Genomic DNA, 56,482 nt, shown 5'->3' with positions numbered 1-56,482 from the left:
ACTGAAAGAGACGATAGACGAGATGATCGAGGAAGGAGATATTTAGACATGAAAGTTATCTTATTACAGGATGTAAAATCTCTCGGGAAAAAGGGAGAGATCGTAAATGTAAACGATGGATACGCGAGGAATTTTATCCTCCCGAAAAAGCTGGGGGTAGAGGCGACAGGCAAAAACCTGAATGACTTAAAGCTCCAGAAGAACAATGAGAAAAAAGTGGCTCAGGAGAATCTGGATGCCGCGAAGAAGCTGGCGGCGGAACTTGCAGAAGGAAAGGTAGAGCTCGCGATCAAGGTTGGCGAGGGCGGCAGGGCATTCGGCTCTGTGTCCAGCAAGGAGATCGCGGCGGCAGTGAAGGAGCAGATGGGCCTGGATGTGGATAAGAAGAAGATCCAGCTCAAAGAGGCGATCAAGTCTCTCGGGACGCATATCGTGGCTGTAAAGCTCCACCCGGAAGTGACGGCAGAGCTGAAAGTGTCCGTGAAGGAAGAGGCGTAAAAGGGAATTCGCAAAAGGGATCATTAAGGAGAGATTCTTCATGGAGAATATCGAAGCGGCAATGAAACGGATACCGCCCCACAGCATTGAGGCAGAGCAGGCAGTGCTGGGGGCGATGCTCATGAATAAGGATGCTGTGATGGTGGCGTCAGAGATGCTCACGGGAGAGGATTTCTACCAGACCGCGTATGGAATCCTGTTTGATGCCGTGGTGGAGCTTTTCAAAGAAGGCCGTCCGGTGGACCTGATCACCCTGCAGGAGCATCTGAAAGAAAAGGATGTCCCGCCGGAGATCAGCAGCATGGAATATGTCCGGGAACTTCTCGCGGGCACACAGACATCCGCAAATATCAAATATTACGCGGAGATCGTCAAGGATAAGGCAATCCTGCGCAGGCTCATCAAGATCAATGAGGAGACAGCCAACACCTGCTATCTGGAAAATAAACCCCTGGAAGAGATCCTGGAACAGACAGAGAAGCAGGTGTTTGAACTTGTGGAGCACGGGAACTCCCAGGAGTACGTGCCTATCCGTCAGGTCGTGCTCAACGCCCTGGATGTGATCGAAAAGGCGTCAAAGACAAAAGGGACAGTGACCGGGATCCCGACAGGGTTTATTGACCTTGATTATAAACTGTCCGGGCTCCAGCGCTCGGACCTGGTGCTGATCGCGGCACGTCCTTCCATGGGAAAGACAGCGTTCGTGCTCAATATCGCCCAGCATGTGGCATTCCGCCAGAATCTGGCGGTGGCGATCTTCAGTCTTGAGATGTCCAAGGAACAGCTCGTGAACCGTCTCTTTTCCCTGGAGTCCCATGTGGACGCCCAGGTATTAAGGACAGGAAACCTGACGGATACAGACTGGGAGAAGCTGATCGAGGGAGCCGGGACGATCGGCAATTCCAGGATGATCATCGATGATACCTCGGGTATCTCCATCTCGGAGATGAGGTCAAAGTGCCGGAAATATAAGCTGGAGCAGGGACTTGACCTGATCATCATCGACTACCTCCAGCTCATGAGCGGAAGCGGCAGCAGAAAGAATGAAAGCCGCCAGCAGGAGATCTCAGAGATCTCCCGTTCTCTGAAAGGGCTTGCAAGAGAGCTGAACGTACCTGTCATCGCGCTGTCCCAGCTCAGCCGCGCGGTGGAGCAGAGGACGGACAAGCGCCCCATGCTGTCAGACCTCCGTGAGTCCGGGGCCATCGAGCAGGATGCGGACGTATGTATGTTTATCTACAGGGATGACTACTATAATCCGGACACAGAGGATAAGAACATAGCGGAGATCATCATCGCAAAGCAGAGAAACGGCCCCATCGGGACCGTGCGCCTTGCGTGGATGCCGCAGTACACACGCTTTGGAAATGAACTGCGGCAGCAGTAGAGGCACTTTGGGAATGAACTGCAGGAGCAGTAGCAGTGCACTTTGGGAATGAACTGCAGGAACAGCAGAGACGTCTATGTAAAGATCTTTCTCAGGCGCATGATAGCGCTGCCTTTGGCAGACTCTTTGCGGGTCGCCTGCTGCTGGCGGATCAGGGAATCCAGCCTGCGGAAGTGCTCTTCCTGCTGGCGTTCCTTCGCCTGGAGGAGAAAATCCATTTCATGTACGACATCAGCGGTCACGGTACTGCTGATGTCTTTTTTTAATACTGTGTTGTTTTCGCTGAGCGCTTCCCGGAAGACGTCCCCAACCAGGGCGCGCACCTGCTCTACATTTTTCAGGGGGATCATGACGTCTCCTGACTCAGAGCGGACGGACGGGGCGTCCGGCAGAGAGGCGGAAGGAGCTGCTGTGCGGGAAGGAGCCGAAGGCGCTGTCTGTGCCGGAATCCGGGATGCGGCCGGAGCTTCAGCGCGCGGTGCAGTGGTGGCCGCGGCCTGGGGCTCGGACAAACCGGGATCCTGTGTTTTTCCCCTGGATCCTTCGGACCTGATCTTAAGCCGGGTCTCCCGCAGTTCCGGGATCAGCGGCTTCAGTTCCCTCAAAAGCATACCTTCATCTTTCAGTTTCTTGATACAGCGGAAAAGCTGGATGTCATCATCGGTATAATATCGGTGGCCCATCTCCGTGCGCCCGATCTTCAGGCCGAGCTCTTCCTCCCAGTATCTGAGCACATGGGATTCTACATCTACCTGTTTCGCGGCCTCGGAAATCATAAATCTGACCTCACCCATTAATATTTATACCTCCTATTCTGATCTGCGGATCTGTAAGCGGGATGCATTGAAGATGCATGGAAGCGTTACGGCTGAGCCATCAGAAGGCTGTCCCCGCTTTATGGACATTATAGCACAGGGGGGAGCGGGGGAAGGAAACAATCGTTCGTGAAGTTCCGACAATTTCTTTCCGTGGGTTACTGTTTATACTGTGCTCATAGACAGGAAACCGCAGCGTCATGCCGGCATGCATGATAAGAGTGTCGTCCGGCGTATTATAAACTCCGGGAAGGGAAAGTACAAGATGCTGCCGCGATCTGAAAGCGTTCCTTGACTCGCACAGCTTGGAGGATTTAATCATGGCACTTACAAAGACAGTGAATATTGATGGCAATGATGTGACTTTCAGGGCATCAGCGGCCATTCCGAGAATATACAGGAACAAGTTCCACAGGGATATCTATAAGGATCTTCATGACCTTCAGAAAAGCATTGACGAGAATGATCCGGAAAATTCCGCGCTGGATTCCTTTTCGCTGGAGCTGTTCGAGGATATCAGCTACATCATGGCGAAGCATGCGGATCCGCAGGGCGTTCCGGATACTCCGGATGAATGGCTTGACCAGTTCGGGACTTTTTCCATTTATCAGGTGCTTCCGGAGATCATTGAGCTTTGGGGGCTGAATGTGCAGACGCAGGTGGAGAGTAAAAAAACTTCGAGCGACTGACCGGGAAATGACAACGCCGCTCTTACTCCTAAGGGCGGTGCAGCTTGGTGTGCAGATCGGGGAGATGGATCTTCTGACTATCGGAACCATCAACGATATGTACACGGAAATGCAGAATGATGAGAACCAGGGATCATACAGCACTCTGGCATCTCAGGATGATATGGATCGATTCTAGAAGGGATAATCGCACCTTGTTGTGACTATTGAAATTACAACGAAAATGATTTAAGATAGAGTCGATGGAGGTGTCAGAATGCAGATTTCAAGCAGATTTACAATAGCGGTGCATGTGCTTATAGCAATTGAAACATTTAAGAATGACCATAAAATCACCAGTGAATTTCTTGCGTCCAGCGCAAATGTAAATCCGACGGTAATCAGAAGACTCTTGCAGCAGCTGAAGAAGGCGGAGATTGTAACAGTGAAGCGGGGAAGCGGCGGTGCCGATATAGAGAAATCCTTGACGGAGATAACGCTTCTGGATGTTTACAATGCCGTGGAGCCTGTCGAAAATGGACAGTTGTTTCATTTCCATGAGAATCCGAATGAGTTATGCCCTGTGGGACGAAACATTCACAGGATCATGGATCACAGGCTTGAAGAAATACAGAATGCCATGGAAGATAAAATGCGGCGAATAACCATAGCTGATGTAATGGCGGATGCGAACAAGCTTATAGAATCTTAAAAAGTTTTGTTGTAACACTTGACATCACAACATGGCGGTGGTACACTTCCGTTGTATCAATCAATATCACAACAAATGGAGGTATCAGAAATGTCTAACTATAGTAAGGTAAGTGTTGCAAACGATCCGAGAACTGAACTTCATGATCAGCTGGGACTTACAGGGGCTGAGATCAGCATCAACCATCTTCCGGCAGGTGCGAGTGTTCCTTTTGTTCATTATCATAAGACCAATGAAGAGATTTACATCATTCTTTCCGGCAAGGGAAAAGCGGTAGTTGACGGTGAGGATATAGAGCTTTCTGCCGGTGATATCGTGCGTATTGCGCCGGATGGGAAAAGACAGTTCTTCGCGGCAGATGATTCTGAGATCAGCTATGCCTGTATCCAGGTGAAGGCAGGTTCTCTTGAAGCGTATACCGCCGACGATGCAGTAATCGAGCAAGTATGAGTTTTAAAGTTGTGGGCATTTCTGCAAGCAGATGTCCATAACTTTTTATGTGGAGAGCTATGAGTGTTTGTATAAAAGACAATATCCAGAATATGAACCTTGTCATCGGCTGCACGGTAGGCTGCGATTATTGCTATGCACGGAATAATGTGAAGCGGTGGCATACGATACCGGATTTCAGTAAGCCTGAATTTTTTGAAGGCAAGCTTAAAATGATGGACAAGGCAAGACCGCAGAATTTCCTTCTGACCGGTATGAGTGATCTTGCGGGATGGAAAGAAGAATGGCGAGAAGAGGTGTTTGAAAAGATCCGGAAAAATCCGCAGCATCAGTTTTTATTTCTGTCGAAAAGGCCTGATCTCCTGGATTTTGAAACGGATCTTGAAAACGCCTGGTTTGGGGTGACGGTTACCAGAAGATCAGAACTCTGGCGCATTGAAGCATTGAGGAATCATGTAAGGGCAAAGCATTATCATGTGACCTTTGAGCCGCTTTTTGATGATCCTGGAGAGGTCGATCTTTCTGGTATTGATTGGATCGTTGTAGGAACCATGACAGGCGCTCAGAGCAGAAAAATCCGTACTGAGCCGGAATGGGCATGGTCGCTTACGGATCAGGCGCATCAAAGGAATATACCTGTTTTTATGAAGGAAGATCTTGAACCGATCATAGGCGATGAAAATATGGTGCAGGAATTTCCTGAAGCATTTGAGAAGGTATTGGAGGTACAGCGGGCATGGAAGAAGTGAGAACGGAAGATATCCTGATAAGGGATGTGGAAACCAAAAATATCATGACAAAGTCAAACCTGCCGGTGGGAGGGTATTCTGTGAATCCGTATGTCGGATGCACGCACGCATGCAAGTATTGTTACGCTTCTTTCATGAAAAGGTTTACAGGACATACGGAAGAGTGGGGAACATTTCTTGATATCAAGCACTGGCCTGAAATCAAGCACCCTGAGAAATATGCCGGACAGCGCGTTGTGATCGGATCCGTGACAGACGGGTATAATCCGCAGGAAAAAGAGTTCGGAAACACAAGGAAACTGCTTGAACAGCTGCGGGGGAGCGGAGCAGATATTCTGATCTGCACAAAATCCGACCTTGTGGTGAGAGATATTGACCTGCTAAAAGAGCTCGGACAGGTAACAGTATCGTGGTCGATCAATACGCTGGACGAGAAGTTCAAGGACGATATGGATGCAGCGGTTTCCATTGAACGAAGGATTGCTGCGATGAAGCAGATATATGACGCCGGTATCAGGACAGTATGCTTTGTATCCCCGGTATTTCCGGGCATTACGGATTTTGAGGCTATCTTTGAACGTGTAAAAGACCAATGTGATCTGTTTTGGCTGGAGAATCTTAATCTGAGAGGCGGATTTAAGAATACCGTTATGGACTATATCGCTGAAGAGTATCCTGATTTAGTGCCGCTCTATGATGAGATTTATAACAAGCATAACAGAAGCTATTTCGAGGCTCTGGAAAACAAAGCCGAGAAACTTGCCGAGAAGTATGATTGCCCGTTTGTGGATAATGAAATGCCTTATGGAAGGGTTCCGCAGGGGCATCCGGTAATCGTGGATTATTTTTATCATGAAGAAATCCGCGGATCCGATAATACAGGAAAAAGAAAGCGCAAATAGCGCGTATAAACAAAGTGAAATGCTTTTGAGAAGAATCGGGAGACCGGTTCTTTTCTTTTACCCAAAATCAGGAAGGAGGGACATGAATGGCTGGACGGATCCAGGGAAACACCGTTGAGATCGGTGGCGATACCACCAAACTACAGACAGCCCTGAAGGGCGTAAATACAGAGATCAGAAATACTCAGAGCCAGCTGCGTGATGTCGATAAGCTCCTGAAACTTGATCCGGGGAACACGGAACTGCTTGCACAGAAGCACAGGCTCCTGGGGGATGCCGTCAAGGAAACGAAGGAAAAGCTGGAGACTTTGAAGACGGCAGCGGAACAGGCTGAGCAGGCATTGAAGGACGGCACGATCACGCAGGAACAGTATGATGGCCTGCAGCGTGAGATCGTTGAGACTGAACAGAAGCTGAAGGCTCTGGAGGAACAGGCAAGACAGTCCGGTACTGCACTTCAGGAGATTGCCGCAAAGGGTGAGAAGCTGAAGACGGTTGGTGACAATGTTACCAATGTCGGAAAGAAGTTCATGCCTGTGACTCTGGGTGTTGTGGGATTAGGTACAGCGGCGGTGAAGACTGCCGCTGATTTTGATTCCGCCATGAGCAAGGTGGCGGCGGTATCCGGTGCGACTGGCTCTGATCTTGAAGCCTTAAGGGATAAAGCCCGTGAGATGGGTGAGAAGACAAAGTTCTCTGCATCCGAGGCTGCGGAAGCCATGAACTATATGGCGATGGCCGGCTGGAAGACAGAGGATATGCTTTCCGGTATCGAAGGTGTCATGAACCTGGCTGCAGCTTCCGGTGAGGATCTGGCTACCACTTCTGATATCGTGACAGATGCTCTGACAGCGTTCGGACTTACGGCAAAGGATTCCGGGCATTTTGCGGATATCCTGGCGGCTGCTTCCAGTAACGCGAATACGAATGTCTCCATGATGGGTGAGACCTTTAAGTATTGCGCTCCGATTGCAGGTGCTCTGGGATTCTCTGCGGAGGATACAGCGGAAGCGATCGGTTTGATGGCCAATGCCGGTATCAAGGGATCCCAGGCAGGTACTTCTCTCAGAACGATCATGAATAATCTGTCCGGGGATGTGACGATCTGCGGATCCGCAATCGGAGAGGTAACGATTGCAACGACCAATGCAGATGGCTCCATGAGGGATGAACATCGTGAATACGCAGATGTAAGATCAATATTTCCAACAGTACGGATGTGACGCTGATTAGCCTGGGATTCACTTCTGCCATGAGGTGTATCGGGGAGACAGGCAGTACGGACTGCTGCATGTCCATCATCAATGACATTATCGTGGCTTATGATTTTGAGATTGATGTGAATGACCATGTGATCCCGCTTTTTGCCGGGGAACATTGCGGGAATGTATCTACGCCGTTCTTCCAGTACAAGGAATATGTCTTTGCCTGGGGCGGCGCTTGATCTGGACTTTTCGATGCTGCTTGCTGATGGATTGAGGGATGCGTATGGAATACAGAGTGTGGGAACAGTTACTTTGACCATGGAATTTGAAAATCAGGAAGGTGAGAAGATCGGCGATCCTGCTATGATTACAGTGGAGAATCCGAATTATCGGAGTTCAGCCAAGAGGGAGAAGAAGTATATAATTCCGAGAGTATTCGGATAGTAATGAAAGATGTTATAGAGGATGATTCGGAATACAGCGGAGATATGTATGTTTTGCTCATGGTTGAGAATAAGACATCTGAAAATATTACGATTACAGATGTATATGATTCGCTGGCAGTAAATGGATATATGATGGACAGTATTATATCTCCTGTGAATATAAAGGGCGGTTCGAGCGCCATAATGAAAATCCAATTGTGGCAGTCTGATCTTGAGAAAAATTCGATAGAAGATATCAGCGACATTTCCCAGGTTGAAATTGGGATTCAGGTCATGCAAGGAGATTATATTATTGAGGAAACAAAACTTGATATGAGCATTTGATTCTTTTGAGGTTTATCTGGAGGATGAAAGCATATTCCGGGAGATTACGCTAAATGAAATCAATGAAGCTGAAGCGGAACTGGTTAAAACTGCTGAGGAAGACGCAGTAGCGAACGGGCTTCTCGATAATGCCCGCGCAAATGCAGAGACAATCCTTACCGGATTCTTTGCCGGCGCGTACTTCATGGATGAATATGAGATCGTATTTACAGATAAATAATAAATGAGTACTGAGGAGAAAAAAATGAAGAAAAAACTGCTTATCGCTTTAGGGATTGTCGTGGCTGTGATCGTGCTGTTCTATTTCGGATTATTTTTGACAGCTTGATCTACAGATTATTGTTTACAGAAGTTTAAGGCTTGCCTGCGAGTCCTGGCACGGGATTTGGGTTAGTTTTTGCAGATATAAGAGGCGGATGATTCCGTCTCTTTCTTTATGGCTTCACAAATTTGGCTAATATATTAGCCAAAACTTGATGCATCATATAGAATAAGCTAATATATTATCTATGAATAATTTCAATTTTTTATCCAAAACACCAAAAGAGATCGATAAGCTGATTGCTGCCCGCATCCGCAACATCCGCCGGAGGAGGAAGATTTCACAGAAAAGACTGAGCGAGAAGTCAGGAGTAAGCCTGGGGTCTGTGAAGCGGTTTGAGAGCAGCGGTGAGATTTCCCTGATCTCGCTGACCAAGATCGCGATCGCGCTGGATCTTGAAAATGAACTGGAAGGACTGTTTGAGCATGTTCCGTTCCTTTCGATTGAGGAGATTATAAATGGAGAAGACGAAAAGACTGAAAGTTAAATATCACGGGCGTGACGTCGGGACGATGGCTCTCTGGCAGGGGCGACTGGCTGCGTTTGAGTACAGTGCAGAGACGCTTCCTTTATGCTGATTTCCTTCAGAAAAATGTAGAATAAAAGAGAATATTCCTTCAGAAAAATGTATATATTCGATTGATATTCCTTCAGAAAAGTGTAATACTATAACAAAGAGGTAAAAGGAGTGATCATATGCAGCGTACAGCTATGAAAAAGCTGAAGGAATGGAAGACGAAGCGGAACCGCAAGCCATTGATCTTAAAAGGTGCGAGACAGGTCGGGAAAACCTGGCTTATGAAACAATTCGGAGCGGACTGTTTTAAAAGTGTGGCTTATGTCAACTTTGACAGCGACATCCGTATGCGTCAGATATTTGAAGACGATTATGACATTTCCAGGATTTTACGGATGATCAACATTGAAACAGGGGTAAAGATCCAGCCGGAGGAGACTCTGATTATTTTTGATGAAGTTCAGGAAGCGCCAAAGGCAATCTCTTCATTGAAGTATTTCTGTGAGAACGCTCCGGAATATGCAGTGATCGCGGCAGGTTCTCTTCTCGGCGTTGCGATCCATGAAGGGGTATCATTTCCAGTGGGAAAAGTAGAAACAATGGAGATCCATCCGATGTCATATCATGAATTTCTGCTTGCGATGGGGGAAGAAAGCCTTGCGGAGCTTCTGGAAGAAAAAGCGTATACGATCATACGAACATTTGCGGACCGATATATCCACTGGCTGAAGCTTTACTATTACATCGGCGGGATGCCGGAAGCGGTCAATGATTATGCGGAGAATGGTGATATAACATCTGTCCGGGAAATACAGAAGCAGATCCTGGAACTCTATGAGCAGGATTTCAGCAAGCATACGCCGGATACAGAGCTTGCGAGACTGCGTATGGTATGGAACTCTGTTCCTCTTCAGCTGGCGAAAGAAAATAAGAAATTTTTCTTCGGTCATTTGAAGCAGGGAGCCAGGGCGAAAGATTTTGAACTTGCCATCGAGTGGCTTCTGGACTGCGGGCTGATCGGTAAAGTTTACCGGGTGGAAAAGCCGGCGGTTCCGCTGAAAGCATATATTGATTTCAGCGCGTTTAAGATCTATCTGTTGGACGTGGGGCTTTTGGGAGCAATGAGCGACCTGGATGCAAGGACGATTTTAGAAGGAAATCAGTTGTTTACAGAATTTAAAGGCGCACTCACGGAACAGTATGTTTATCAGCAGATCATCGCAGAGACGGAGTATACGCCATACTATTTCTCTGCCAATTCCCACACCGAAATAGACTTTTTGATACAGAAAGAAGGAAATGTGGCGCCGGTGGAGATAAAGGCGGAAGAAAATGTAAAAGCGAAAAGTCTGCAGGCATACTGCAAAAAATACCAGCCCCCTTATGCGGTAAGAACGTCTATGACGGATTACCGCGAGGAGGACTGGATGGTGAATCTGCCGCTGTATGCGATAGAGAATCTATAGATCTGATCCGGTTCTGGATCACACATTGCCCTCCATCTCGGCAGCGGCTTTATTGATGCATGTGATGGCATTCAGGCTTCGCGGATACCCGATGCAGGGCAGGCACTGGGAAACGACCCGGATGAGGAAATCCTTGTCATTGCCCAGATTCATATTCCCTTTGGAATGGGCGATGAGCTGCGGTTCGCATCCGCCCTGGGCGGCGAGGAAGCAGAAGGTGATCATCTCACGCTGCTTTAAGTCAAGCCCGGTGCGCGTGTAGTAATCGCCGAAGCAGTTGTCTGCCAGCCAGCGGTTGATGTGTCCTGCTTTCCAGGCTTCCTTCATGTGGGCACCGAAGATGTCCGCCTGTGCCTGTGCGCCTTTCTCCAGGCGGTCTTCCATCGTAGTCGTGGCCTGGCCTTCTAGCGGAAGACTGACGCCTCGGGAAGCGAGGATATCATTTGCCGCGTCGAGAAAAGGAAGGACGCGCCCGATCCCCAGATAGTCTACTGCCTGGTAGATGATTTCTTTGAGCATTACCGGAGTCAGCCCCGCGTCCAGAGCACGGGGGACTTCCAGGCGGAATGCATCGATTCCCTGGCAGCCGATCAGCGTGGCTGCAACAGCCATGTGGCGGGTGATCCCGTCAAGCTGCTGTCCCTCTTCATTGACAACTTCGTCAAAAGCAAAATGTTCAAACCGTTCTGCAAATTCCGGATCTGTAAGCTTATAATCTCTCATTGTAAATCCCTCCTGTGTGAGTCTTGAAAATATGCGGCAAGTTCAGCTCGCGCCGGGCGCAAAACCGTAAAACCGGACTTTTACTGTAATTTAGAGTAGGTCTCGTCATCGACCTCTTCCAGCCATTCATTGCCGGTCTCCGTACCCGGCACTTCAAAAGCGATGTGGGAGAACCAGCTGTCAGCTTTGGCTCCGTGCCAGTGCTTTACTTCCGGCGGGATCACGATGACAGTCCCAGGCTCCAGGCTCACAGGCTCTTTCCCCTCTTCCTGATACCAGCCGCTCCCGGCTGTGCAGATCAGGATCTGTCCGCCGCCGGTTTTGGCATGGTGGATGTGCCAGTTGTTGCGGCAGCCCGGCTCGAAAGTGACGTTTGCGAGGAAGATGGGACTCTCCCCTGGTTTTGTCAGAGGGTTCAGATAAGAATTGCCGGTAAAATACTGTGCAAAAGCGGAGTTTTCTTCGCCCTGGCCAAATATGTTCGCCTTGTCAAATGTTGTTTTATCTTTGATTTTCATGATAAATGCCTCCTTTATTGAAACATTATAGCCTCTGTAAGGAAATTCGTCTAATGCTTAGATCAAATCCCGGATAATGCCTGAGCCGTATTGTGATCATCAGCCGGGAACAGAATGCTCAGCCGGGAACAGGATGCTCAGCCGGGAACAGGATGCTCAGCCAGGAACAGGATGCTCAGCCAGGAACAGAAAAAAACAGCGACGGCCAGAGATATAAGAAGAATACATTAATCTGATATTGGGGAGAGAAAATTTTAGGATTGTATATTGACACGGTGTCAGAATAGCGCTACAGTAAAGTTGCTGACACGGCGTCAGAATACGGCACCCTGATGTGATAAGCGCGGGGCGCCAGACAGAGAACAACGGGATCTATGACGAGGTAATCGAGATCCTTGAGAAAAACGGGAAAAATGTGGCGGAGATCTCCGGCGTTATGCCGAACCCCACGGTAGATAAGCTGTACGAGGGCGTGGAGATTGCCCGGAAGCATGATGTAGACATGCTGCTGGCAGTGGGTGGCGGCTCGGTGTGCGATTACGCCAAGGCGGTCTCTGTCTCAGTCCACTGCGGGGAAGACCCGTGGGAGAAGTATTACGTACGCTTTGAAGAGCCCACGTGCGAGACGCTTCCCGTGGGCTGCGTGCTGACCATGGTGGGGACCGGCTCAGAGATGAACGCGGGAGCCGTGATCACGAACCCGCACACCCATCAGAAGATCGGTCATGTGTTCGCGGATGAGAAGATCATGCCCAGGTTCGCTATACTGAACCCGAAATACACGCTGACGCTGCCGCACTATCAGATGGTATCCGGCATTTACGACATTTTCAACCATATCTGCGAACAGTATTTCTCCGGGGAGGATGACAATACAAGCGATTATATCAGCGAGGGACTGATGCGCTCCGTGATCCACTCCAGCCGCATCGCCAACAATGATCCCCAGGATTACGAGGCGAGGAGCAACCTGATGTGGGCTGCCACATGGGCGCTGAATACGCTGGTATCCAGAGGCAAATCAACGGACTGGATGGTACATATGCTCGGGCAGTCCGTGGGTGCTTATACCAACGCCACTCATGGCATGACGCTGGCAGCGGTATCCCTTCCGTACTACCGTCATATCCTGCCTTACGGCGTGCAGAAGTTCAAACGTTTCGCAGTCAATGTGTGGAATGTGGACGCTGAGGGAAAGACGGACGAACAGGTCGCGCAGGAAGGGCTCGCGGCGATGGAAAGCTGGATGAAGGAGCTTGGGCTTGTGATGAATATCAGCGAGCTGGGCGCGGACGAAGGGATGATCGAAGGCATTGCGGACGGGACGCTGATCATGCCCGGCGGATACAAGGTACTGGAACACGATGAGATTGTAGAAATTTTAAAGGAGAGTCTGAAATGAGTAAAACATTAGTTGCATATTTTTCCGCAAGCGGGGTGACTGCCCGCGCGGCGAAAGAGATTGCGGACGCTGTGGGAGCGGATCTGTATGAGATCGCGCCCGCGCAGCTTTATACGGCGGCGGATCTGGACTGGACGGACAAGAAGAGCCGCAGTACAGTAGAGATGAACGACCCCGGCTGCCGTCCGGAGATCGCGGGAACCGTAGGGGATATGGATCGGTATGATACTGTGTTTGTCGGATTCCCGGTATGGTGGTATGTAGAGCCGAGGATCGTGGATACATTTCTGGAGAGCTATGACTTTACCGGGAAGACGATGATCCCGTTCGCCACTTCCGGCGGCAGCGGTATCGGCGGCGCACAGAAGAGCATGAAGGAGCACTGCCCGGGCGCGGTCTGGAAAGAGGGACGCCTGGTGAACAGCGGGGCAGCCGCATGGGCGAAACAGGCAGTGGAAGGCTGAGAGCCTGAATGAGATGAGAACCATGAGAAGGGAACTTGTATTATGCCAAAAGGTTCAGAAGAATTAACAAATGCAAGAAAAGAAGAGATCATCAATGCCTGCGCTTCTCTGTATGAGACGGTGAGCTTTAAGGACATCACCATCCGGGATATCGGGGCGGCGACGTCGTTTTCGCGGACTTCGATCTACAATTATTTCCAGACAAAGGAAGAGATCTTCCTGGCGCTGCTCCAGAGGGAGCACGAGCTGTGGATCGCGGATCTGGAAGAACTGATCCGGCAGAATGCCTCCATGAGCGCGGAGGCGTTTGCCGGGGAGATGGCGCATATCCTGGAAAAACGCCGCTGCATGCTGAAGCTGATGGCTGTGAACATCTATGACATGGAAGGGAACAGCCGCCTGGAAAATCTGGTCGCATTTAAAAAGGCTTACGGGGCGTCGTTCGACGCGCTGAGCAGATGCCTTGCGCACTTCTTCCCGTCTATGGGAGAGGAAGAGATCCGGGAGTTTCTGTATGTATTCTTCCCGTTCCTGTTCGGGGTGCACCCGTATACTTCGCACACGGAGAAACAGCTGGAAGCCATGAGGCAGGCAGGGATAGAGATCAGGGAGTGCACGGTATATGAACTGACGGAACGTTTCACGCTCCGCCTGCTGCGGTCCTTTCTGTGATGCTGACGGAACGGATCCGGAAGAGTTTCAGGAGTGGGGCAGCAGCCTTCAGTAACGGGAAAGGAGTCATTTGAAGATGAGAATTGTAGTATTGGAGGGAAGTCCGAACCGGCACGGCTCGTCCAACATGCTGGCGGATGAATTTATCCGGGGAGCAAAAGAAGCAGGGCATACGATAAAAGTGATTGACGCGGCCCATGCCGACCTCCATCCATGCACGGGATGCGTCCGCTGCGGCTACGAAGGTCCCTGCGTACAGAAGGACGATATGGAGCAGTTCAGAAAAGAGATCCTGGAAGCGGATATGATGGTGTTCGTCACGCCGCTGTATTATTATGGAATGTCCGCCCAGCTTAAGATCCTGATCGACCGCTTCTGCGCCATCAACAGCAGCATTACACGGAAGCATATGAAATCCGCGCTTCTGTCCGCCGCGTGGAATGCGGACGGATGGACGTTCGACGCTCTGGAGGCGCATTATAAAACACTGGTGCGCTATCTGGATCTTGACGATCAGGGGATGATCCTTGGGAAGGGATGCGGGACTCCGGCGATGACCAGAAGGAGCGGATATCCGGAGAGAGCATATGAGTTCGGGCGCAGGCTCCGGGATTAAAAGAGAGTCCAGCTAAGAAATGTCAAGAGGTGATATGAAAAAAATTAATTTTTTACAATAGCGCAAAAAATGGTAACCTTAACAGACCATTCCGATATATTGGATTGGTCGCAAACTAAATATTGAGAATGCCGTGCTGATTATGCGGCTTTTCGTATCTTATCTGGATGCTCTGCGGCAAAGCGCCTGCAGTGCTCCTCCGGAGTGATGACCTCGAAGGGTTTGTTATCCCGAAGCATGGCAAAAATGATGTTGCAGATTTTATGCATGACAGCGCCCATTGCTACCGTCTTTTTCTTGCCGGAACACTTCCGGGTGTAATAGTCGTAAACCACAGGATTCACAGGCGTGCCGCTTCCCTTATCAACTTTTACGTTATTGAGCGCGACCATGTGAAGGACCCGTCTGGCAAGGCTGGAGCCACGTTTGGACATATGGACTTTATCGCCATTGAGTTTCCCAGACTGTTTGACGGCAGGATCAAGCCCAAAGTAAGCATAAAGCTTTTTCGGGGAAGAAAAAAGTTTAAAATCGCCCATCTCCGCAATCAGGACGATTGCGCTTAAGAAACCGATCCCGCGCAGGGACTGCAGAAGGCAGATCTGGTCGTAGATCAAAGTATCCTGCAGCCGGTCGACCGTCTCGTGGAGCGCCTTCAGGAGTGCGTCCAGATGCTTCTGGTATTCCTGGTAAGTATCGATATAAAGGCGAATGCGGACAGCATTGCTTGGAAGCGCCCTTCCGAAAACAGCAGCATCCTGTGCGGCAGCAATGATGGTGTCATACTTACGCAGGGCATAAGCTTCGCCAAAACGTGCTGTGCTGCGGATGATCTTCACGATATCGTCTTTAGAAGCGGCAAGCATGTCTTCAGCAAGAGGATAAGAGCTTAGCAGCTTTAAGGAAGACTGTGTGGTGACTTTGCTGAAGACTTTCGCATAAGCGGGGAAAGACACTTTCAGTTCCGCAGTAAGTTTGAGGGCGACAGCAGACTGGAGGTCCTTGAAATAATAGTAATCACGGACCAGGTTCCTCAGATCGACAACGGAATCATCCGGAATGATGGAAGTCTTAAGAGAAACGTTCAGGCCGACAAGGGCAGCCTTTTTCGAGTCGAATTTATCATTATGCAGTTTCCTTATGTTGATATTTGTGCTATTCTTAGTGATGATAGGATTAATGACTGAGCAGTCAAACCCCTTATCACGAAGGAAGCACAGGAGCGGGATGTGGTAGATCCCGGTAGACTCAAGGAAGCAGCGGCTTTTGAGAGAATACGTTTCTTGTGCTTCTTTTATTTTTGCGACAGCAAGGTCTCTGGACCTTGGATCAGAATGGACGATCTTAAAGGGCTTCCCGATAAAAGAACCGTTAGGGAGGGCAATAGACATCCAGGTAAAATCAGCGCCAACATCAAGGCCGACAGAGAGGTAAGAAGAAACGCTGTCAATCAATGTAAGTAATCTTTTGTAATGCATAGTAAACATCCTTTCCGGCAGGCATCCATTTCCAAAAGGTGGATACACAACCTAGCGGCTTATACAGGTATAGCCTGAGGCTTCCCAACCAGCCAAACCATAAATCACCACCGAATGGACAGACAGACTTTCTAAGAGGTTTCCCCGGCGGGAGGCCGGGTCCCAAGGAGGCGTCGTCAATCGCCCTGCCTCAGTGATTATACCTCATGATCTGATCTGATGCATCATGGAAGCCTCAGACACGGTAAGGAACAATAACTTCTGATGGAGAGAGAATCCCTCCTTCAGTTATTCATTTAGACTTTGTAACTATTAACCCGTAGTCATTATTGACTACACCATTATCATACTAGGAGGAGATCAGATGGAATACAGGATCCATCCTAAGACCGGTGACCGGATCAGCGTCATCGGCATCGGGACCGGTCCCATTTTCGAGGCGCCGGAGAAAGAAGCGGTCGCCGCGCTGGCTTACGCCCATGAGCAGGGGATCAACTACGCGGACTTTGCTACTGCCGGGGCGGAGACATTCCGCTACGCGGGAATGGCGTTTGCTTCCGTGAGGAAAGAAATGTTTTATCAGGTCCATTTCGGGGCAAACTACGAAACGGGCGAATACGGCTGGACGACAAGCCTGGACAAGGTAAAGCGACAGGTAGACTGGCAGTTAAAGGAATTAAAGACAGATTACATAGACTTCGGGTTTATCCACTGCCTGGACTCGGAGGACGACTGGAAGCAGTATCAGAAAAACGGAGTCCTGGACTATCTTCTTGAGATGAAAAAGAGCGGCGTGGTCAGGCATATCGGTCTGAGCACGCACACGCCGGAGCTGGCGCAGAAGATCCTGGATACCGGTCTGATCGAGCAGCTGATGTTTTCTATCAATCCGGCGTATGATTACCAGCACGGGGAGTTCGCTTTCGGGAGCGCTGACGAGCGGATGAAGCTCTACTGCCGGTGCGAGGCGGAGGGGATCGGGATTTCGGTCATGAAGCCCTATTCCGGCGGACAGCTGCTTGATGAGAGGACTTCGCCCTTTGGGAAAGCGCTGACCGAGGCGCAGTGCATCCAGTATGCGCTGGATAAGCCGGGCGTGCTGACCGTCCTTCCCGGCGTCCGGAATCTGGACGATGTGAAGAGGGCGCTCTCATGGCTTACTGCGGCGCCGGAGGAGAAGGACTACTCCGCGCTCGGCGGTTATGCGCCGAAGGACGCAGTCGGGAACTGCGTGTACTGCAGCCACTGCCACCCGTGCCCGGCAGGGCTGAATATTGCGCTGATCAATAAGTATTATGATCTGGCAGTGATCGGGGACAGTATGGCGGCGGATCATTATGAGAAACTGCCGAAACACGCTTCTGACTGTATCGGGTGCGGCCACTGCGACAGAAGGTGCCCGTTCCATGTGGCGCAGAGTGAGCGGATAAAGGAGATCGCGGCGTATTTTGGAAAATAGTTTTCATATGGTTACGAGTTACTCGCACTCAGGGACAGGGAGAATGCCTCTTACATGCATGCATGACGATGCATCCTCCCTGTCCCTGAGTACGGTGTGAACTGTAACTCCATATGCAAAATATCAGGAGGCAGCTATGATGCGTTGGATTTTTCCTCGCCGGATAATACTACGGACGGCAACCTGAAAAAACGCTGGAAGACCATGGACGGGAAGCGGTGCCTGGTCAAAGGCGGCAGCGATCCGTTCCGGCAGCAGCCTTTTAATGAGGTCATTGCCGCCGGGATCATGGAACGCCTCGGTATCCCCTATGTGCCTTATGAGGTTACATGGAACAAAGGCGCGCCTTACAGTGTGTGTAAAGATTTTGTTACAAGGGACACGGAGCTGGTTCCGGCATGGCGTATCCTCAAGACGCAGAAAAAAAGCAACAATGTCTCGGTGTATCAGCATTTTGTCAACTGCTGTGACTGGCTTGGCATCCAGGGCGCTGTCCCTTTCCTTGACCGCATGATCGTGCTGGATTACATCATTGCGAACGAGGACCGGCATTTTAATAATTTCGGCGTACTGCGGGAGGCGGAAACTCTGAAATGGCTCGGTTTCGCACCGATTTATGACAGCGGTTCTTCCCTGGGTTATGATAAGACGCCCATGCAGATACGCTCGGAGAAGGATGTAGTCTGCAAGCCCTTTAAAAACCATCATGCGGAGCAGTTAAAGCTGGTGTCTGATTTTAGCTGGATTGATTTTGACCGGCTGGAGGATGTGGGTGAGCTGATCGAGAGTGTACTGACCGCGGAAGGATCTGTCAGATGCGGGAAGACCCGCGGGCAGGTCTTGACAGGATACAGGAGGCCGGCAGATGAAAGAATGATTGCCTGCACAGCGTTCATAAGAGGAGGATATGAAAGCGGTGAAAGATATAAAAGATATTAAAATGGTTGCTGTCGATGTGGACGGTACGTTCGTGCGCTCGGATTACACGTATGACGTTCCGCGGTTTAAGCGGATATTGGAGCGCATGGATCGCGTGGGATGCCGTTTTGTGGTGGCAAGCGGGAATCAGTACTATCAGTTAAGGGATCTGTTCCCGGAATATTATGACGAGCTGGCCTTTGTGGCGGAAAACGGCGCTTTTGTAAAAGACCGCACAGAGCTGGTCTTTGCCGCCGATATGCCGAAAGAAACGGTGGACGCTGTGATCGATGTGTGCAGGGAATACCCGGAAATCTCAAATGTGCTTTGTGGGATGGAGAGCGCGTACTGCCAGCGCAGGACGGTGAGCCAGGAGTTTTTTGACCTCACTGCTATTTACTACCATAGGTTAAAGTGGGTGGATGATTTCAAGCAGGTAAAAGACCGCATCTTAAAATTCGCGCCCACGGTCCCGGAGGAGAAAACATATGAGTATTATGATATGTTCTGCGAGCGGCTCGGCGGTCTGGTGGAGCCGACGACAAGCGGGCACGGTTCCATCGATCTGATCGTTCCCGGCTGCCACAAGGCGTCGGGGCTTAAGCGGCTCGCAGAGCGCTGGGGGATTGCGCCGGAGCAGTGTGCCGCATTCGGGGACGGCGGGAACGACATCGAGATGCTCCAGTACTGCGGCCACAGCTATGCGATGGCAAACGCCCCGGAGAATGTAAAAAAAGCGGCAAAATACGTCTGCCCGTCCAATGAGGAAGACGGGGTGCTGGATGTGTTGGAAAAAATGTTTGCACAGGCGCATCCAGATAATGAAAAATAGTGAAAAAATAGTGTAATTTTTAAAACAAGAATACGATCCTACCGGCTGAGTGATTTTTCAAGAGTCAATGGGAAAAAGATTCTTGAAGAAATGCCATAGCCGAACAGGGATTCGGTAATAACCAGGGTATAAAGATGTTCCGTTTCTTCCGATCCCTTCACAGCGCTGTCCCCTTCTTCGGTATAAAGTAATCCTCAACCTTCACTTTTTCCAGTGCCAGCAGTTTGATTTTCCGCTCCATCCCGCCGGCATATCCGGTCAGGCTTCCATTGGAGCCGACGACGCGGTGGCAGGGGATCAGGATGGAGACCGGGTTGTGCCCTACCGCGCTGCCAGCCGCCTGCGCCGACATGCGCGCTAACCCGCGCCGGCGGGCGATCTCTTTCGCGATTGCCCCGTAGGTCATGGTCGTCCCGTAAGGAATCTGCCGGAGGATGTCCCATACCTCCCTCTGGAACGGAGTGCCGGACGGATGGAGCGGCGGCATGAAGTCAGGTTCCTTTCCGGAGAAATAGAGATCCAGCCAGCGCTTCGCATCGTTAAGGACTGGCGTTTCTTTTTCTGTGTGTTCTGCGTCCAGGCCGCGTGCATAATATTTCTGGTTCTCGAACCACGCTCCGGTAATCCCGGTCTGGTCCGCCGCCAGGAGGAGCTTCCCCAGCGGGGACTGGTAATAACTGATGTACTGCACAGGTATGTCCCTCCTTCTATTGTTTTGTCATTTCGCTTCTATATCAGGTCACAGTATATTTTATCACCGAAATATAAGAAACAACAGAGATAAATCTTCGCATACAGAGGCAAGCCATATTTCCTATCACTGTCCAGAGGTTCACAGTAACCATTTTACCATAACAAAAAAGCATACCATGAAATAAAAACAAGGTATTTGCTATTCCATCAGATCAGGGATACACTGGACTCAGAAAGAGGATAAGGAGGTGGTCAGGTGAACGGACTGACAGAAGAAGAGCTTCTGCTCCGTAACTTGAAGGATGCCGGATGCAGCGAGGAGGAGATCGGGAAGTATCTCAGCCTGGAGACAGAGGGCAGGGAAAAGGAGCAGCTCCGCTTTCTTTCTGCACACAGGGCGAAACTTTTGGATCAGGTCCATGACAGTCAGGAGATGCTGGACTGCCTTGATTATCTGATCTACACAATGAAGAAGAAAAATGATCATGGAGGGATTCACAATGAACACAAATTTTGATTTTTACAATCCGACACACATTCTTTTTGGCTCAGGGAAACTGGACGAACTGGGAAACCAGCCTATGCCGGGGAAAAAGGCGCTGCTCCTGATCTCCTCGGGGAAATCCGCGAAAGTCTCCGGGGCGCTTGAGAGGACGCAGGCGCAGCTAGAAAAGGCCGGCGTGGAATATGCAGTGTGCGCGAAGATCCACGAAAACCCCACAAGGGAGATCGTGATGGAAGCGGCTGCGTTTGCAAAGGAAAACGGCTGCGACTTTATCGTGGCGTTAGGCGGCGGGGCTGTCCTCGATTCGTCTGTGGCTGTGGCGGCGATGGCGACCAACCCGGGAGACCTCTGGGACTATGTAAACGGCGGCACAGGCAAGGGACAGCCGCTGGTAAATAAGCCGCTTCCCCAGGTGACGATCACCCTGACAGCGGGGACTGGCTCTGAGATCAACAACTGGGGCGTGATCAGCAGGAATGACACCCACGAGAAGATCGGATTCGGCGGCGCGCCGGAACTGGTGCCGGTGCTGGCAGTGGTCGATCCGGAGCTGATGAAGACCGTGCCGTCCAAATATACGGCGTACCAGGGATTTGACGCGCTGTTCCATAATACAGAGGTCATGATGTCAAACGGCGTGAATATTCTGAGCGAGACGCTGGCTCTCTCTGCGATCGAAAATATCGCGAAGTACCTGCCCCGCGCGGCTGCCGATGGGAATGACATCGAGGCGAGAGAGCGCGTGGCATACGGGAGCACCATTGCCGGGATCACCATGCAGCTGACGTCCACCACGGCGCAGCATTCCATGGAGCACGCGATGAGCGCATATCATCCGGATCTTCCGCATGGAGCCGGCCTGATAATGATCTCTGTGGAGTTTGCCCGCTACTTCATCGAGCGCCACGCGTGTGACAGGCAGTTTATCAAGATGGCGAGAGCGATGGGAATGCCGGAGGCTGACAAAGCGGAAGACTTCCTGACCGCGCTCGTGCAGCTCCAGAAAGACTGCGGCGTGGCGGATCTGAAGATGAGCGATTATGGATTTGCGAAGGACGAGTGCATGACGCTGGCAGTCAATGCCCGCGAGACTATGGGCGGGCTCTTCCTTGCAAACCCGTGTGAAATGTCAGACGAAGAGTGCGCGGGTATCTTTGAGAAAGCATACAGGTAATCTCCCGGACCGAGGAGACGGACAGGGAGGGAAAGCGCGGCTGGTAATCATACCAGCCGCCTGCCTTTCCAGAGATAATATCCGATAAACGCCGCGGCAGTCACCACCCAGGTCACGGGATAGCTGAAGATGATGGCGTGGATCGTGGGAGAGATCTTCATCACACCCGCGAGCCAGATGATCCTTAAGACACATACGCCCAGCAGGGTGATCACTACGGGGACGAGCACATTGCCCCGCCCCCGCAGGGATCCGCCCAGTACTTCGATAAACACATAGACAATATACCACGGTATGATAAACATGAGCATATCAGAGCCGATCCGGACAACTGCTTCATCTGCCGTAAACAGCCGGAAAAGGAGAGTCCTTGTAAGGATCAGCACGGCGACAAGGAAACAGGATACGGCAAGGTCCATGCACAGACAGACCAGGGTGCTCCTGCGCACCCGGTCCATCTTCCCGGCGCCGTAGTTCTGCCCGACAAACGTTGTGATAGAGATGCCGAAGGCAGTGCTGATCATCCAGAAGATCGCGTCCAGTTTGCCGAAGGCGGACCATGCGGCAGTGGTGTCTGTGCCAAAGGTGTTGATCGCGGACTGGATGGCGATATTCGTGATCGCGAACAGGATGGACTCAAATCCCGTGGGCAGCCCGAGCTTCAGCTGCATGGAGAGGAGCGGCCCGTGGAAACGGATCTTCCTCAGGGAGAGACGGAGAACCCCGCCGGAACGTGTCAGCTTTCGTGTGACAAGGACAGCGCTGACTGCCTGGGCGAGCAGCGTGGCGATGGCGACGCCCGTAACTCCCATGTGGAAGAGGAGCACAAAAGCCGTATCCAGGATAATGTTGACGATACAGCAGATGATCAGGATATAGAGCGGGGTTTTTGAGTCGCCGGTGGCGCGCAGGATGGCGGAGCCCATATTGTAGACCAGGACGAACAGGATGCCCGCAAAGTAGATCCGCAGGTATGCCAGAGAGCCGTCCATGATCTCCGCCGGCGTATTCATAAGCCGGAGCATGAAGGGCGCTGCCAGTATGCCGGTCAGTGTAAGGGCGATCCCGCCTGCCGCCGCGATGGCGAACGCATTGTGGAGCCCTGCGTTTGCCGTCTTTTCTTTGCGCGCGCCGACGAACTGCGCGATCGTGACGGCAGCGCCGGAGGAAAGTCCGGTGAAAAATCCGACGACAAGGGACACGATCTGGGCGGAGGATCCGCCCACGCTCGCCAGCGCCTCTTTCCCTACGAACTGCCCCACGATCACACTGTCGATCGTGTTGTAGAGCTGCTGAAAAAAAGTCCCGAGCAGGATCGGGAAAAAGAACAGGAGGAGCTGCTTCCAGATCACACCTTCTGTAATTTCATTTTTTGTCTTCTGCATGGTTTCCATGAAAAAAATCCCCTTATCTGTTTCTGTTGATAACACGTCAGCATATGTATTATAAGCGCAGTCTGAACAAAGAGCAATATGATATGCATTGATGAAAGGAAAGAGATAATTTATAATAGTAAATGACTAAAACTTCCCACACCAATACGGTGTGTTGAACCTTGAAAATTCAATATTTCAGCCAATAAAAAAGGCATAAACCTGTCCCGTTTGGTATAATGGAATTGACGAAAAACCATCTATACAAAGGAGATTTATGCCATGTCCAGTATACCACAAAACTATTGCGATGAGAACGAGTTAATTGATTGTGTTCAGAGATTTTTTTCCAGGCATCATGTCGGCAAGCTTCTCGCCAAATGCAATGGGATGAAAGAAAAAGGTGTTTCACCTGTTTCTCTGCTCCGCTACAAGCTCAGCAACATTTTTGTCGGAAGAAGCATGTATATGCAGCAACGAACTGGCTCTTTTAAGGAAGATTTTTCAAAGAACACTTTTTATCGGTTCCTAAATTCGGCAAAAACAAACTGGCTCCGTTTTACTTCTCTTCTGGCTGCTGATATCGTCAATAATGATCTCAAAGATCTAACGGACGATAGCAGGAAAAATGTGTTCATTGTTGATGACAGCCTTTTTAGTCGAACCAGCTGCAAGAAAACAGAACTGGGATCAAAAGTATTCGACCACACCGATATGCATTTCAAAAAAGGGTTTCGGATGCTTACATTAAGCTGGAGTGACGGAAATACACTGATCCCGGTAAACAGCTGTCTGTTAGCATCTGCAAAAGAAGCAAATATTATCGGTCCGGTAAAGAACTTTGATAACAGAACCATTGCAGGAAAAAGGCGCAAGCTTGCCCAGACAAAAGCACCTGAAGCAATGATGGCCTTGTTGGATACTGCTCTCAGTGCAGGACTAAAGGCTGATTATGTCCTTTTTGATTCCTGGTTTTCCAACCCGGCACAGATCACAGCCATCCATTCAAAGGGGATGGATGTGATTGCTATGCTCAAGAAAAGCAGCCGCATCAAGTATTCATACTGTGGTGAACAGCTGAATATCAAAGAGATCTATTCCAGGAACAAAAAACGCCGTGGCAGATCAAAGTATCTGCTTTCTGTTGACGTCATGGTAGGAAAAGAGAATCCTATTCCGGCGAAAATCGTTTGCGTAAGGAATAAAGCAAATCGCAAGGACTGGCTTGCTTTTATCTGTACAGATACGACCCTTTCCGAAGAAGAGATTATCCGTGTTTATGGAAAGCGCTGGCAGATTGAGGTTTTCTTCAAGACCTGCAAATCTATGCTGAATCTGATTGGAGAATGCCGCAGCTTATCCTATGATGCACTGACAGCTCACGTAGCTATCGTGTTTACCAGATACATGTTACTCGCAATGGAACAGCGCCAAAATGAAGATCAGAGGACGCTTGGCGAATTGTTCTTTTTCCTTGTTGATGAAATGGCGGACATTACTTTCCATAGATCACTTGGCATCCTAATGGATGCCTTGATGGCAAGCCTTCAGGAAATCTTAAAACTCAGCGATGAGCAATTGACAGCTTTTACTGCTGATTTTGAAGCAAGACTGCCGAAATATCTGCGTAACGCACTCCATCCTGAGGCTATAGGGGCATAAATCACTATTTTGTCAGCTGAAATATTGAATTTTCAAGGAGCGAAGCCCATTTCAGGTATGGGAAGTCTTAGGTAATAAGTATTCAGTTACATTAGAAAATGGAGAAAGCTATTGTATCTGGATGTGGAAAGGGGATTACTTAAATCTAGGCGCAGGGGCTGAGACAGGGATTTATAAAGGCGGAGAGCCATTTTGGACTGTCTCCGTAGAAGATGCTCTGCCAATGACCCTGGCTTTGTATGATAAAGAGGGGAATGTGATCATGTGTTATAATCCGTCGGATCCCCAGTGGTGGATAACAGGTTTTGAACCGATGGTACAAAAGGCAAAGGCGGATGAATTGGTAGTTATCGGAAGTATTGATTTTTCTACAAATCCAGAGTTGTGGAAGGCGTATAAAGAGAAATATGCGGGTAACCAAGAAACGCTCTGTTTCGATGAAGAAAATCTGATTCTATATTACAAATATTAATTTGGAGGAGAAAATAGAAATGCTTTTTAAAAGAATACCTGTAATTATTGTATGTATGGCAATTTCCATAACTTCAGGCGGCTGCATGAGCCGGGGGGAGCGGTTAGCGTATGCCTGGAAGTCAGATCAGGAGCAATCAGATGAAATTATGGAAAATATAGTGAGAGCCCTGGAGGAGAAGGACAGCTCAGCACTGCTAAAGCAGTTTTCAAAAAGGACACAGAAAGAGAAGAAAGATTTAGAAAAGCAAATCGAAGGACTGATGGAGTACTATCAGGGGGAAAGAAAAGAATTTAAAGGAGATGCAGCTACAAGTGAGGAAACCGAATATGGGAGATTAGTTGAAAAAAGTTTTTTGGGAAATTACACGCTGATGACTGACCAGAAGACATACCGCGTGTGTTACAAATTTCAGTTGGCTGATGAAAACAAAGATGAAGTGGGCCTGAGCGCATTGGAATTTGTGACAGAAGAAACGTATCAGAAGGCGGTTGAAGCGCAGGGATATTACTCATGGAAGTTTCAAGGGAAACTGAAAGGCGTGTATTGGACAGACTAAAGGGGGCTACCTTTCGTCAAAATATAGAACAGGAGGCATATGTGATAAGAGAATGAAAAAAATAATCGTACTAAGCATTATCTTGCTGTGCGCATTTGTTATGGGCGGCTGCATGAGCCGGGGGGAGCGGTTGGCGTATGCCTGGAAGTCAGATCAGGAGCAATCAGATGAAATTATGGAAAATATAGTGAAAGCTCTGGAGGACAAAGACAGCTCAGCACTGTTGAGACAGTTTTCAAAAAGGACGCAGAAAGAGCAGGAAGATTTAGAGCAACAAATAGAAGAATTGATGGAGTACTATCAGGGAGAAAGAAAAGAGTTTAAAGGACTTGCAGCCACTAATGAGCATAATAACAAAGGGAAGTTAATTGAAAAAAGCTTTTTGGGAAATTACAAGCTGACGACTGACCAAAAGACATACCGCGTGTGTTACAAATTTCAGTTGGCTGATGAAAACAAAGAGAATGTGGGTTTGACTGTATTGGAATTTGTGACAGAGGAAACGTATCAGAAAGAGGTTGAAGTGCAGGGATATTACTCATGGAAATTTCAAGGAGAACTGGAAGGAGTATATCTGACAGATTGAAGATGTATCTAAAATATGTTTGATCGATTTACCTTTTATTGGAATAGAGATGTAGAACAGGAGGCGTATGTGATAAGCGTATGAAAAAAATAATTGTACTAAGTATTATCTTGCTGTGCGCATTTGTTATGGGCGGCTGCATGAGCCGAGGGGAGCGGTTGGCGTATGCCTGGAAGTCAGATCAGGAGCAATCAGATGAAATTATGGAAAATATAGTGAGAGCCCTGGAGGAGAAGGACAGCTCAGCACTGCTAAAGCAGTTTTCAAAAAGGACACAGAAAGAGAAGAAAGATTTAGAAAAGCAAATCGAAGGACTGATGGAGTACTATCAGGGGGAAAGAAAAGAATTTAAAGGAGATGCAGCTACAAGTGAGGAAACCGAATATGGGAAATTAGTTGAAAAAAGTTTCTGGGGTAATTATACGCTGGTTACTGATAAAATGACGTATTATGTGAGTTATAAATTTCAGTTGGCTGATGAAAACAAAGATGAAGTGGGTCTGAGTGCATTGGAATTTGTGACAGAAGAAACGTATCAGAAAGAGGTTGAAGCGCAGGGATATTATCCTTGGAGATTCCAGGAAGAAGGAGACGGAGTGTATTGGACGGACTAAAGTATATCAGATTTTAAAAGCAGAGCATAGAAAGCAGAAAGGAGCCGGGAAAGATGCAGGATGGGACTTATATCGCGATCGACCTGAAATCGTTTTATGCCTCTGTCGAATGTATGGAGCGGGGACTGGATCCGATGACAACGAATCTGGTGGTGGCTGACAGGAGCCGTACAGAGAAGACGATCTGCCTTGCTGTCTCGCCGTCTCTGAAGGCTTACGGCATCCCCGGCAGGCCGCGGCTCTTTGAGGTGGAACAGAAAGTCCGGGAGGTCAATGCAGCCAGGCGGCAGGGCGCGCCGGGACGGGAGTTTACAGGGACGTCCTGCCAGGCTCCGGAGCTGGAGAGGGATCCTGCGCTTGCGGTGGATTTTGTGACAGCGCCTCCGCAGATGGCGCGCTATATGGAGATCAGCGGCGAGATCTATCAGGTCTACCTGAAATATATCGCCCCGGAGGATATCCATGTCTATTCCATCGATGAGGTGTTCATTGACGCGTCTTCTTATCTGGGGACCTATCAGATGACGGCAAGGGAGCTGGCGGGGAAAATGATTCTGGATGTGCTCGAGACGACAGGGATCACAGCGGCAGCGGGAATCGGTACGAACTTGTATCTGTGCAAAACAGCGATGGATATCGGGGCGAAACATATCCCTGCGGACGAGAACGGCGTGCGGATCGCGGAGCTCGATGAGATGTCTTACCGCAGGTCGCTCTGGTCCCACCGTCCGCTGACAGATTTCTGGCGGATCGGGCGCGGATACGCAAAGAAGCTGGAGGAACAGGGATTGTATACAATGGGAGATATCGCAAGGTGCTCCCTGGGAAAGCCTTCGGATTATTATAATGAAGACCTTCTCTACCATATGTTCGGAGTCAATGCGGAGCTGCTGATCGATCATGCGTGGGGCTGGGAGCCGTGCGCGATTGCTGATATCAAAGCATATAAGCCGCAGAGCAGCAGCGTGGGCTCAGGGCAGGTGCTGCACTGTCCTTATCCGTTTGACAGGGCGAGGCTGGTCGTACGGGAGATGGCGGACCAGCTTGCCCTTGACCTGGTGGAGAAGAATCTGGCAGCGGACCAGGTGGTGCTGACTGTGGGATATGATATCGACAATCTGAGAGATCCGGCGCTTTGCGGACAGTACGGCGGAGAGGTGAAAACAGACCGGTACGGACGGAAGATCCCGAAACATGCCCACGGCACAGCCAACTTAAAGGAATATACCTCATCGACAAAGCAGATCGTGCGCGCGGTCACGGAACTGTATGACCGTATCACAGACAGGAAACTTCTGGTGAGAAGGATCAGCATGGCGGCATGCCACGTACTGCCCAGGTCTGAGATCCGGGAAGAGGAGCGGTTCGAGCAGATGGATCTTTTTACGGATTACACCGCGCTCCAAAAAGAACGGGAAAAGGAACAGGAAGAGCAGGAACGGGAGAGAAAGATGCAGGAGGCTGTGCTTGAGATCAAGAGAAAATTCGGGAAAAACGCGATCCTGAAGGGAATGAACCTGGAGGAAGGCGCCACGGCCAGAGAGCGGAACAGCCAGATCGGAGGACACAGAGCATGAATTATGACGATATTATCAATCTGCCCCATCATGTGTCAGAGCGGCATCCCCATATGCCTGTCTCAGACCGGGCGGCACAGTTCGCGCCCTTTGCCGCGCTGACAGGATACGGGGATGTGATCCGGGAGACTGCGAGGCTGACAGAGGCGAGGCCGGAGCTGTCGGAGGATGAAAGGGCGGAGATGGACCAGACGCTGCGGGCGGTTTTAAATACTCAGGGGAAAAATGCAGAGATCGTGGTCACCTATTTTGCGCCTGACGCGAGAAAGTCCGGAGGGGCGTACAGAAAAGCCGCGGGGAAGATCCGAAGAGTGGATGAGGCAGAGGATGTTCTCATACTGGAGATCCAGGAAGGAGAGGAGGGAATTACCCTTCTCCCTGTCCGGATGGAAGATATCCTGTCTGTCCATGTGGATGAAAATTAAAAGGCATCTGTCTGGAAACGGTCCTGCACTTCTTTTAAGAACAGGTCTGCAGCAGGAGAAAATATCTGATATTTTTTCCAGATCAGGTTCAGCCCGGATTCCAGCTGCGGATAAAGAGGACGGAAGCAGATGTCGCTGTCCGCAGAGGTGTCCGCGAGGTTATCGAGAGTCAGAGCGTAACCCACGCCCGCTTTTACCATGACCGCTGCATTGTATACGAGATTAAAGGTGGTGACGATATCCAGCTTGTCAAAATCGTCTCCGAACCAGTCGGCGAATTCATTCCCTGACAGATGGGGTGAGATCGCCTGCCGGGAACAGATCAGGGGAAGCTCCGTCAGGTCGCTTTTTTCGATCCGGTCTTTTGCCGCGAGGGGACTGTCCTTGCGCATGATCACTCCCCAGATGTCTCTGCCGGGGAGATTGATATAGTTATACTTAGAGATATCCGCCGGCTGGATGAGGATACCGAAGTCCAAAAGCCCTTTATCGAGACGCTCGGTTACCTCTTCCTCATTCCCGCTGTACAGGTGGCAGTGTACGCCGGGACAGGATACGCGCAGGTCCCGGATGATCTCCGCGATGTCACGGATCGCCTGTGTCTCGCCGCCGCCGATGTAGATATCTCCGCTGATCGTGCCTTCCATAGAAGAAAACTCAGCCTCCGTCTTGTCCACCATGGAAATGATCTCCTCTGCGCGTTTCCGCAGCAGCATGCCTTCGGGCGTCAGAGCGATGCGGTGGCTCTTCCGGATCAGAAGCTGTTGGCCCAATTCTTCTTCCAGGTCTTTGATCTGCCGGGAGAGCGTAGGCTGAGTAAGGTGCAGAAAATTCGCTGCCGCCGTGATATTGCCCTCACGCGCGACGGCGAGGAAATAGCGAAGTACTCTGAGTTCCATATTGTTCAGTCCTCCTTGTATGGGTATCTGCCGGGGATCGGGCATCCAGGCTCAGAAGAAGCGTCTGTACCGATATCCTAAAATTCATGTTAGGTGATGGGTGTCGGAAAGTCAAGTTTCACATCCGTGCGGGCAGTCAGTTAGTCCGGAGAAAATCAGCGCAGAAAGATCAGCTCGGCAAAATACTCTCGAAGAGATTGACGGGTGCGATCCCAGGATGATACATTGAAAGAAAAAGGAGACAGGAGGGATCGTTTATGAAGTATGTCTGTTCAGTCTGCGGGTATGTCTATGATGAGGAGAAGGAAAATAAGCTGTTTTCTGATCTGCCTGACACATGGGCCTGCCCGTGGTGCAAGGCGCCCAAAGCGCTTTTCGGACCAAAAGAAGACGGGCCGGGCGAAGCGGTAGCAGTGGAGAGGCCGGAAGCAGTGCAGAGCGGATCCGGGGAAGAGGATGCACTGGGGACAGGAGCCGCCGGAGATCGCATGGCATCAGCAGGAGAACTGTCTGTGATGTGCTCAAATCTTGCCCGGGGATGCGAGAAACAGTACCGTCCGGAAGAGGAAGCATTATTCAGACAGCTCGCGGAATATTTTGCCGCCCGTATCCCGGATGAGGAAGACGCCGGTATGGAGCAGCTTGCGTCCATGACTGCGCAGGATCTTGCGGAAGGCTATCCTGCCCTGAGCGCGGAGGCGTCGGCAAAGGCGGACCGGGGCACCCTGAGGATCTGTACATGGGGAGAGAAGGTCACCCGGATCCAGGACGTCCTGATCAACCGTTACATAAAGGAAGGCAGCGCGTTCCTGAAAGACACGGATGTGTGGGTCTGCTCTGTGTGCGGTTTCATCTATACAGGCGACACTCCCCCGGAGCTGTGTCCGGTCTGCAAGGTGCCGGACTGGAAGTTTGAGAAGATGGAAGGGAGGGTTTCCGGATGAAAGAATTTGCAGTGAGAAATCTGAGGCTGTGTACAAAAGACTGCCTGTGCCTGTACGTTTGCCCGGTGGGAGCGACGGATACGGAGAACAGTATCATTGATGTGGAGAAATGCACAGGCTGCGGCGTGTGCGCCAGGGCATGTCCGAGCGGCGCGATCACCATGATGCCGGTAGAACTCCCGCCCCAGCAGAAAAAGGATGACGCTGTGGTGCGGTTGGCGGAAACCCTGCTCAGAGGAAAGGTACGACAGGAGAAGGCTGCTCTCCAGATCATGGAAGAGACGGGAGATGACGGACTTTACAGGTTGTGTAAGGCGCTTGCCAGATCTAGCCGGCTTGTCGCAGAGGATATCAGCCGCGAGGCGGGGTATATGCTCCCGCAGAGTGGGAATACCCACAGGAAGCTGGAGAAGTGGCGCCAGGATCCGCCGGGGGACGGTTTCCCGGCAGAAGCAGTGGAAAGGCTGCTGGAGATGATCCCATATCCTTACTAAAACGTAAGATAAATCCCTTCTGGGAATGTGCTATAATAAACACATTTCAGGAGGGATTTTTATGTGCAGGCTTTTATTGCTGGAAGATGACCGGGGACTGATCGACGGTCTGAAATATTCGCTTGAAAAGAATGGATTTGATCTGGATGTGGCAAGGAACGTACAGGAGGCGGAGCAGGCGCTGAGAGGCAGGCATCCGTATGACCTGCTTCTGCTGGACGTGACTCTTCCGGACGGGACAGGGTTTATGGTCTGCGAGAAGGTGCGGGCATCCGGCGACCTGACTCCGATCATCTTTCTGACCGCCGCTGACGAGGAGACAAGCATTATCCGGGGGTTGGACGGCGGCGGGGACGATTATATCACAAAGCCGTTTAAGCTGGGCGAGCTGTGCTCCCGCATCCGTGCCCTGTTAAGGCGCAGTGCTGTGCAGAGGGCGGACAGTCCGGTCAGGATCAGGTCTGGCCCGGTCACTCTGGACCGGGCGGCGGGCAGGGCGTATCTCAATGACAGGAGCCTGGATCTGACAGGTGCGGAGTACCGCCTGCTCAGCCTGTTCATCCTGCATGACGGGCAGACGCTGACGCGGAATTATATATTAGATGAGCTGTGGGACGGACATGGGAATTTTGTGGATGACAATACATTGTCCGTCTATATCCGCAGGCTCAGGGAAAAGATAGAGGAAGAATCTTCCCGGCCGGTCCATCTGGTGACCGTGCGCGGAGTGGGATACCGATGGGAGGGAGAGCCATGACCTGGATGCAGGACAGACAGAACCGGCGGTACGCGGTGTTCCTTGCGGGGATCTGCCTGGCGCTGGCAGCGGTATTTTTTATCGCCTGTGCGGACCGTGAGATCAGGATAAGAGACAGTCTTCTTAAGTGGGAGAGGGCAGCGGCTTCTTCCCTGCTGGAGCAGGGCGTCCCGGAAGGGACAGTGGCGCTCGCGTTTAAAAATACAGAGACAACCCGGGCAGGGGAAGAGCTCCTGCGAAAGATCGGGTATACAGAAGAGAACAGAGCTGTACTCTCGGTTATCCGGGAAAGAGAGGAAGGCGGAGCAGGAATCTTCATCGGCGCTGCCGGGCTGGGCGACTGCCTTTTGCTCTGGGCGGGGACGCTCTGTTATCTTCGAAGAAGAGAGAAGACGTATGAACATGCCGCGCATATCATAGACCAGTATGCGGAGGGCGATTTCTCGGAGCGTATCTCCAGAGGAGAGAGAGGGATGCTGGACCATCTCTTCAGCGCTGTGGACCGCCTGTCAACTGCGCTTCAGGCAAAAGGAGAGGAGGAGAAGAAATCCAGGGAATTTTTAAAGGACACGATTTCCGATATCTCCCATCAGCTGAAAACTCCGCTTGCAGCCCTGCACATGTATACAGAGATCATTGCCGGAGAGCCTGAGGAGCCGGAAACAGTCCGGGTATTTGCGGAAAAGTCAGAGGAATCCCTTGGGCGTATGGACCGCCTGATCCGCATGCTTTTGAGAGTGACACGTCTGGATGCGGGAAGCGTCCGTTTCAGGAAGCAGAAAATGTATGCCGCGGATCTGGTGAGGGAAGCCTGTGCGGACCTGATGGAGAGGGCAGAGAGAGAAAGGAAAAAGATCAGCTTCTACGGAGAGCCGGATGCAGAGATACGGTGCGACAGAGAGTGGACTGCCGAGGCGGTCGGGAATCTGGTGAAAAACGCGCTTGACCATACGCGGAGCGGAGGACAGGTGGCTGTGTCCTGGAAGAAGTCGCCTGCAATGTTCCGGATCATAGTGGCGGATGACGGGACTGGTATCAGCCAGGAGGATATCCACCACATTTTCAAACGGTTTTACAGGAGCAGGCAGAGCAGCGATACCCAGGGCGTGGGCCTGGGGCTCCCGCTGGCGAGATCCATCGTAGAGGGACAGGGAGGAAGGATCTCCGTAGAGAGCAGCCCGGGGCAGGGGGCGGTCTTTACCGCTTCGTTCCCGGATACTCCGGAGGAGATTACGGCATCGGAAAGACCGCAGGATGCGCGGGATGAGGAAGATGCGCGGGATAAGGAAGATGCGCGGGATAAGGCGGACGCACGGGACAAGCCGGACATACGGGGCGGGAAAGATATGTGGGATAAGTCGGATGCCGGGGAAAGATGACAGAACTGTAAGGAGAAAGAGGGGCCGGATTCACCTGAGAGTAAGGATGCCCTGCTATACTGGTCCGTGAAAGGAAGGTGCAGCATTATGGAAATATTGAGAACAGAACATCTCTGTAAGGTTTACGGGACAGGAGAGGCACGGGTAGACGCCCTGAAGGATGTGTCCTTTACTCTCCGGAAAGGGGAATTCGCGGCAGTGGTCGGAGAGTCCGGATCCGGGAAGAGTACGCTTTTGAACTGTATCGGGGGACTTGACACTCCCACATCAGGGAAGGTATGGCTGGACGGGCAGGACCTGTTCGGCATGAAAGAAAACCAGAGGACAGTATTCCGCAGGAGGAATATCGGCTTTGTATTCCAGTCTTTCCAGCTTGTGGAAGAACTGAATGTGGAACAGAACCTGATATTTCCCATGCTCCTGGACCATCAGAAACCCGATAAGAAACGGGTGGATGAGATCCTGGAAGTGCTGGGGCTGGAAGCGAGGAGAAAGCATCTCCCCGGACAGCTATCCGGCGGCCAGCAGCAGAGAGTGGCCATCGGCAGGGCGCTGATCATGCGCCCCATGCTGGTGCTCGCCGATGAGCCCACGGGCAATCTGGACTCCGGCAACAGCCAGGATGTGATGGACCTGCTGATGAAGGCGTCCAGGCATTACCAGCAGACGATCCTGATGATCACGCACAATGAACATCTGACGTCAGGAGTGGACCGGGTGCTCCGGGTGCGCGACGGCAGGCTCACTGATATGGGAGGTGTCCGTGCATGAAAGAGATGAAGCATTATCTGGATCTGGTCTCTGTCTCTGAAAAAGTGCGGAAGAAACAGACGAGGATGATACGGGTCTGCATTACGCTCGCGGTCTTCCTGGCGGCATCGATATTCAGCATGGCGGATATGGAGATCCGCAGCCAGATCTATCAGACGGTCCAGTCAAACGGGTCATGGCAGGCTGCGTTTACAGGGCTGACAGAGGAGCAGGAAAAACTGGTCCGGGCGCGGGCGGAGGTGAAAGACGCCGCCCTGCTGGAAAACGTGGAGGCGGAGACGTCAGGATGTACGGTCGATGGGATGAGCGCCGCTGTGTCAGGGGTGGATGAGGATCTCACAGAACTTCTTCCCATGCTGAAGGTACAGGAAGGACGGCTCCCTGAGAAAGAGGATGAGGCGGCAGTGACAGAGACTGCGGCAGGGCAGCTCGGGATCCGGGAAGGAAGCCAGGTGACCCTGCACATGGCGGATGGGCAGGACGCGGCCTTTACGGTCACAGGGATCCTTGAAGACGCGTCCGGGCTGAACAGTGAGGAAGCGGTGGGGCTGTTTGTAGATCTGTCTGCGTTTGAGAAGTATTTTGCCTCTCAGGATGCGGCGGATACGATGCTTCTGGTCCGTTTCAGGATGTTCTGCAATGTGGAGAAGACAGTGGATGATCTGTGCGCACAGATCGGCATCGATCCGGCATCGGCAGCGCTTAACTCCAAACTGTTGGCGCTCCAGTTCCAGAGCAGCGACACTTATATGGCACAGCTTTATGCGGTTGCAGCGGTCCTTGCGGTGCTGGTGACGACAGCGGGCGTCCTGATGATTTCCGGAAGCATGAACAGCAGTGTGGCGCGCAGGATCCGTTTTTTCGGGATGATGAGATGTCTGGGTGCAGACCAGAGACAGGTGCGGAGATTTGTGCGCAGGGAAGCGCTGAACTGGTGCAGGACCGCCATCCCTGTGGGATTGGGGATCAGCGTGGCCGTTGTGTGGGCGCTCTGCGCTGTGCTTAAGACAGTGAGCCCCGCGTACTTTTCCGGCATGCAGATGTTTGGGGTGAGTGTCCCCGGGCTTTTGGCAGGCGCTGTCATCGGGCTGGGCACAGTGCTCCTGGCGGCTCGGTCCCCGGCGAAGAGAGCGTCGAAAGTCTCGCCCCTGACCGCGGTATCGGGAAATGCAGGGAGCACACATGCGGTCCGCAGGGCGGCGCACGCCAGGTTTTTCCCTGTTGAGGCGGCGCTCGGGATCCACCACGCTGTGGGCAGCAGAAAGAACTTCCTGCTGATGGCAGGGTCATTTGCATTCAGCATTATCCTGTTCCTGAGCTTCAGCCCTGCGCTTGATTTCATGGATCATGGGATCAAGCCGCTCCGTCCGTCCGCGCCGGACCTGACCATATCCAGCACGGACGGCTCCTGCTCTGTCCCTAAGGATCTGGCGGAAGAACTGAGCGGCGATCCGGCGGTGAAGAGAGTGTACGGGAGGAGCAGAGCCAGTGCAGTCCCCGCCCGCGCAGGGGACGCAGAGTTTCAGATCGACCTGAATTCCTATGAGGAGAACCAGTTCCGCTGGGCGGAAGATTCTGTCGCGGAAGGATCTTTAAAGGACGCGGAGGAAGGCAGGGGTGTGATGGCAGTGACAATGGACGCTGCCCGGGATTTCACTCCGGGCGAGGAGATTACCATCGATTTCCCGTCCGGGGCAGAGACAGTGACCGTGTCCGGTGTGCTCAATGGGAGTGCGTTCAATGTTACGCCCGGATCTACGGTACTGGTCTGCTCGGAAGCGCTTTTTGAAAAACTGACCGGGGAGACCGATTACACGACGATTGACCTTCAGCTTGAGCCGGGAGCGTCGGACCAGGATGTGGAACGGATCTGCGCCATGGCGGGAGAAGAATTTTCAGTGGCGGATAACCGAGAGGAGAACAGCGAGGTAAGGGGAGCGTATTATTCTTTCGCACTGTTCCTCTACGGCTTCCTTGCGGTGATCGCCCTGATCTCTGTCTTTTATATCATCAACAGTATCGCCATGAGCGTATCCGCAAGGCTCAGGCAGTACGGCGCTATGCGTGCGATCGGCATGACCGGCGCTCAGCTCGTGCGCATGGTGGCGGCGGAGGCGCTCACTTATGTGGCGGGCGGTATGGCGGCAGGCTGCGCGGCGGGGCTTTTGCTGAACTGGAAGATTTACGGGCTGCTGGTGACCAGCCGGTGGGGAGACCCCTGGCAGGTGCCGGCGGCAGCGCTGGCCGTGATCCTCACTGTCATGGCTCTGGCAGCGGCGGCTGCTGTTGCGGGACCGGCGCGGCGGATCCGGGAAATGTCCGTGGTAGATACGCTTGGAGCAATGTAGGGTGCCCGGCGTGTTTTCATACGCCGCAGGTATAGAAAGATATAGAAAACAAGTATTCGCTGTATGTTCCTGTCCGTAGTATAATATAGGATGCCGGAGGCAGGACCGTTTGGAATCTGCTCCGGCCGAGGATAAGGAGGCATACAGCGATGGAGATCATAGAAAATAAAACATTTGACATGGAGCGCGCCCTCTACGGGAGTCATGATATCACAGTGAAAAACTGCAGGTTCGACGGACCGGCGGACGGGGAGAGTGCATTCAAGGAGTGCGGAAATATCGAGGCAGAGAACTGTTATTTTAATCTCAGATATCCCTTCTGGCACGACCACGGCCTGAAGATCACCGGCTCTGACATGACAGAGCTGTGCAGGGCTGCGCTCTGGTACTCTGACCATATAGAGATCGCGGGCACAAAGATGCACGGCATCAAAGCGCTGCGCGAGTGCGCCCATGTCGTGATCCGTGACTGCGATATCGCATCCCCGGAGTTTGGCTGGTCAGCCAGCGGGGTGGAGATGGAAGATACAAGTGCGCAGAGCGAGTATTTCATGATGCGCTCGGATCATCTGATGTTCAGAAACGTAAAGCTGAAGGGAAAATATTCCTTTCAGTACATAGAGGACGCGGTGTTTGAAAACTGCGAGTTCGACACAAAGGATGCATTCTGGCATGCAAAGAATGTTATCGTGCGCAACAGCGTGGTCAAAGGAGAGTATCTTGCATGGTACTGTGAGAATGTAAGATTTGAAAACTGTAAGATCATCGGGACCCAGCCGCTGTGTTACTGCAGGAACCTGACTCTGGACCACTGTGAGATGGTCGATACGGATCTTGCCTTTGAGCGGTCTGAGGTGGAAGCAGTGATCACAACGCCGGTGATCAGCATCAAGAACCTGTACGCAGGGCATATCAAAGTGCCGGCGGTCGGTGAGGTCATCCGGGACGACGAAAATGCGGCGGGTGAGATCGTTATCGGATAGGATAACTGCCTGGGAGCGCGGGCGGAAGATGGAAGTGATCTGGATCTTATACGGGATAAAAAAGCACTGCCCCTGACGGACAGTGCTTTTTGCTTGTGATCACTCTGCGATTGTATATTATTACTCTGCTGAGATAGCGCCTGTCGGACAGGCAGCCTCGCATGCTCCGCAATCTACGCATGCATCAGCGTCGATTTCGTATTTGCCATCGCCTTCGGAGATAGCGCCTACCGGGCATTCGCCTTCGCAAGAACCACAGCTTACACATTCATCACTGATTACGTGTGCCATAGTATGTACCCTCCTTCTTTGGTTTTCAGAAAAGGAACCTTCCTTTCCGATATCCCTATTCTAATACACGGGGAGAGAATATACAAGGGTTTGGCGTGTTCTAAATTAAATACTTTGACAGGCTTTAAATTTTAGGAAAAATTCACATTTTTTTCTGTTAAATTGGTGTAAGATAAAGAGATGATGCGGAAAGCCCGCTGAAACGGAATTTAAATGGGTGTTCTGTAGTATGGAGGAAGAAAATGAAGAAGAGACTGATCGCTGCCGTGTCCCTGGCAGTGTGCGCGGCAATGGGAGTCTGCGCATGCAGCGGAGAGGACCCGGACAATGTATTTACAGGAGAGGAGACGCAGGTGCCTGAGTGGCAGCCAAAGCTGAATATGATAACCCCTGAGGTATACGGGACAGTGGATGACCTGGATCTGGAGCCGGGGACCTACATTTCGGTCATCGGGAAGATGGAGAATTCTTCTTACTGGAAACAGGTACAGAAGGGAGTACAGCAGGCGGCGGATGATATAAATGAGAAGCTCGGCTATACAGGGGATGACAAGGTAAAAGTACTTTTTAATGCCCCGGCGGACAGCGAGGACATCGATGAGCAGGTCAACATCCTTGACGAGGAGATGTCAAGGTATCCTGACGTGATCGCCATTGCCAGCATTGATGAAGACGCATCGGCAGTCCAGTTCGACCTGGCGATCGGGAACGGGATCCCGGTCGTGGCGTTTGATTCCAGGAACAGTTATCAGGGAATCCAGTGTACCTGCATGACAGATAATGCGCAGGCCGCCGCAGACGGCGCGGCAAAGCTCTGCGAGGCGATCGGGGACAGCGGCGAGGTGGCGCTGATCGTGCAGGATTCCGTGTCCGGCAATGCCAGGGAGCGGGCGGAAGCTTTCCGTCAGGAGATAGCAGAAGGACATCCGGGAGTTTCTATCGTAGAGACGATCTATATGGACCAGCTGGATGAGATGAAGCGCCAGGCAGCGGCGGAAGAGCTGGGAGTGACGTCTGAGGAACTGGCTGCATGGACAGAGGCAGCGTCCGGGCTGGGAGAGGGATCGGACAGCGATGCAAAAGGTGAGGCAATCTCGGAAGAAGCGAAGACAAAACTGGAAGACATCGATTCTATCGCAGGGGCGATGAGCGGCGAGGAGGCAGCTGCCTATTATCTTTCGAAGCACCCGGAGCTGAAAGGATGTTTCGGGACGAATGCGGATGCAGTCACACTGGGCCTGGAGGCGCTTAGGACCATGGAGCAGTCGGAAGAGATTGCTCTGGTCGGATTTGATGCCGGAAAGGAACAGCTCGAGGCGCTGGAAGCCGGTGAGATCGACGGACTGGTCGTCCAGAATCCGTTCGGCATGGGATATGCCACGGTAGTCGCTGCGGCGAGGACGATACTGGAGATCGGAAATGAGGCAGTGGTGGATACGGGATATACATGGGTGGATAAGGAAAATATGGAAGACGGATCCGTGCAGATGATGCTGTACGAGTAGAAGCCGGAAAAACAAGATAAAAAGCATCGGTATGACCAGGAAAGGTTATCCGGTGCTTTTTTATCTGACAGGGCTGTGCCGGGGGCATCATCCCGCGCGGCTCAGGGAAAAGATGAATTCCGTGCCCACACCCTCCGTACTGATCACATTGATATTCTCGTTATGCGCCTGGATGACCTCTTTTACGATAGAAAGGCCAAGCCCGGTGCCTTTTTTGTCCTTTCCGCGGGACAGGTCGGATTTGTAAAAACGCTCCCAGATCTTATTCAGCTCTTTGCGCGGGATGCCGATCCCGTGGTCCTTCACGGAAATAAAGGCTTTCTCATTTTTCAGCGTTACTTCCACAGTGACGGAAGAATCGTTTTCACTGAATTTGATCGCATTATCGATCAGGTTGTAAAGTACCTGCTGGATCTTCCGTCTGTCTGCGTACACGCGGACGATACCCGGCATGAGCAGAAGTTCGATGGAAATGTGCTTCGGAGTGCAGACTGCCTCAAACGATGCTGCTGTCTTTTTAATGACTTCCTGGATATCAAACTCTGCTTTGGAAAGAAGGAGCTCTTTGGTATCGAACTCATTCAGCGTCAGCAGATCGCTTGTCAGGTCTGTCAGGCGTTCTGTCTCGAAAAGGATGATATTCAGATATTTTCCATACAGTTCAGGGGGGATTGTGCCGTCTGCCATTGCCTCTACATACCCTTTGATCGAAGTAAGCGGGGAACGGAAATCGTGGGATACATTTGCCACGATCTTTTTCTGATAGTCATCCATATCTTTGAGCTGCGCAGCCATATAATTCAGCGATGCAGATAAGTATCCAACCTCGTCATGCGCGGTGACGGGGATCTCATAGTCAAGATTGCCGCGGGCATACTGCTGGGCTGCTTCGGATATTTTCTTTACAGGGCGGTACACGATGAAGTGGACGCCGAGAAGAAAGATAAATGACAGCAGATAGATGACCGCGAGGCTGATATATACGGGGAACATCATTGCTCCGCAGCGCAGTTCGATATTCTCCGCCGGACTGTGGATCAGCAGGTAGCCTTTTGTAACAAAGCCTTTTGTGACAGGAGCCATTACTGTGATGACATCCTCATCGAAGTATCCGTGGTAAGTGCCGGAAATGTACTGGTTTCCTCCGATCTCAGCGGGATTGAAGTCCTCGATCACCTCAGGGGCGGAAGTATTCTCGATATTTGACGAGGTGATCATTGTGCCCGTGCTGTCCACAAACCACAGGGATGCATTCAGGTACAGGCGCATAGCCGCAAGCTGTGCCTGCACCGCATCGATCGACGAGCCGCCGGCGGGGGAAGAATCGGAAAAATAAGAGGGAAGATAATCGCTTGCGATCAGCGTGGCTTCCCGGTACAGTGTCTGGGAAGTGTCCTCCATAAGCCGGTCCTCCACCAGCTGCGTTGTGAGCGTGGCAGTTGTGAACAGGCACAGAAAGCCGAATATGATATATAGTGCGATAAATTTCAGGTGAAGCATACTCTTCATGGCGATCTCTCCGTAATTTACCTGGTCTCAAATTTGTATCCGATGCCCCAGACAGTACTGATGCTCCACTGGGGGTGATCCTTGATCTTTTCGCGTAGACGTTTGATATGGACGTCTACGGTCCTTGTGTCGCCGATATATTCGTATCCCCAGATGCGGTCCAGGAGCTGTTCCCTTGTGAACACCTGGTTCGGGGAGGCTGCGAGACAGTAAAGGAGCTCCAGCTCTTTTGGCGGCATTTCGATATGCTGTCCGTCACAGGTGACAGAATAGTTGGTAAGATTTATAGTGATGCCGTCGTATTCTACGCATTTTGCCTTCTCCGCATTCGCTGACTCGGTTCTCGCCGGCTGGTACCGTCTCAGCACAGCACGCACGCGGGCGACCATTTCTTTCGAGTCAAAAGGCTTCATAATATAATCATCCGCGCCGAGCTCCAGACCCAGGACCTTGTCAAATACCTCTCCTTTTGCAGAGAGCATGATCACCGGGGTGGCGGAACGCGCCCGGATCTCACGGCATACCTGGTAGCCGTCGATGCCGGGCAGCATCAGGTCCAGCAGGACCAGATTGGGCTGGTAGCTGTCAAATGCGGTGAGGGCGTCTTCTCCGTTATATACGATCTTTGTGTCAAAACATTCTTTCGTGAGATAGAGCGAGATAAGCTCCGCGATATTTTCATCGTCGTCTACAATAAGGATCTTCTGTTTTCCGATCATGCTGCTACCTCCTAAAAGGGGTCAGACCCCTTGCACAAATTATATTTCCAAATTAATTTATCCAAGTTCTACGATAGTAACTCCGGCATCGCCTTCTCCGAATTCGGCGAGGTGATAGGATTTTACGTGTTTCTGCCGTCTCAGGTATTCGTGAATCCCTTTGCGAAGGGCGCCGGTGCCTTTTCCGTGGACCACCCGCACGGTGTTCAGATGGGAGAGAAGGGCGTCGTCCAGATATTTATCCAGCTCCGCGACTGCCTCGTCCACGGTTTTTCCGAGCAGATTGATCTCCGGGCTGACGGACAGGGATTTGCCCATGGCGATCTTCCCTTTTGATGTGCGGCTGAATTTCTTCTGGGCGTACGGCGACGGCTCTTCGATGATCTCCAGGTCGGAAATGTTGACCTGGGACCGGAGGATGCCCATCTGCACGGTGACATTGCCGCGGGAATCCGGGAGAGAGCTGACTGTACCGGTGAGATTCATACTCAGCACTTTGACAGATTCGCCCAGTTTAAAATCAGACGGCTTATGTTTTTTCTTCGGCTTCTGGGAGCCAAGAGAAGAGGCAGCGGAGGTATCCTTGATCTTTTTCCTGAGCCGCTCCCGTTCTTTTTCCATTTCAGCCGCCGAGATATTTTCTTTCCCGAATTTATGGAAATTGCGGATCGTCTCATCCGCCACTTCTTTTGCCTCTCTGAGGATAGCGTTCGCCTTCTCGTTCGCCTCCCGGATAATGCGGTCTCTCTGCTCGTCCAGCTTTGCCTGTCTCTGGGCGGCCTGCTGCTTCAGGCTTTCAGCTTCCCGGCGGTACGCTGCGATTTCTTCCCGTTCTTTTTCAATCGTGCGCCGGCTCGCCTCGAGATCGCTCAGCAGATCCTCAAAGGAGACGTCCTGCTCGCTCAGCCGCTTCTTCGCGTCCTCGATGATATAGTCCGGCAGCCCCAGCTTGCCGGAGATGGCAAATGCATTGCTCTTCCCGGGGATTCCGATGAGCAGACGGTAGGTAGGGCGCAGGCTTTCGACGTCGAATTCACAGCAGGCATTTTCCACGCCGGGCGTAGAGAGCGCGTATACTTTCAGTTCGCTGTAATGGGTGGTTGCCATGGTGCGGATATTGCGGCTGTGCAGGTGGGACAGGATGGCAATGGCAAGCGCCGCCCCCTCAGTGGGGTCTGTCCCGGCGCCCAGCTCGTCGAAGAGGACAAGAGAGCGCTCATCTACCTTTTTCAGGAAAGAAACAATATTCGTCATATGTGAGGAAAATGTACTCAGGCTCTGTTCAATGCTCTGCTCATCTCCGATATCCGCATAGACCTGATGGAACACTGCCAGCTCAGAGCGGTCGCCAGCCGGGATGTGGAGCCCTGCCTGCCCCATCAGGGTGAAGAGCCCGACGGTCTTAAGAGACACGGTCTTTCCTCCGGTATTCGGGCCGGTGATGATCAGGAGAGTAAAATCTTCCCCCAGGGACACCGTGATCGGGACAACGGTCTTCTGATCCAACAGCGGATGCCTTCCCTCGCGGATCCGGATGCGTCCTTCTTCGTTAAAGACCGGACGGCTTCCCCGCATGGAGAGGGCCAGAGCGCCCCTTGCAAAAATAAAATCCAGATCCGTAAGCGCCCGGTAGTCCGCGCGGATCTCTTCGATATACTGCGCTGCCTCCTCGCTGAGCCTGGCAAGGATGGCCTGGATCTCTTCCTGCTCTTTGGCGTAGAGCTCTTTTAAGTCATTGTTCAGTTTGACCACTGCCATCGGCTCGATGAAAAGAGTGGAGCCGGTGGAGGACTGGTCGTGGATGAGCCCCTGCACCTGCCCTCTGTATTCCGCTTTTACGGGAATGCAGTAGCGGTCGCCGCGCATGGTTATGATCGGATCCTGCAGATAGGTCCTGAGCGAACCGTTTACCAGGGAGGACAGGGTAGAGTGTACTTTGTCATTGATGCTCCCGATGCTGCGGCGGATATGCTTCAGTGTACTGCTGGCGTCATCGCTGATCTCATCCTCGGAGATGATGCATCTCTCGATCTCTGATGAAAGCGGAGTGAGGGGTTCCAGCTGGTCAAAATAAGCGTCCAGGCAGTCCGAAGAATCTTCCTGGGTGTCATGACGCCCGTAAGATTTCGCCCGCGCCGCATTTGCGAGCAGGCGGCAGATACGCAGAAGTTCGGAACTGGTCAGGGCGCCGCCGACTTCCAGCCGTTTCATGGATTCCTCTACGGGCATGGCGTCCCCGAAGGAAATCCGCCCCTTCCGCACGATGCGGGTAAAAGCGGCAGCGGTCTGTTCCTGAAATGTATCGATCTTCCCGAGGTCAGTCATGGGCTTTAACCGGCGGCAGAGCTGCCTGCCGCGGAAAGAACCGGCTTCTTCCTCGAGAAGGGCTGTGATCTTGTCAAATTCAAGCTTTGTCAGTGTTTTCTGATTCATGAAGTCACCTTGTATTTCTGTTCATCATTTTAGTATCCGTAAGCATTGTAACCCATTCCGGGAATTATGAAAAGGCTTTTCCAAAATGAATTGAACAATCCAGGCGAATCAGTTATACTAGGATTCGGAGGAGAATGATGTCCATGCCGAACGATAAAGACCGGGATCTGGGTCCGGATGATGGCCCGGAGGAAAAGAAATATTCTTTTTTGCAGGAGACGATAAAACCAAAACCGATCAGCAGGGAACATTTCATAAATCAGCTTGCCAGATTTGCCATATATGGGATTGTGCTGGGAGTGTTTGCCTGCCTTGGTTTTTTTGCGCTTAAACCATGGCTGGAAGATCAGTTCGGGGAAGATCCGAAGACAGTGACGATCCCGGAAGACGAAGAAGACGGGGGCGGGACAGATGGATCGCAGGAAGATTCCGTGCCCGCGGCCAATGCAGACAGTTACGAAGAGATGATGGACAGCATGAATGAGAGGGCTGCGGATGCGCGAAAGGGGATCGCTGCCATAGAGCCGGCAAATGCAGGGGAAGACTGGACAAAGGAAATGACCGGCATCAGTACCGGGGCAGCAGGAGTGATCACGGCAGATAACGGGCAGGAGCTTTTGATCCTGGCGGATGACTTTGTCTGCGAGGATGCTTCTGAATGGACAGTCACCTTCCAGGATGGAAAAGAATACCGCGCATCCCTGAAAAAGCGGGACAGAAACAGCGGCCTGGCAATATTCAGCGTCCCGCACGGAGAGATCAAAGACTCTACCTGGTCTGCGATCAAGGTGTCCGTACTCGGGAATTCGAATCTGGTGAAACAGGGCGACACAGTGATGGCGCTGGGAAATCTCTTCGGCTACGCTGATGGGATGGGGTACGGCACAGTCAATACAACAGATTATAAGACTACATTTTTTGACGGAGAGTGCGGGATCCTCACGACAAACATCCCTGCGGAAGAGCAGGGCACGGGAGTCCTGTTTAATATGGAGGGACAGGTCGTAGGGCTGATCCCGGAGTCTGTCTGGGACAATAACGAAAGTTCCATGGCAAATGCTTACGCGATCTCAGACCTGAAACCGATCATAGAGTTCCTGGCAAACGGGGAAAGTGTCCCGTATATCGGAGTATACGGCACTACAGTGACGTCAGAGCTCAAGGAGGAGCAGGGCATGCCGGGAGGCGTTTATGTAGTGGACGTAGACCCGGATTCTCCGGCAATGGCGGCAGGGATCCAAAGCGGAGACATTATTTATGCAATAGGAAATAAAAATGTAATGAATATCGGTTCATACCAGAATACGGTCCTGAAAATGAAAACAGGGCAGCAGATCACGGTCGAAGGAAGGCGGATTGGCGCGGAAGGGTATGTGGACGTGGAATTTACGGTGACTGTCGGAAGCAAAGAGTGACAGGACCGCACAGGATCCGAAAAAAGCAGATAGAAAGAGGAAAAAAATGAGATATATCAATGGGCTTCATGAAGGAGAGACGATCAGGAATGTTTACCTGTGCAAGGGCAAACGTTCCGCGGAGACAAGAAACGGAAAACCGTATGACAACCTGCTCCTGCAGGATAAGACAGGCATCCTTGACGGGAAGGTGTGGGATCCCAATTCCCAGGGAATCGCAGAATACGATGAAAAAGACTTTATAGAAGTATATGGGGATGTGATCAGCTATAACGGCAATCTCCAGATCAATATCAAACAGATCCGGCGCGCCCAGGAGGGAGAGTATGATCCGGCGGATTATATGCCAACCACGGAGAAAAGTGTAGAAGGGATGTATGAGGAGCTGACCGCATATATCCGGCAGATCGGGAATCCGTATCTGAAAAAACTTCTGGAATATTTCTTTGTAAATGACAGCGCGTTCATCAAAACATTTAAAGGACATTCCGCCGCGAAGACTGTGCACCACGGCTTTGCGGGCGGACTCCTGGAACACACGCTGAGCGTGCTGCACCTGTGCGAATATTTCGCAGGCGCGTATCCGATCCTGAACAGGGACCTGCTTTTTGCCGCGGCGATGTGCCATGATATCGGTAAGACAAGAGAACTGTCCGCGTTCCCGGACAATGATTATACGGACGAGGGTCAGCTCATCGGGCATATCGTGATCGGAGTGGAGATGATTGGAGAGGCAGTGCGCTCGATCCCGGATTTCCCGGTGCAGCTCGCGAACGAACTGAAGCACTGCGTGATCGCGCATCACGGAGAACTGGAATACGGCTCGCCGAAAAAACCGGCACTGGCGGAAGCGCTGGCGCTGAACCTGGCGGATAACGCGGACGCGAAGATGCAGACGCTGACAGAGATATTTAAAGGAAAGACCGGTCATGAGTGGCTGGGATATAATAAATTATTTGAATCGAATTTACGCAGGACGTCAGGAGTGTAACACACTCCTGATTTCCCTATAAGGAGAAAAATATGAAAAAGAATGATACAGCAGCCGTAAAGATCACGGACATCGGCGTGAACGGCGAAGGCATCGGAAAAGTGGACGGATATACCCTGTTTATCAAAGACGCAGTGATCGGGGATACCGTGGAAGCGAAAGTTATGAAAGCAAAGAAAAACTACGGATATGCCAGACTGATGAAGGTGCTTTCGCCCTCGCCTGACCGGGTCACACCGAGATGCGGGTTCGCCAGGAAGTGCGGCGGCTGTCAGATACAGGAGATGTCCTACGGGCGGCAACTCATTTTTAAGGAACAGAAAGTGCGCGGAAATCTGGAGCGCATCGGCGGTTTCCCCAAGGAGCTTCTGGACCGGGTGATGGAACCGGTGCTCGGCATGGAAGAACCGTTCGGCTACCGCAATAAAGCGCAGTTCCCCTTTGGGACAGACAAAGAGGGAAACCCGGTGACCGGATTTTATGCCGGACGCACTCATGATATCATCCCGAATACAGACTGCGCCCTTGGCGCGCCTGTGAACAGGGAAATCCTGGAGACCATCCTGGGATTTATGAAAAAATACCAGATCCCTTCCTATGATGAAAAGACCGGGAGCGGCCTGATCCGCCATGCCCTGATCCGCTGTGGGTCCGCAACCGGCGAGATCATGGTCTGCCTTGTGGTGAACGGAAAAGAGATCCCGCATGCAGATGCACTGATCGACAGGCTGGCAGAGATACCGGGCATGACAAGCATCACCCTGAGCCCGAATACACGCCGGACAAATGTGATTATGGGCGACAGCTTCAAAGTGCTCTGGGGACAGGGATATATTACAGATTATATCGGAAACATCAAATATCATATCTCGCCTCTGTCGTTCTATCAGGTCAATCCGGTCCAGACGGAGAAGCTGTACTCCCTTGCCCTGGAGTACGCGGATCTGAAAGGCGGGGAGACTGTGTGGGATCTGTACTGCGGCATTGGGACGATATCCCTGTTCCTCGCGCAGAAAGCGGGAAAGGTGTACGGAGTGGAGATCATTCCCCAGGCGATCGACGACGCCAGGAAAAATGCAGAGATCAACGGGATTGAAAATGCGGAGTTCTTTGTGGGAAAGGCAGAGGAAGTGCTGCCCCGGTGGTATCAGGAGAATGAAGGGGCGGAAGCAGGGCTCCGGGAAGAAGGAAGCCGGACCCGGGCGCGCGCGGATGTGATCGTAGTCGATCCGCCCCGCAAGGGCTGCGATGAGGCGCTGCTGGATACGATCGTGAAGATGCAGCCGGAGAAGGTCGTGTATGTAAGCTGCGATCCCGCGACGCTAGCACGGGACCTGAAGGTGCTGTGCGGGAAGGGGTATGAGCTGGAGAGGGTGAGGGCGGTGGACATGTTTCCGATGACGGTGCATTGCGAGACTGTGTGCCTCTTGGGCAAACGAAAACCTGATACCACGGTAAAGATCGGTATAGATATGGAGGATTACCGTAGAATCAGAGATGAGGAAAAAGCGAAATAAAAGCGAAATAAAAGCCTATCTGCCATTGAAAATCGTATACGGAATCGGAGTTGAGAAGCTGTTGATGCGTTAGAGAACAACGTGTCAGCAGCTTTTTTTCGTTATGAGGTGTGTGGACGAAACTTCGAGGAGGTGGCACCTTTGGGCAGAGAGAATTGAAAAATGGTGACGAAGGCAAGTCTGTAATAATTCTAAGGTCTGATCAAATCTGAAAGGAGTCAATTCTATGGCAAAGAAGAGTGTAAGAAATATGAAAGTCTGTGGACAGAGCGGTTATCAGTATAAGACGGTCCCGTCTATCATGCTGAAAGGACAGTGGCTGAATGACTGGGGATTCGAGATTGATGATGCGATTGTGGTGAAGTGTGAGGACGGGAAACTGGTGATTTCCAAGGCTGAAGCCAATGAGCGGCAGGCGATTACCGGAGTGAGCCAGATGGTTGCGGAAGGCGTGAAGAAATACGGAAACTGAGAATGATAAGAAAATCAGAGTCAAAGGAGGCAAGGAAAATATGGGTAAGATTATCATGTGCGGATCGTTTAAAGGTGGAGTTGGCAAGACGGCCAGCTCCTGGAATCTGGCGTATTGTCTGGCAGAGATGGGGAAGAAGGTTCTGGCAGTGGATTTTGACAGCCAGGCAAATCTTTCTACCTGTTTTGGGATCGAGGATCCAGCGGCGGTGCCGATGACCATCGGGCATCTGATGATGAGTCAGCTGGAGGATGAAAAACAGCCGGAATCGGCAGAGTTTATTCAGAAAAGAAATGGTGTGGATTTTATTCCGTCATCCATGGTGCTGTCTGCTGTGGACAGCAGGCTGCGGATAGAGATGGGGGCTGAGAGGATGCTGGCGAACATCCTGGAACCGATTAGGGATCAGTATGACTTTGTGATAGTGGATACGTGTCCTTCGCTGGGGTCGTTGACCATCAATGCGCTGGCTGCGGCAGATGAAGTAATCATTACCGTCAATCCGCAGCTCCTGGCTATGATGGGGCTTCAGGATTTTATCCGAACAGTGAGAAAAGTACGGAGTAGGCTGAATGAGAGGCTTCAGATTGCAGGGATCTTGTTGACAATGTGTGACGCTAGAACAAATCTCTGCAAAGTGATCACGGAACAGGTGATGGAGGTGTTTGAAGGGAAAATCCGGATCTTTGAGAGCGTGATCCCGAATACAGTCAAGGTGGGAGAGTCCATTTATTACAGTAAGCCGTTGGTGGAATATGCGCCGGGAAGCAAGGCGTGTGAGATGTACCGGAGCCTGGCAAGGGAGGTGGCAGGTTATGAAGACTAATAGCCCAAAGAGAAAGGTGTTTCAGGATGCTTTAGATTTACTGACGGAGGACATTGCAGTAGATAAGGCTGTGTCTGAAAATGGTATTCTGCAAATTTCCATTGATAAGATCACGCCGTTTCATGACCATCCCTTCCGGTTGTATGAGGGAGAACGCCTGGATGACATGGTGCAGAGTATCCGGGAGCATGGAGTTCTGAATCCGGTGATCGTAAGACGCACAAAGACGGGATTTGAGATGCTGGCCGGACACAACCGGGCAAACGCTGCCAGACTGGCGGGGCTGAAAGAGATTCCTGCTATCGTGAAGGATAAGCTGACAGAGGAAGAGGCGTATGTCTATGTGATTGAGACGAACCTGATCCAGCGGTCCTTTACGGATCTCCTGCCGTCAGAAAAGGCAGCAGTGCTGAAGGAACGGCATGAGAAGATCTCCTGTCAGGGGAAACGGAATGACATTGTGAAAGAGATTGCTGCTCTGGAAGGCGCACCACAGAAATCAACTTGTGGTCACAGTGACCACAAGTTAAGGAGCAGAGATAGCGTTGGGAAGGAATATGAACTGTCAGGAAGTTCTGTCTCCCGGCTGATGCGCCTGAATCATCTGATCTCGGAGTTTAAGGAGCAGGTGGATGATGGCAGGCTACCTTTTATGGCGGCAGTTCATCTCTCCTATCTGAACGAAGAAGAGCAGAATTTGATCTGTCAGGTTGCAGAGCAGGAAGGCAAGAAGATTCGCCCCAAGCAGGCGGAGCAGCTTCGGAAACAGACCGGGAAGATTGACCAGGAGACAGCAGAGACTGTGTTCCGATGCCACGAAAAGTCTAGGGCTGAAAAGAAGACGGTCAAGATATGGATCGACGCAGAAGTTTACGATGCGTATCTGGCGGATGTTGGAGAAGCAGATGTTTCTGAAATCATGGAGAAAGCATTGAAAATGTATTTTGGAAAGGCGGTAAATTCGGAACGTTGACAGAGAGTATTAAGAATTATTAATTCCTACACATTGTTAGAAATTATAAAATTCAGTTTTAATATGACTTAAATAGATGTAACGAAAAGGATTGTAAAATAAAGGATTTTCTCTATAATATAAATTGACGTTAGCGATCATATCATCTGAGCGAAAGTCGGTTGGCCACCGAATCCAGCCAGAAGAAAGGAGAAGGAATATGCGAGTGAATGGTCTGATCATTTCTTACGAGAACGGTATGAACATATTTACAAGGGGATCGATGATGACGAAATATCCTGTTGGCGATTTGTTGTGCAGGATATTTCAAGGTGAGACACTTGATAATATTACCAGAATACTTCGGAACTGCATCAATTATTGCCCGATGAAAGATAACATTCTCACGCAGGATGAGATCGAGGCTGCAGAGCATTATATCCTTGAGGCTCTTCTCTATGATGATTTTATTCCGGCGCAGCGTCTTGCTCAGGGAAGTTTTGTTCGCTGTATGGAACGTTGCCGAGCACTGGATTCGAAGACGGCAACACGATTTCTATATGAAGAAAGAGTTCGTGCTGCTATGAACGATATGCTTGAAATAGAAATTGGTTTTGATACAGTTGGCAATTTTCTACGGCTTTGTTATAACAATTATATTATTGACCTATGCAATGCACATGCGTTATTTATTGGTATGGCGGCAGTGAAATCTGGCACAGCCAGTCCGGAAGAACGAGCAGCATTTGATGAAAGATGTAAGCTATTGCATAATTCCGATGTAGTTCCGGGTATTGAAATGCACACGATTTATGATTCTGATCGAGAAGAATTTACTTACCAATATGTTATCAGCAGCTTTCTTGCGATGGCGGTTTTTGAGTTTTCACATCTGACTGAAGCTGCCACTAAAGTGGTTCGATGCCATAATCCAGAGTGCCATAAGTTTTTTACCGCTAAGCGGAATAGTGCGAAATATTGTCCATTCCCCTCACCGCAGAATCCTGGGCGTACATGTAACGACTACTATCCGCAGGTTGTGTATCGATCAAAGGTGAAAGGCGATGAACTAAAGAAAATGGAAAAGAATGCTTATTGTCGTTTATATAACGATAAACGCAGAAATCCAGAAGCAGCGGGAGAAGTTGATGAGCTTCTACGCATGCTACAAATTGAGTCTCCTGGAAAACGAGACAGCGTTTTGAGTGGGGAGCTGTCAAAAACAGAATATCAGGCATGGTTAAATAGCATCAGACGAGAGAAAGGTAGGTCTTATAATGAATAATAGCATGATGAATGGAATAGCGTCTATTTTTACCGGCAAGGGTGGAACCATCAAATTAGCGATTGCTGGATCGTTAATTGCGGCGGTAATTTATGAAATCATAGATGCCAACTATGGTTTGGATGTAGCGATGAGAGATGGATCGATTTCTTTGATACCGGTGACTGGTTCGAGTGATCAGAGGATGCAGACTAATTCGATTCAAGAGAGCGAACAATCAGAACAAGATCAGATGCAGACTTCTGTTACGGATAATCAGGAAGAGGACGAACAGAAAGGATAATAGATACTTATATATGCCGCTTGAGGGGGATGCCCTTGAGCGGTTTTTACATGTATATCATGAGCAAATTCTGACGAATGCTATAGAGTGTTTTTTGATAATAAATGATGAAAGAAATATAACAAAATATCAGGAAACATCAAAAAAGAATTGTAAGATAATGAGCATAGTGATATGCTTTATAAGTAGGAATTTAAGATGACAGGAAAGCAGAAATATGGAGGTATACATGGCTAACGAGTATATTACGGATAATTATATTAACATTGAAGAAGCAGCCGAATATATTGGAGTTAGTGTTATTACAATCAGAGGCTGGATTAAGAAAAAAGACGACTTTCCTGCCTATAAGGTAGGGAAACTGTGGAAATTCAAGAAGAGCGAATTGGATGAGTGGATCAGCAGCGGAAAAAGTGCGGATGTCTAATAAGATAGACATGCTGTGTGATAAAGATATAAACGTGTACTGGATATAGGATACATCATAATACAGTAAAGATGAAATTATCATTAAAATACGCGGTTTTGGAGGAAGAATATGGCCAGACTAGAAGACCTTACAGTTGGCTGCAGTGTATTGGGCATCAACGGGGATGAGCCAGTTAATATTGTCGCAGTACAATGGTATGGTTCTAACGTTATAGAAATTACATATAAGAACAGTCGGGGAGTTCCGGATGTACGGTTACTTTACAGGGATGATGAAGCAGAGATCAGTGTTCAGGACAATCATCTTCCCTGGAGTTTTGATGCTGACGGAGAGCAGTTGCGTCTTGTATCAGAGGCTTACAGAATCAGCCTGGCACATTTGTTTGATCCTTATCTGGCTGTACATACATCGTCGGTGGAGCCGCTTCCGCATCAGATTTCTGCGGTCTATCAGGAAATGTTGCCGAAACTTCCCCTTAGGTATGTCCTTGCTGATGATCCGGGCGCAGGAAAGACCATTATGACTGGCCTGTTTATAAAGGAACTGATTGTCAGAGGCGATCTGAAAAGATGCCTGATCGTATCGCCGGGGAGTCTGGCGGAACAGTGGCAGGATGAATTGTTTTCAAAATTCCATTTGCGCTTTGAAATCCTTACAAATGATAGAATCGAGTCTGTAGCCAGCGGGAATATTTTTTCGGAAGTGGATTTCTGTATTTGCAGACTGGATAAACTTGCAAGAAACGAAAGGATACAGGAAAAGCTAAAGGTTACGGAATGGGATCTCATTGTGTGTGATGAGGCTCACAAAATGTCAGCAACGGTGTGGGGAGGAGAAGTCAAATACACAAAAAGATTTCTACTGGGAAGGCTTTTGTCAAATATTACGAGAAATTTTCTCCTTCTAACGGCAACCCCTCATAATGGCAAAGAAGAGGACTTCCATCTGTTTCTGTCCCTGGTGGATCCGGATCGATTTGAGGGAACGCATGGCAATTCGCAGCAGGCGATCGATGTCAGTGATGTGATGCGTCGTCTGGTGAAGGAAGAACTATTGAAATTTGATGGGACACCCTTGTTTCCGGAACGCATCGCTTATACGGTCAATTATGATCTGTCCCCTGAGGAATCAAAGCTTTATGCAGCGGTTACGGAATATGTTCAGGAAGAATTTAACCGGGCGGATAAGCTGAATAATGAGCGAAAAACAACGGTAGGATTTGCGCTTACCATTCTTCAGAGAAGATTGGCATCATCCCCTGAAGCCATCTATCAGTCGCTCCGCAGAAGAAGAGAGCGGCTGGAGCATAGACTGGCAGAAGAGCGTCTGGGCAAGAGAGCGGCGGAATACAGTATTGATTTTGATGAGATGGATGACGATGATTTATCTGCAGAAGAAACGGAAAAGATGGAAGAGGCTGTGGTAGATCATGCATCTGCGGCAGCTACAATCGCAGAGCTGGAGGCAGAAATCCGTACATTGAAGCGACTGGAGCAGATGGCAAATCGGGTACGTGTGAGCGGTGTAGACCGGAAATGGGATGAACTGTCACATCTTCTTCAGGACAATGAAGCCATGTTCGGAGAAAATGGAAACAGAGAGAAGCTGATCATTTTTACAGAACATAAAGATACACTGAAATATCTGGCAGAGAAAATCCGTTCACTCTTGGGAAGCGATGAATCCGTAGTCACCATTCATGGCGGTATGATCCGTGATGAGAGAAGAAAAGTAGAAGAGTTGTTTAAGCAAGATGTTGGCGTTCGGATCCTGATTGCTACGGATGCGGCCGGTGAAGGGATTAACCTTCAAAGGGCGCACCTGATGATCAATTACGATTTGCCCTGGAATCCGAATCGTCTGGAACAGCGTTTTGGCCGTATTCATCGTATCGGACAGACAGAAGTCTGCCATTTATGGAATCTGGTTGCGCAGGAAACCAGAGAAGGCTTTGTTTTCCAACGGCTATTTGCTAAACTGGAAGAAGAGAGACAGGCTTTGGGAGGAAAAGTATTTGATATTCTGGGGAAGGTTACCTTTGAAAATAAATCCTTACGAGAATTATTGATCGAAGCAGTGCGCTATGGAAACGATCCGAAGGTTAGGAACCGGCTGAATGAGGTCGTAGATTATTCCATGAACTCGAAAGAACTTAAAAAGTTACTCAATGAACGGGCATTGACGGATGATGTGATGGATATCGGAGTTGTCCATGCGATTAAAGAGGATATGGAGCGGATTGAGGCTCATAAGCTTCAGCCTCATTTTATCGAAGCATTTTTCATAGAAGCATTTCAGAGTGTTGGCGGGAAGATCCGAAGAAGAGAAAAAGGAAGGTATGAGATTACTTCCGTTCCTTATGCAGTCCGGAATCGTGATATGCAGATAGGATTTGGAGAACATGTTCTGAATCGCTACGAGAGGATATGTTTTGATAAAGAATTTCGTAACATACAAGGCAAACCACAAGCCGAGATGATCTGTCCCGGGCATCCGCTTCTGGAAGCGACCATCGATCTGATTCGAGAGCGCAACGTGGATACGATGAAACGAGGAGCCATTTTTATTGATGAAAATGATTATAGTCAGGACGCACGTCTCCTGTTTTATATTGAAGATGCAGTACAAGATGGAATACTGTTGAAGAACGAAAACCGCAGGACGATTTCCAAACATATTCATTTTGTTGAGATCAAAGAAGATGGAACTGCTTCCAATGCTGGGTATGCGCCATATCTGGATTATCGTGCCGCAGAGGAATCGGAGACAAAAGCAATCCGCAAATGGATGCAGTCACAGGCCTGGCTGTGTACGGGTGTGGAGAATCTGGCAAAAGGTTATGCAATCGAACATCTGATACCGGAACATTTCTCCGAGGTGAAAAAGCGAAAAGAAGTCATGCTGGATAAAATAGCCAAAGCTGTGAAGGACAGAATGACGGCGGAGATACAGTATTGGGATTACCGTGCGGCGGATTTACAGCAGAAAGAAGCTGCTGGCAAAACAAATGCCAAGTTAAATTCAAAGCTTGCTGCCCGTAGGGCAGAAACACTGGAAGCCCGGATGCAGGTAAGACTGGCGGAGATTGAAAAAGAACGGAGAATTTCCCCGATGCCTCCGGTGATTACCGGCGGAGCATTAATTATTCCGAAGGGATTGCTTCATCAACTGATTGGAACTGAAAATGTGAACACATTCAGTCAGGGAGACCGACAGTCGATTGAGTACGCTGCGATGAATGCGGTCATCGAGATCGAAAGAAGCCTGGGTTACCGACCGAAAGATGTCAGCGCGGCAAAGTGCGGATATGATGTGGAGTCCTTCATTCCGGAAAGCATGAGGCGGAGAATGGAAGAATATGCGCTTCGCTTCATAGAAGTAAAGGGGCGGAAGAAAGGTGCGACCACTGTAACTGTCAGTAAAAATGAAATTTTGACGGCACTGAATAAACCAGAGGAATTTATTCTGGCAATCGTGGAAGTGGATGGGCAAAACAGCCATACGATTTACTTGAGACATCCCTTCAAGAATGCTCCGGATTTTACCGCAACCAGTGTGAATTATGATATACAGGAATTGATCCAGAATGCGGAGATTTTGTATCAGAAATAAAGGAGAAAGTTATGGCAACGAAAAAACTGATTGAGGTGGCGCTGCCTCTGGAAAAAATTAATTTAGAAGCTGAGAAAGAAAAACAAATTCGTCATGCGCATCCAAGTAATCTACATCAGTATTGGGCAAGACGTCCGTTTACCACTGCGCGGGCAGTAATTTGGGCTTCGCTAGTTGATGACCCATCATCGCATCCGGATCTTTTTCCTACAGAGGAAGACCAAAACAGAGAGAGAAATCGGCTATTTAAAGTTTTAGAATCTCTAGTAGAATGGGAGAACTCCAATGATGAATTTATTCTGAAACAGGCAAAAAAAGAGATTATAAAATCAACAAATAATAATCCTCCTGCTTTATTGGATCCTTTTTGCGGCGGTGGAGCAATTCCGTTTGAAGCTCAAAGATTGGGGCTTGAAACACATGCACATGATTTGAATCCTATTGCAGTAATGATTAATAAAGTGATGATTGAATTTCCAGCATT

General features: G+C 50.5%; 61 protein-coding genes and 1 pseudogene (2 of these 62 running past the window's edge). 51 read left to right on the top strand and 11 right to left on the bottom strand.

All coding sequences use genetic code 11. The annotated features are described in order from the left end of the window. The 3 genes in view from B5G27_RS13725 to dnaB are tightly spaced (at most 40 nt apart) and all read left to right on the top strand, a layout consistent with a single transcriptional unit that may run on beyond the window. Positions 1-46: the final stretch of a DHH family phosphoesterase gene (locus B5G27_RS13725; protein ID WP_087179423.1), read on the top strand. It extends 2,006 nt beyond the left edge of the window; 46 of the gene's 2,052 nt are visible here — the last part of the coding sequence; its start codon lies beyond the left edge, outside the window; the stop codon is at positions 44-46. Positions 47-48: 2 nt separating this feature from the next. Continuing rightward, on the top strand, positions 49-498 hold the full coding sequence (gene rplI, locus B5G27_RS13720) for a 50S ribosomal protein L9 (protein ID WP_087179422.1): 450 nt from the start codon (positions 49-51) through the stop codon (positions 496-498). Between the two features lie 40 nt (positions 499-538). Further along, a complete protein-coding gene (gene dnaB / locus B5G27_RS13715) occupies positions 539-1,885 on the top strand; it encodes a replicative DNA helicase (RefSeq protein WP_087179421.1) in 1,347 nt (448 codons plus the stop codon). 74 nt (positions 1,886-1,959) lie between these two features. Here the strand turns inward: dnaB and B5G27_RS13710 are convergent, their stop codons facing one another. Next, entirely contained in the window at positions 1,960-2,679 is a 720-nt protein-coding gene (locus B5G27_RS13710; protein ID WP_087179420.1) for a MerR family transcriptional regulator, read from the bottom strand. A 341-nt stretch (positions 2,680-3,020) separates the two neighbouring features. Between B5G27_RS13710 and B5G27_RS13705 the strand changes: the two genes are divergently transcribed. The 13 genes and pseudogenes from B5G27_RS13705 to B5G27_RS13650 all read left to right on the top strand — a co-directional run bounded on the left by B5G27_RS13705 (position 3,021) and on the right by B5G27_RS13650 (position 10,461). Beyond that, complete coding sequence (locus B5G27_RS13705; protein WP_087179419.1) at positions 3,021-3,389, top strand: hypothetical protein; 369 nt, start codon at positions 3,021-3,023, stop codon at positions 3,387-3,389. Beyond that, on the top strand, positions 3,346-3,567 hold the full coding sequence (locus tag B5G27_RS15875) for a hypothetical protein (RefSeq protein WP_143449734.1): 222 nt from the start codon (positions 3,346-3,348) through the stop codon (positions 3,565-3,567). The genes B5G27_RS13705 and B5G27_RS15875 overlap by 44 nt, the downstream gene beginning before the upstream one ends. A gap of 78 nt (positions 3,568-3,645) precedes the next feature. After that, the gene (locus tag B5G27_RS13700) at positions 3,646-4,080 is read left to right on the top strand and encodes an Rrf2 family transcriptional regulator (RefSeq protein WP_027424699.1); all 435 of its coding nucleotides are present in this window, start codon (positions 3,646-3,648) and stop codon (positions 4,078-4,080) included. 90 nt (positions 4,081-4,170) lie between these two features. Then, positions 4,171-4,530, top strand: coding sequence for a cupin domain-containing protein (locus tag B5G27_RS13695; protein WP_087179418.1), 360 nt, complete (start codon positions 4,171-4,173; stop codon positions 4,528-4,530). Positions 4,531-4,589: 59 nt separating this feature from the next. Continuing rightward, positions 4,590-5,279: a radical SAM mobile pair protein A gene (locus B5G27_RS13690; RefSeq protein WP_029200881.1), complete on the top strand. Its 690-nt coding sequence runs from the start codon at positions 4,590-4,592 to the stop codon at positions 5,277-5,279. Beyond that, the gene (locus tag B5G27_RS13685; RefSeq protein ID WP_027424696.1) at positions 5,267-6,181 is read left to right on the top strand and encodes a radical SAM mobile pair protein B; all 915 of its coding nucleotides are present in this window, start codon (positions 5,267-5,269) and stop codon (positions 6,179-6,181) included. Before B5G27_RS13690 ends, B5G27_RS13685 begins: the two co-directional genes overlap by 13 nt. Positions 6,182-6,267: 86 nt before the next feature. After that, positions 6,268-7,404, top strand: a complete 1,137-nt coding sequence (locus tag B5G27_RS13680) for a phage tail tape measure protein (protein ID WP_330399072.1) — start codon at positions 6,268-6,270, stop codon at positions 7,402-7,404. Between the two features lie 29 nt (positions 7,405-7,433). Continuing rightward, complete coding sequence (locus tag B5G27_RS13675) at positions 7,434-7,625, top strand: hypothetical protein (RefSeq protein WP_087179417.1); 192 nt, start codon at positions 7,434-7,436, stop codon at positions 7,623-7,625. Then, the gene (locus B5G27_RS13670) at positions 7,606-7,830 is read left to right on the top strand and encodes a hypothetical protein (RefSeq protein WP_087179416.1); all 225 of its coding nucleotides are present in this window, start codon (positions 7,606-7,608) and stop codon (positions 7,828-7,830) included. Before B5G27_RS13675 ends, B5G27_RS13670 begins: the two co-directional genes overlap by 20 nt. A gap of 2 nt (positions 7,831-7,832) precedes the next feature. After that, positions 7,833-8,156, top strand: a complete 324-nt coding sequence (locus B5G27_RS13665; RefSeq protein WP_087179415.1) for a hypothetical protein — start codon at positions 7,833-7,835, stop codon at positions 8,154-8,156. A gap of 10 nt (positions 8,157-8,166) precedes the next feature. Next, positions 8,167-8,376: pseudogene (locus B5G27_RS16945) on the top strand (DUF4230 domain-containing protein); the annotation flags it as partial. A gap of 289 nt (positions 8,377-8,665) precedes the next feature. Next, positions 8,666-8,965: a helix-turn-helix domain-containing protein gene (locus B5G27_RS13655; RefSeq protein WP_087179414.1), complete on the top strand. Its 300-nt coding sequence runs from the start codon at positions 8,666-8,668 to the stop codon at positions 8,963-8,965. 209 nt (positions 8,966-9,174) lie between these two features. Next, entirely contained in the window at positions 9,175-10,461 is a 1,287-nt protein-coding gene (locus B5G27_RS13650) for an ATP-binding protein (RefSeq protein ID WP_087179413.1), read from the top strand. A gap of 18 nt (positions 10,462-10,479) precedes the next feature. Here B5G27_RS13650 and B5G27_RS13645 read toward each other — a convergent pair whose 3' ends face one another. Together B5G27_RS13645 and B5G27_RS13640 are read right to left on the bottom strand one after the other, a co-directional pair. Next, complete coding sequence (locus B5G27_RS13645; protein ID WP_087179412.1) at positions 10,480-11,184, bottom strand: carboxymuconolactone decarboxylase family protein; 705 nt, start codon at positions 11,182-11,184, stop codon at positions 10,480-10,482. A gap of 80 nt (positions 11,185-11,264) precedes the next feature. Beyond that, positions 11,265-11,702: a cupin domain-containing protein gene (locus tag B5G27_RS13640; protein WP_087179411.1), complete on the bottom strand. Its 438-nt coding sequence runs from the start codon at positions 11,700-11,702 to the stop codon at positions 11,265-11,267. A 334-nt stretch (positions 11,703-12,036) separates the two neighbouring features. Between B5G27_RS13640 and B5G27_RS13635 the strand changes: the two genes are divergently transcribed. The 4 genes from B5G27_RS13635 (at position 12,037) to B5G27_RS13620 (ending at position 14,856) form a co-directional block, all read left to right on the top strand. Continuing rightward, a complete protein-coding gene (locus tag B5G27_RS13635) occupies positions 12,037-13,104 on the top strand; it encodes an iron-containing alcohol dehydrogenase (RefSeq protein ID WP_242958325.1) in 1,068 nt (355 codons plus the stop codon). Then, entirely contained in the window at positions 13,101-13,568 is a 468-nt protein-coding gene (locus B5G27_RS13630; protein WP_087179409.1) for a flavodoxin, read from the top strand. Before B5G27_RS13635 ends, B5G27_RS13630 begins: the two co-directional genes overlap by 4 nt. A gap of 42 nt (positions 13,569-13,610) precedes the next feature. Continuing rightward, positions 13,611-14,240 carry a TetR family transcriptional regulator gene (locus tag B5G27_RS13625; protein WP_087179408.1) on the top strand — a complete coding sequence of 210 codons (630 nt, stop codon included), beginning with the start codon at positions 13,611-13,613 and terminating at the stop codon, positions 14,238-14,240. Between the two features lie 76 nt (positions 14,241-14,316). Further along, positions 14,317-14,856, top strand: a complete 540-nt coding sequence (locus B5G27_RS13620; protein WP_087179407.1) for a flavodoxin family protein — start codon at positions 14,317-14,319, stop codon at positions 14,854-14,856. A 140-nt stretch (positions 14,857-14,996) separates the two neighbouring features. Here the strand turns inward: B5G27_RS13620 and B5G27_RS13615 are convergent, their stop codons facing one another. Next, positions 14,997-16,334, bottom strand: a complete 1,338-nt coding sequence (locus tag B5G27_RS13615) for an IS110 family transposase (protein WP_087178827.1) — start codon at positions 16,332-16,334, stop codon at positions 14,997-14,999. Between the two features lie 364 nt (positions 16,335-16,698). Between B5G27_RS13615 and B5G27_RS13610 the strand changes: the two genes are divergently transcribed. The 3 genes from B5G27_RS13610 to B5G27_RS13600 all read left to right on the top strand — a co-directional run bounded on the left by B5G27_RS13610 (position 16,699) and on the right by B5G27_RS13600 (position 19,543). After that, entirely contained in the window at positions 16,699-17,793 is a 1,095-nt protein-coding gene (locus B5G27_RS13610) for an aldo/keto reductase (RefSeq protein ID WP_087179406.1), read from the top strand. Between the two features lie 144 nt (positions 17,794-17,937). After that, a complete protein-coding gene (locus B5G27_RS13605; protein ID WP_242958324.1) occupies positions 17,938-18,732 on the top strand; it encodes a HipA domain-containing protein in 795 nt (264 codons plus the stop codon). After that, complete coding sequence (locus B5G27_RS13600; protein WP_087179405.1) at positions 18,701-19,543, top strand: Cof-type HAD-IIB family hydrolase; 843 nt, start codon at positions 18,701-18,703, stop codon at positions 19,541-19,543. The genes B5G27_RS13605 and B5G27_RS13600 overlap by 32 nt, the downstream gene beginning before the upstream one ends. 157 nt (positions 19,544-19,700) lie before the next feature. Here the strand turns inward: B5G27_RS13600 and B5G27_RS13595 are convergent, their stop codons facing one another. Beyond that, a complete protein-coding gene (locus tag B5G27_RS13595) occupies positions 19,701-20,234 on the bottom strand; it encodes a methylated-DNA--[protein]-cysteine S-methyltransferase (RefSeq protein WP_087179404.1) in 534 nt (177 codons plus the stop codon). Between the two features lie 258 nt (positions 20,235-20,492). Between B5G27_RS13595 and B5G27_RS13590 the strand changes: the two genes are divergently transcribed. After that, on the top strand, positions 20,493-20,753 hold the full coding sequence (locus B5G27_RS13590; protein ID WP_242958323.1) for a hypothetical protein: 261 nt from the start codon (positions 20,493-20,495) through the stop codon (positions 20,751-20,753). Beyond that, complete coding sequence (locus tag B5G27_RS13585; protein ID WP_087179403.1) at positions 20,737-21,915, top strand: iron-containing alcohol dehydrogenase; 1,179 nt, start codon at positions 20,737-20,739, stop codon at positions 21,913-21,915. Before B5G27_RS13590 ends, B5G27_RS13585 begins: the two co-directional genes overlap by 17 nt. Positions 21,916-21,962: 47 nt before the next feature. Here the strand turns inward: B5G27_RS13585 and B5G27_RS13580 are convergent, their stop codons facing one another. Next, positions 21,963-23,309 carry an MATE family efflux transporter gene (locus B5G27_RS13580; protein WP_330399071.1) on the bottom strand — a complete coding sequence of 449 codons (1,347 nt, stop codon included), beginning with the start codon at positions 23,307-23,309 and terminating at the stop codon, positions 21,963-21,965. Between the two features lie 261 nt (positions 23,310-23,570). On the opposite strand from B5G27_RS13580, the gene B5G27_RS13575 reads away from it, so the two are divergent. From B5G27_RS13575 to B5G27_RS13545, 7 genes are all read left to right on the top strand, one after another. Further along, positions 23,571-24,950, top strand: coding sequence for an IS4 family transposase (locus B5G27_RS13575; RefSeq protein WP_087179269.1), 1,380 nt, complete (start codon positions 23,571-23,573; stop codon positions 24,948-24,950). Positions 24,951-24,978: 28 nt separating this feature from the next. Continuing rightward, positions 24,979-25,422, top strand: coding sequence for a DUF4474 domain-containing protein (locus B5G27_RS13570; protein ID WP_275533050.1), 444 nt, complete (start codon positions 24,979-24,981; stop codon positions 25,420-25,422). Between the two features lie 19 nt (positions 25,423-25,441). Beyond that, positions 25,442-25,981, top strand: a complete 540-nt coding sequence (locus B5G27_RS13565; protein ID WP_087179401.1) for a DUF5104 domain-containing protein — start codon at positions 25,442-25,444, stop codon at positions 25,979-25,981. A gap of 52 nt (positions 25,982-26,033) precedes the next feature. Beyond that, positions 26,034-26,567 carry a DUF5104 domain-containing protein gene (locus tag B5G27_RS13560; protein WP_087179400.1) on the top strand — a complete coding sequence of 178 codons (534 nt, stop codon included), beginning with the start codon at positions 26,034-26,036 and terminating at the stop codon, positions 26,565-26,567. 80 nt (positions 26,568-26,647) lie between these two features. Further along, positions 26,648-27,181 (top strand): DUF5104 domain-containing protein, encoded by a 534-nt coding sequence (locus B5G27_RS13555; protein ID WP_087179399.1) that lies wholly within the window; start codon positions 26,648-26,650, stop codon positions 27,179-27,181. Positions 27,182-27,234: 53 nt separating this feature from the next. Then, the gene (locus B5G27_RS13550; protein WP_087179398.1) at positions 27,235-28,758 is read left to right on the top strand and encodes a Y-family DNA polymerase; all 1,524 of its coding nucleotides are present in this window, start codon (positions 27,235-27,237) and stop codon (positions 28,756-28,758) included. Then, positions 28,755-29,183 carry a hypothetical protein gene (locus B5G27_RS13545; protein WP_087179397.1) on the top strand — a complete coding sequence of 143 codons (429 nt, stop codon included), beginning with the start codon at positions 28,755-28,757 and terminating at the stop codon, positions 29,181-29,183. The genes B5G27_RS13550 and B5G27_RS13545 overlap by 4 nt, the downstream gene beginning before the upstream one ends. Here the strand turns inward: B5G27_RS13545 and B5G27_RS13540 are convergent. Next, positions 29,180-30,082, bottom strand: a complete 903-nt coding sequence (locus B5G27_RS13540; protein WP_087179396.1) for a LysR family transcriptional regulator — start codon at positions 30,080-30,082, stop codon at positions 29,180-29,182. The genes B5G27_RS13545 and B5G27_RS13540 overlap by 4 nt on opposite strands. Before the next feature lie 257 nt (positions 30,083-30,339). On the opposite strand from B5G27_RS13540, the gene B5G27_RS13535 reads away from it, so the two are divergent. From B5G27_RS13535 to B5G27_RS13505, 7 genes are all read left to right on the top strand, one after another. Continuing rightward, positions 30,340-31,026, top strand: a complete 687-nt coding sequence (locus B5G27_RS13535) for a rubredoxin-like domain-containing protein (RefSeq protein WP_087179395.1) — start codon at positions 30,340-30,342, stop codon at positions 31,024-31,026. After that, entirely contained in the window at positions 31,023-31,520 is a 498-nt protein-coding gene (locus B5G27_RS13530) for a 4Fe-4S binding protein (RefSeq protein ID WP_087179394.1), read from the top strand. Before B5G27_RS13535 ends, B5G27_RS13530 begins: the two co-directional genes overlap by 4 nt. 61 nt (positions 31,521-31,581) lie before the next feature. After that, entirely contained in the window at positions 31,582-32,277 is a 696-nt protein-coding gene (locus tag B5G27_RS13525; RefSeq protein WP_087179393.1) for a response regulator transcription factor, read from the top strand. Continuing rightward, the gene (locus B5G27_RS13520) at positions 32,274-33,656 is read left to right on the top strand and encodes a sensor histidine kinase (protein WP_162611255.1); all 1,383 of its coding nucleotides are present in this window, start codon (positions 32,274-32,276) and stop codon (positions 33,654-33,656) included. The genes B5G27_RS13525 and B5G27_RS13520 overlap by 4 nt, the downstream gene beginning before the upstream one ends. An 87-nt stretch (positions 33,657-33,743) precedes the next feature. Next, positions 33,744-34,427, top strand: a complete 684-nt coding sequence (locus tag B5G27_RS13515; protein ID WP_087179391.1) for an ABC transporter ATP-binding protein — start codon at positions 33,744-33,746, stop codon at positions 34,425-34,427. Beyond that, positions 34,424-36,775, top strand: coding sequence for an FtsX-like permease family protein (locus B5G27_RS13510; protein ID WP_242958322.1), 2,352 nt, complete (start codon positions 34,424-34,426; stop codon positions 36,773-36,775). The genes B5G27_RS13515 and B5G27_RS13510 overlap by 4 nt, the downstream gene beginning before the upstream one ends. Positions 36,776-36,924: 149 nt before the next feature. Beyond that, the gene (locus B5G27_RS13505; RefSeq protein ID WP_087179390.1) at positions 36,925-37,758 is read left to right on the top strand and encodes a DUF3737 family protein; all 834 of its coding nucleotides are present in this window, start codon (positions 36,925-36,927) and stop codon (positions 37,756-37,758) included. 120 nt (positions 37,759-37,878) lie between these two features. Here B5G27_RS13505 and B5G27_RS13500 read toward each other — a convergent pair whose 3' ends face one another. Beyond that, positions 37,879-38,049, bottom strand: coding sequence for a DUF362 domain-containing protein (locus B5G27_RS13500; protein WP_009244075.1), 171 nt, complete (start codon positions 38,047-38,049; stop codon positions 37,879-37,881). A gap of 242 nt (positions 38,050-38,291) precedes the next feature. Between B5G27_RS13500 and B5G27_RS13495 the strand changes: the two genes are divergently transcribed. Then, a complete protein-coding gene (locus B5G27_RS13495; protein WP_087179389.1) occupies positions 38,292-39,554 on the top strand; it encodes a substrate-binding domain-containing protein in 1,263 nt (420 codons plus the stop codon). A gap of 87 nt (positions 39,555-39,641) precedes the next feature. Here B5G27_RS13495 and B5G27_RS13490 read toward each other — a convergent pair whose 3' ends face one another. Genes B5G27_RS13490 through B5G27_RS13480 form a run of 3 tightly spaced genes read right to left on the bottom strand, consistent with a single transcriptional unit; the run spans position 39,642 to position 44,215 of the window. Then, positions 39,642-41,063 (bottom strand): sensor histidine kinase, encoded by a 1,422-nt coding sequence (locus B5G27_RS13490; RefSeq protein WP_087179388.1) that lies wholly within the window; start codon positions 41,061-41,063, stop codon positions 39,642-39,644. Between the two features lie 17 nt (positions 41,064-41,080). Beyond that, entirely contained in the window at positions 41,081-41,782 is a 702-nt protein-coding gene (locus tag B5G27_RS13485) for a response regulator transcription factor (protein ID WP_087179387.1), read from the bottom strand. 57 nt (positions 41,783-41,839) lie between these two features. Continuing rightward, positions 41,840-44,215 (bottom strand): endonuclease MutS2, encoded by a 2,376-nt coding sequence (locus tag B5G27_RS13480; protein WP_087179386.1) that lies wholly within the window; start codon positions 44,213-44,215, stop codon positions 41,840-41,842. A 143-nt stretch (positions 44,216-44,358) separates the two neighbouring features. Between B5G27_RS13480 and B5G27_RS13475 the strand changes: the two genes are divergently transcribed. From B5G27_RS13475 to B5G27_RS13420, 11 genes are all read left to right on the top strand, one after another. After that, positions 44,359-45,630, top strand: a complete 1,272-nt coding sequence (locus tag B5G27_RS13475) for a S1C family serine protease (RefSeq protein ID WP_087179385.1) — start codon at positions 44,359-44,361, stop codon at positions 45,628-45,630. A gap of 46 nt (positions 45,631-45,676) precedes the next feature. Next, a complete protein-coding gene (locus B5G27_RS13470; protein ID WP_087179384.1) occupies positions 45,677-46,621 on the top strand; it encodes a 3'-5' exoribonuclease YhaM family protein in 945 nt (314 codons plus the stop codon). 32 nt (positions 46,622-46,653) lie between these two features. After that, positions 46,654-48,138 carry a 23S rRNA (uracil(1939)-C(5))-methyltransferase RlmD gene (gene rlmD / locus B5G27_RS13465; RefSeq protein ID WP_087179383.1) on the top strand — a complete coding sequence of 495 codons (1,485 nt, stop codon included), beginning with the start codon at positions 46,654-46,656 and terminating at the stop codon, positions 48,136-48,138. A 226-nt stretch (positions 48,139-48,364) separates the two neighbouring features. After that, the gene (locus tag B5G27_RS13460; protein WP_087179382.1) at positions 48,365-48,610 is read left to right on the top strand and encodes a SymE family type I addiction module toxin; all 246 of its coding nucleotides are present in this window, start codon (positions 48,365-48,367) and stop codon (positions 48,608-48,610) included. Between the two features lie 40 nt (positions 48,611-48,650). Then, positions 48,651-49,436, top strand: coding sequence for a ParA family protein (locus tag B5G27_RS13455; protein ID WP_087179381.1), 786 nt, complete (start codon positions 48,651-48,653; stop codon positions 49,434-49,436). Then, positions 49,426-50,409, top strand: coding sequence for a ParB N-terminal domain-containing protein (locus tag B5G27_RS13450; RefSeq protein WP_087179380.1), 984 nt, complete (start codon positions 49,426-49,428; stop codon positions 50,407-50,409). Before B5G27_RS13455 ends, B5G27_RS13450 begins: the two co-directional genes overlap by 11 nt. A gap of 199 nt (positions 50,410-50,608) precedes the next feature. Next, complete coding sequence (locus B5G27_RS13445) at positions 50,609-51,673, top strand: DUF6076 domain-containing protein (protein ID WP_087179379.1); 1,065 nt, start codon at positions 50,609-50,611, stop codon at positions 51,671-51,673. Further along, positions 51,666-51,956 (top strand): hypothetical protein, encoded by a 291-nt coding sequence (locus B5G27_RS13440; RefSeq protein ID WP_087179378.1) that lies wholly within the window; start codon positions 51,666-51,668, stop codon positions 51,954-51,956. The genes B5G27_RS13445 and B5G27_RS13440 overlap by 8 nt, the downstream gene beginning before the upstream one ends. Before the next feature lie 229 nt (positions 51,957-52,185). After that, complete coding sequence (locus B5G27_RS13430) at positions 52,186-52,383, top strand: helix-turn-helix domain-containing protein (protein ID WP_087179429.1); 198 nt, start codon at positions 52,186-52,188, stop codon at positions 52,381-52,383. 111 nt (positions 52,384-52,494) lie between these two features. Continuing rightward, on the top strand, positions 52,495-55,998 hold the full coding sequence (locus B5G27_RS13425) for a helicase-related protein (protein ID WP_087179376.1): 3,504 nt from the start codon (positions 52,495-52,497) through the stop codon (positions 55,996-55,998). Between the two features lie 11 nt (positions 55,999-56,009). Next, positions 56,010-56,482: the start of a DUF1156 domain-containing protein gene (locus tag B5G27_RS13420; protein ID WP_087179375.1), read on the top strand. Its footprint extends 2,305 nt past the window's final position; only the first 473 of its 2,778 coding nucleotides appear in the window; the start codon lies at positions 56,010-56,012; its stop codon lies beyond the right edge, outside the window.

Source organism: Lachnoclostridium sp. An76 (genome assembly GCF_002161355.1).
Taxonomy (GTDB): Bacteria; Bacillota; Clostridia; order Lachnospirales; family Lachnospiraceae; genus Mediterraneibacter; species Mediterraneibacter caccavium.
Note: the sequence above shows the minus strand (reverse complement) of the source record. Positions and strands in the feature narration are given on the sequence as shown.

Excerpts from the sequence above, each read along its gene's own strand:
- rplI (WP_087179422.1), top strand. The coding sequence starts at position 49 with ATGAAAGTTATCTTATTACAGGATGTAAAATCTCTCGGGAAAAAGGGA.
- dnaB (WP_087179421.1), top strand. The coding sequence starts at position 539 with ATGGAGAATATCGAAGCGGCAATGAAACGGATACCGCCCCACAGCATT.
- B5G27_RS13710 (WP_087179420.1), bottom strand. The coding sequence starts at position 2,679 with ATGGGTGAGGTCAGATTTATGATTTCCGAGGCCGCGAAACAGGTAGAT.
- B5G27_RS13705 (WP_087179419.1), top strand. The coding sequence starts at position 3,021 with ATGGCACTTACAAAGACAGTGAATATTGATGGCAATGATGTGACTTTC.
- B5G27_RS15875 (WP_143449734.1), top strand. The coding sequence starts at position 3,346 with ATGTGCAGACGCAGGTGGAGAGTAAAAAAACTTCGAGCGACTGACCGG.
- B5G27_RS13700 (WP_027424699.1), top strand. The coding sequence starts at position 3,646 with ATGCAGATTTCAAGCAGATTTACAATAGCGGTGCATGTGCTTATAGCA.
- B5G27_RS13695 (WP_087179418.1), top strand. The coding sequence starts at position 4,171 with ATGTCTAACTATAGTAAGGTAAGTGTTGCAAACGATCCGAGAACTGAA.
- B5G27_RS13690 (WP_029200881.1), top strand. The coding sequence starts at position 4,590 with ATGAGTGTTTGTATAAAAGACAATATCCAGAATATGAACCTTGTCATC.
- B5G27_RS13685 (WP_027424696.1), top strand. The coding sequence starts at position 5,267 with ATGGAAGAAGTGAGAACGGAAGATATCCTGATAAGGGATGTGGAAACC.
- B5G27_RS13680 (WP_330399072.1), top strand. The coding sequence starts at position 6,268 with ATGGCTGGACGGATCCAGGGAAACACCGTTGAGATCGGTGGCGATACC.
- B5G27_RS13675 (WP_087179417.1), top strand. The coding sequence starts at position 7,434 with ATGAGGTGTATCGGGGAGACAGGCAGTACGGACTGCTGCATGTCCATC.
- B5G27_RS13665 (WP_087179415.1), top strand. The coding sequence starts at position 7,833 with ATGAAAGATGTTATAGAGGATGATTCGGAATACAGCGGAGATATGTAT.
- B5G27_RS13655 (WP_087179414.1), top strand. The coding sequence starts at position 8,666 with ATGAATAATTTCAATTTTTTATCCAAAACACCAAAAGAGATCGATAAG.
- B5G27_RS13650 (WP_087179413.1), top strand. The coding sequence starts at position 9,175 with ATGCAGCGTACAGCTATGAAAAAGCTGAAGGAATGGAAGACGAAGCGG.
- B5G27_RS13645 (WP_087179412.1), bottom strand. The coding sequence starts at position 11,184 with ATGAGAGATTATAAGCTTACAGATCCGGAATTTGCAGAACGGTTTGAA.
- B5G27_RS13640 (WP_087179411.1), bottom strand. The coding sequence starts at position 11,702 with ATGAAAATCAAAGATAAAACAACATTTGACAAGGCGAACATATTTGGC.
- B5G27_RS13630 (WP_087179409.1), top strand. The coding sequence starts at position 13,101 with ATGAGTAAAACATTAGTTGCATATTTTTCCGCAAGCGGGGTGACTGCC.
- B5G27_RS13625 (WP_087179408.1), top strand. The coding sequence starts at position 13,611 with ATGCCAAAAGGTTCAGAAGAATTAACAAATGCAAGAAAAGAAGAGATC.
- B5G27_RS13620 (WP_087179407.1), top strand. The coding sequence starts at position 14,317 with ATGAGAATTGTAGTATTGGAGGGAAGTCCGAACCGGCACGGCTCGTCC.
- B5G27_RS13615 (WP_087178827.1), bottom strand. The coding sequence starts at position 16,334 with ATGCATTACAAAAGATTACTTACATTGATTGACAGCGTTTCTTCTTAC.
- B5G27_RS13610 (WP_087179406.1), top strand. The coding sequence starts at position 16,699 with ATGGAATACAGGATCCATCCTAAGACCGGTGACCGGATCAGCGTCATC.
- B5G27_RS13600 (WP_087179405.1), top strand. The coding sequence starts at position 18,701 with ATGAAAGCGGTGAAAGATATAAAAGATATTAAAATGGTTGCTGTCGAT.
- B5G27_RS13585 (WP_087179403.1), top strand. The coding sequence starts at position 20,737 with ATGAACACAAATTTTGATTTTTACAATCCGACACACATTCTTTTTGGC.
- B5G27_RS13580 (WP_330399071.1), bottom strand. The coding sequence starts at position 23,309 with ATGGAAACCATGCAGAAGACAAAAAATGAAATTACAGAAGGTGTGATC.
- B5G27_RS13575 (WP_087179269.1), top strand. The coding sequence starts at position 23,571 with ATGTCCAGTATACCACAAAACTATTGCGATGAGAACGAGTTAATTGAT.
- B5G27_RS13565 (WP_087179401.1), top strand. The coding sequence starts at position 25,442 with ATGCTTTTTAAAAGAATACCTGTAATTATTGTATGTATGGCAATTTCC.
- B5G27_RS13560 (WP_087179400.1), top strand. The coding sequence starts at position 26,034 with ATGAAAAAAATAATCGTACTAAGCATTATCTTGCTGTGCGCATTTGTT.
- B5G27_RS13555 (WP_087179399.1), top strand. The coding sequence starts at position 26,648 with ATGAAAAAAATAATTGTACTAAGTATTATCTTGCTGTGCGCATTTGTT.
- B5G27_RS13550 (WP_087179398.1), top strand. The coding sequence starts at position 27,235 with ATGCAGGATGGGACTTATATCGCGATCGACCTGAAATCGTTTTATGCC.
- B5G27_RS13545 (WP_087179397.1), top strand. The coding sequence starts at position 28,755 with ATGAATTATGACGATATTATCAATCTGCCCCATCATGTGTCAGAGCGG.
- B5G27_RS13540 (WP_087179396.1), bottom strand. The coding sequence starts at position 30,082 with ATGGAACTCAGAGTACTTCGCTATTTCCTCGCCGTCGCGCGTGAGGGC.
- B5G27_RS13535 (WP_087179395.1), top strand. The coding sequence starts at position 30,340 with ATGAAGTATGTCTGTTCAGTCTGCGGGTATGTCTATGATGAGGAGAAG.
- B5G27_RS13530 (WP_087179394.1), top strand. The coding sequence starts at position 31,023 with ATGAAAGAATTTGCAGTGAGAAATCTGAGGCTGTGTACAAAAGACTGC.
- B5G27_RS13525 (WP_087179393.1), top strand. The coding sequence starts at position 31,582 with ATGTGCAGGCTTTTATTGCTGGAAGATGACCGGGGACTGATCGACGGT.
- B5G27_RS13520 (WP_162611255.1), top strand. The coding sequence starts at position 32,274 with ATGACCTGGATGCAGGACAGACAGAACCGGCGGTACGCGGTGTTCCTT.
- B5G27_RS13515 (WP_087179391.1), top strand. The coding sequence starts at position 33,744 with ATGGAAATATTGAGAACAGAACATCTCTGTAAGGTTTACGGGACAGGA.
- B5G27_RS13510 (WP_242958322.1), top strand. The coding sequence starts at position 34,424 with ATGAAAGAGATGAAGCATTATCTGGATCTGGTCTCTGTCTCTGAAAAA.
- B5G27_RS13505 (WP_087179390.1), top strand. The coding sequence starts at position 36,925 with ATGGAGATCATAGAAAATAAAACATTTGACATGGAGCGCGCCCTCTAC.
- B5G27_RS13500 (WP_009244075.1), bottom strand. The coding sequence starts at position 38,049 with ATGGCACACGTAATCAGTGATGAATGTGTAAGCTGTGGTTCTTGCGAA.
- B5G27_RS13495 (WP_087179389.1), top strand. The coding sequence starts at position 38,292 with ATGAAGAAGAGACTGATCGCTGCCGTGTCCCTGGCAGTGTGCGCGGCA.
- B5G27_RS13490 (WP_087179388.1), bottom strand. The coding sequence starts at position 41,063 with ATGAAGAGTATGCTTCACCTGAAATTTATCGCACTATATATCATATTC.
- B5G27_RS13485 (WP_087179387.1), bottom strand. The coding sequence starts at position 41,782 with ATGATCGGAAAACAGAAGATCCTTATTGTAGACGACGATGAAAATATC.
- B5G27_RS13480 (WP_087179386.1), bottom strand. The coding sequence starts at position 44,215 with ATGAATCAGAAAACACTGACAAAGCTTGAATTTGACAAGATCACAGCC.
- B5G27_RS13475 (WP_087179385.1), top strand. The coding sequence starts at position 44,359 with ATGCCGAACGATAAAGACCGGGATCTGGGTCCGGATGATGGCCCGGAG.
- B5G27_RS13470 (WP_087179384.1), top strand. The coding sequence starts at position 45,677 with ATGAGATATATCAATGGGCTTCATGAAGGAGAGACGATCAGGAATGTT.
- rlmD (WP_087179383.1), top strand. The coding sequence starts at position 46,654 with ATGAAAAAGAATGATACAGCAGCCGTAAAGATCACGGACATCGGCGTG.
- B5G27_RS13460 (WP_087179382.1), top strand. The coding sequence starts at position 48,365 with ATGGCAAAGAAGAGTGTAAGAAATATGAAAGTCTGTGGACAGAGCGGT.
- B5G27_RS13455 (WP_087179381.1), top strand. The coding sequence starts at position 48,651 with ATGGGTAAGATTATCATGTGCGGATCGTTTAAAGGTGGAGTTGGCAAG.
- B5G27_RS13450 (WP_087179380.1), top strand. The coding sequence starts at position 49,426 with ATGAAGACTAATAGCCCAAAGAGAAAGGTGTTTCAGGATGCTTTAGAT.
- B5G27_RS13445 (WP_087179379.1), top strand. The coding sequence starts at position 50,609 with ATGCGAGTGAATGGTCTGATCATTTCTTACGAGAACGGTATGAACATA.
- B5G27_RS13440 (WP_087179378.1), top strand. The coding sequence starts at position 51,666 with ATGAATAATAGCATGATGAATGGAATAGCGTCTATTTTTACCGGCAAG.
- B5G27_RS13430 (WP_087179429.1), top strand. The coding sequence starts at position 52,186 with ATGGCTAACGAGTATATTACGGATAATTATATTAACATTGAAGAAGCA.
- B5G27_RS13425 (WP_087179376.1), top strand. The coding sequence starts at position 52,495 with ATGGCCAGACTAGAAGACCTTACAGTTGGCTGCAGTGTATTGGGCATC.